We start from the raw sequence: 57,671 nt of genomic DNA on the forward strand, positions 1-57,671 counted from the left end.
CTGCATTGGCACCGGATGAAGATTATGATAAATTCGGCTGTTTTTCAGGAAGTGCCATAGAATTAGAGGATGGCAGACAGTTGCTTATGTATACTTCTGTAAATCAGGAGAAACTGGAAGACGGAACTGTAAGGGATATTCAGACACAGGCAGTGGCAGTTGGAGATGGTAAGGATTATGAAAAGTATGATAAGAATCCGGTTCTGACAGCCAAAGATCTTCCAAAGGGGGCTAGTAAAGTAGACTTTCGTGATCCCAAAATCTGGAAAGGGAACGATGGAAAATTTTATTGTGTTATAGGAAGTCGTCCGGCTGATGGAAGCGGACAGATCCTTCTTTACAGAAGTAAAAATGGCTTTGAATGGGAATTTGTAAGCATTCTGGCAAAGAATCAAAATCGTTATGGAAAAATGTGGGAATGCCCGGATTTCTTTGAATTGGACGGCAAATATGTGCTTCTGACAAGTCCACAGGATATGCTTCCGGAAGGATTAGAATTTCATAATGGAAATGGAACGTTATGTATTATTGGGGAGTTGGATCCTGAGACACATACTTTAAAGGAACAGTTTTGTCAAGGTGTTGATTACGGAATTGACTATTACGCAATGCAGACACTGCTTGCACCGGATGGACGAAGGATTATGATCGCCTGGATGCAGAACTGGGATACGCTTGCATATCGATGCAATGACTCTGGATGGTTCGCACAAATGAGTCTTCCAAGAGAACTGTCTATTAAAAACGGAAGATTGTATCAGGTTCCGGTCAGAGAACTTAATGCCATGCGTGCAAACAAAGTCGAGTATAACAATGTTGTGATAAAAGATACCAGGCTCACACTGGATCAGATTGAAGGACGAACGGTAGATCTGGAACTTGTGATACGACCGGCAGATAAAGACAATCTTTATAAAAAATTTGAACTCTGTTTTGCAGAGAATGAGAAATATCATTCTACATTATGCTTCCGTCCGGATGAATCTGTTTTAAAAATCGATAGAAAATTCTCAGGAAGCGAACGGGCGCTGGTTCATCAGAGCAGTTGTCTGGTAAACGGTGACAGCAATGAACTAAAACTGCGTGTGATTTTGGATAAGTTTAGTGTGGAAGTATTTATTAATGACGGCGAGCAGGTTATGTCTGCGGTTATTCTTACAAAGCAGGAAGCAAAGGGGATTTCTTTCTTTGCTGATGGTGAAGCTAAGCTTGATATAGTGAAATATGATTTATTATAATAAAGCGTTATAAATTGGGACATAATGCAGCATTTATTGGTAAGGTTGGTAATGATTTTTTTGGAGATCAGTTGAGAGCAGCCATAAAAGAAGCAGGAATTGATGACATTGGATTATGTACAGATGAAAAAATTCATACTACGCTTGCTATGGTACATACATATCCGGATGGAGATAGGGATTTTTCCTTCTATCGTAATCTGGGAGCAGACATGATGCTGAATAAAACTGAGATTCCCGAGGATATTCTCAAGGAAACAGAAATGCAAATAAGTAAAAAACTTTAAATTTGTAATTCTTGCCAAATAGCAAGGAAATCGCAAGACTTTGGTCATGTGAATTTCCTTGCTTTTTTTTCTCAAAGTGTCAGGTAAGGCCCTTGTTTATGGAAGAAATCAGCTCTGCCAGTTGTTTCCTTTTGGTGCGTGTATCACCGTTGATCATCAACTTGGAATAAATCTGGTTGATATATTGCTTCACAGTGCCTTCAGAGAGAAATAACCTTTCGGCAATTTCGCGGTTGCTCAGACGGTCAGTGATCAAAGCTGCGATTTCTGCTTCTCTGCTGTTCAGCATATTTAGGATCTCAGGCCTGTAATTACGGCTGGACAGGCGGAGACAGTGCTGTTCATAAACAGAACCAAGGGAAGGAATCCGGTCTGTAAAAGGCTCTGATGCTATGGAATTAATACTGCTCAGCACGTCCTTGATATAGGTATAATTTTCTACAAAAGGAATCAGAAAGCCATCCGGCATGGCGTGTCCTAAGGCTTTCTGCAGAAGCTGTCGTGCATCATGATGTTTGCCCAGCATTGCGTAAGCAGCAGCGGTCTGGATCTGAACGTGGAGAGACACAAGTTCATAGTGCATTTTCTCACAGACAGGCAGAAGTGTTTCGCTTCTGCCTATAACTTTTGCGTACATTTTCTGTGAAAGAAAGACCTGATTCTCGATCATTTCCATCATAGGTCTGCAGGGAGAGAGAAAGCTGACAGTGGATAACATATGGTCTTTGAATAATGCAGGAATTTTTTCCGGCATTCTAATTAATGCATAGTAGTAAGCATAAGTACTGTCAAAAATATTCAGCCACATCATATTGTGGAGAGACAGAAGCTCCTTATGCTTTACTTCAGGGTTCTTCACAAAGGTGACACTCTCCTGAAAAAGGGAAAGCCTTGCAGCAAGGAAATCACAGCAGAGCGAAATATTGTGCTGTCCGTTTGATGCAATGGTGGAATAAGTCTGCTCCAGCAGAATCTGTGCATCTGAAAAATTCCCCTGCATAAATGCTGCCTCTGCATTCATGAGCAATTCCGCACCCTGTCCATGTCCCTGGGTGATCCTGTAATAGTGGGGCATACATTCATTCATAGCTGTCAGTTCTGCATCCAGGGTTCCGGATCTGCGGTGAAACATCATCAGAACAGAAGGAGAACCGAAGGTCCAGCTTCCTGTTTTGCGGATACTGATGGCAGGTCTGGTCATTTTGGAACTGGCCTGACGGTGCAGAACGCTCATACCGGTGATATCGTTATACATCAGAAAACTCATAATAAGATCACATTCTCCGGAGAGATTCTTTCGCTCATCTTCGGACAAAGTGTTATCTTCAGCTATGGTATCTGTTAGAAGCTGCTTCAGTTCCAGCATTTTGGGAATCTGATGCCAGGTAAACATACGGCGCATCAATACGAGAAGGGCCAGAGGCCTGTTCTTCAGGATTTCTGTTGGACAGACATCAAGAAATGCGAGAACCTTTTCCGGCGAAAGAGAAGCCAGGAGGATTCCTGCATCCTTTTGGATAACAGCAAGTGCTGCATCATAGTTAAGAGCCTTGTTATAGGCAGCAAGTGCCTGCAGAAACTGTCCCCGGGATTCATACCATTGTCCGTAACGATTCCGGAAATCTGTCTGTTTTTCATGGGAAAGCATGGCAAAGGCACGCTGTGTACATTCCTTCATCATATGGTGAAAACGGAAGCTGATTCCATCGGACAAAGGAGTGATAAAAGCATTCTGTCTGGTCATAAGGAAAAGAATCTGTCCGGCTTCCGGATTCCCTGTAATAAAAAGTGCCATTTCAACGGTAAATTCATCTGCAAGTCCCATAACAGTGAGAAATTCCTGCTGTGCATCAGAGAGAGGTGCGATCATAGCAGAGGAAAACATATCATAGATATTAGAAGTATGGTCAGGAAAATGTCCGCTTTCAAAAAAGGTACAGAGATTCAGATAGACTGCAGAGAACCATCCTTCACTGGAATAGAGAAGCGTGTTCAGCTGATCTTCGTTCAGGCTGGCACCGCAGCGATGGGTATAGACAGAAAGCTCCCGCCGGTTCAGACACAGATCCCTGGTATGGATCTGATATAACTTTTTGCCAAGACGGAGAATCTCTTTTCCGGACAGAAAAGCATTTCTGCCGGATACGATCAGGTGGATATTTTCAGGCAGTCTGTTGGCAAGCATACAAAAAAAATCTGCAACATGAGGTTCACCCAACAGATGAAAATCATCAATAAAAATGTAGTAAGAGGTCTGACCGCTCAGGGAATAACAAAGCTCATCAGCAAGCATCCCGGCACTGGCAGCATCTGAGGGGCAACTATAATTATCCAGAAAATCAAGCCCTGCAAAGGCAAATGCCTTCTGAACGCTCTGCCAGAAAACAGACAGATTATCAGAATAAATACTGATCCGGATCACACAGGAATTTCCGTTTTTGCTCTGTTTGTCCAGATACCAGTTGATAGCAGTTGTTTTTCCATATCCCATGGGAGCGGTCACAGCAGTGAATGCAGATTGTGAAATCGGCTTCAGATTCTCCTGCAGACGCTCAGAGATGTAAATTGTATTCAGATTATATTTCTTTTTAGACATCTGTAAAACCTCTCATTTGATACGATATGTTTTATTTTAGCATATAAAGTATCAAAATGAAACTTTTTCCCAGGCGGTTTTTCAGGCAATATCTGCCGCCGCTTTTGCTATACAGGGGGCACTTTTTGGTGCCGAAAAGTGAATTATCAAAGGTATTTCCAGATAGCAGAAAATCTGTTATATATGGAACTGGGAGTTGCACTTGAAAAGCCAAAACAGGAAATCTGTAAAACGATTATTGATTACATCGATCAAAATAAAATAGATTGATATGCATTGTAAAATGTAAATTGTAAAAATATTTTGTTTGACTTTTAAAAAAACAGGAAATATAATGATAACGAACGAGTAGCAGATGAGCGTAAATCCAGTTTCATGCTACTCGTTTTTCTTTTGTTAAATAGAATATTTGCTGTGAAAAAAGTGTGTAGCCTGTCAGCGTAAGTCCAGCTTATGTGACAGGGTGCGCACTTTTTTTGTGCAGAAAAGAGAGGAGTTAAAGTAAAATGGCAGAAAGCAACAAAATGAAGGATATGCCGGTGAATAAGCTGATGATCCAGATGGGAATCCCTATGATCTTATCCATGGCATTGCAGGCGGTCTATAACATTGTAGACAGTGCGTTTGTAGGAAATATGAGAGTAGGCAGTGAAGCTGCATTAAATGCCCTCACTCTGGTATTTCCGGTTCAGATGCTTATGGTAGCGGCAGGAATCGGAACAGGTGTAGGAACAAATGCACTTCTTGCAAGGACACTTGGACAGGGAAACAGGAAAAAGGCTGCAAAGGTAGCAGGAAACAGTCTGTTCCTGGGTGTGATCATTTACGTGGTCTGCTTACTGTTTGGTATTTTTGGAGTGAAAGCATATATTTCATCACAGACAGTTGATGCGGAAGTACTTGAAATGGGAGTCAGTTATCTGCGGATATGCTGTGTGATTTCTTTTGGTATTATTTTCTTTTCTTTATTTGAAAAGCTATTACAGGCAACAGGTCGTTCTCTTTATTCTACAATCGGACAGGTGGTTGGTGCCGTTGTAAATATCATTCTCGATCCGATCATGATCTACGGCATTGGACCTTGTCCTGAAATGGGAGTGAAAGGTGCAGCTTACGCAACTGTAATTGGTCAGGTTGCTTCTGCTGTATTGCTGCTTATTTTTCATATGAAACTGAACAGGGAATTCGGGCATGGACCGAAATACATGAAACCGAATGCTGGTGTTATAAAAGAAATCTATGCAATCGGACTTCCGGCAATTATTGCGCAGGCTCTGATGTCCATTATGGTTTATGTGATGAATATGATCCTGAAGTTCAATCCATCAGCACAGACAGCCTATGGATTGTTCTATAAAGTCCAGCAGTTTGTTCTCTTCCTTGCTTTTGGTCTGCGAGATGCGATCACTCCGATCATTGCATTTGCTTATGGAATGAGAAGCAAAAAGAGAATTCAGGATGGTATCAAATATGGAATTATTTATACCATTGCATTAATGATTCTGGGAATTGCAATTACGGAGATTTTCCCCGGAGCGTTTGCAATGCTGTTTAATGCAGGACAGTCAAGAGAATATTTTATTGCCGCGATGAGAGTGATTTCAGTGAGTTTCTTGTTTGCCGGAATTAATGTTGCTTATCAGGGAATTTACCAGGCATTGGATGGTGGCCTGGAATCACTGGTGATTTCACTTTTGAGACAGCTGATTATTATCCTGCCATTGGCGGGAATCTTTTCTCTGTTTGTCAGAAATGGTCAGATGGGAGTTTCGTTGATCTGGTGGGCATTTCCAATTACTGAAATAATTTCATGTTTTGTGGGATATGTATTTTTAAAGAAAATCAGAAAAAATAGGGTTGATGTTTTAAACTAGGAGGAATCAGAGATGGCAAAAAGAATTATTACGATCAGCAGGGAATTTGGAAGCGGTGGACGTTTTATCGGAGAAGAAGTGGCAAAGAAACTCGGAATTGCCTATTATGATAAAAATATCATTGGTCAGATTGCAGAAAAGTCCGGCTTATCACCGGAATATATTCAGGAAAATGCGGAATTATCTCCGAAAAAAGGTTTGTTCGCATATGCATTTTCCGGTCGTGATATCACAGGAAAATCTGTGGAGGACATGGTGTATGAGGCACAGAGAAATATTATTTTAGAATTGGCTGAGAAGGAGCCTTGTGTGATCATTGGAAGAAATGCAGACTATATACTGAAAGACCGGGACGATGTGCTGAATGTATTTATTCATGGGGACATGCCGGAAAAAATAAAGCGTATCACTGGTTTATACAATGTAAAAGAGAAGGAAGCTGTGAAAATGATGGCAGACACAGATAAAAGGCGAAGAACAAATTATAACTTTTACACAGATCAGAACTGGGGAAAAGCCAGCAATTACACACTGTGCCTGAACAGCTCACAGCTTGGATATGACAGATGTGAGATGATAATTATGGAATGCGTGAAATAAAAACAGATTATGTTTTTTATTCAAATTGACTGAGTGGAAGATCCCTTTTTCTATGTAGTGTATCTGTAAAATAAAAGAGGCAGATATAATGAAAAGGAATAAACCAGCTTGTATCATTCAGGTAAGAGTTAAGTGATGGAAACATTTCAGATAATAATAGTTACTTTGCGCATTTTGTGTTATAATTGAGATTAACAGGAAATGATAAATATCTGCAAAATGAATGTTTATCAGGAACTTACCGGAGGACATTTTAGTTAAGACGTAATAGATTTCGGACTTTGTAAAATGCAAAAGGGAGATCAATGATATGAGAAAAAAAACAGTTCAAACAAGCAGTACCAAAAGCAGTACCAAAGGCAATGCAAAGAGTAATACAAAGAGCAATACAAAGGGCAATGCAAGAAACAGCGTAAAAAGCAGTGTAAAAAGCAGTGCAAAAAACAGTCCTCAAAAAGCTGTTAAGAATGTTGCTCCAACAGTAGAGAATGTTTCTGTTAAGCAAGCCGTAATTATTCAGGAGCCATCTGTTGAACAGAATGAACAGAACATTCCAACGAGACAGCCTGATCTGGGACCGCGAAGAAGTGTAGCCTTCATTGGATCAGAATGTTATCCATTTGTTAAGACCGGCGGATTGGGAGATGTAATGTCTGCCCTGCCAAAGAGTCTGGCAAAATTAAACATTGATGTTAAGGTCATTATTCCAAGATACAAATGTATTCCTCAGAAATTTCAGGAAAAGATGGAATACAGGGGTTCCTTTGATATGAATCTCTGCTCTGATGGAAAGCAGTATTATGTGGGAATTATGGAATATCAGGAGGATGGGGTTGTCTATGATTTTATAGATAATGATGAGTTCTTCTCCTGGGGAAATCCATATACGAATCTCATAGATGACATTCCGAAATTCTGTTATTTTGCAAAAGCTGCCCTTGCTGCCCTTAATTATTTGAACTGGACTCCTGATGTCGTGCATTGTCATGACTGGCAGGCAGCTTTAGTACCACTTTATCTGAGAACCTGTTTTCAGGATACAGATGTAGGACGTGCAATTTCAGTACTCACAATACATAATCTGAAGTTCCAGGGTATTTATGACAGAAAAAAGATTCAATACTGGTCAGGACTTCCTGATTATGTATTTAATAAGGACTGTATGATCCAGAACTGGCTGGATGCCAATATGTTAAAGGGTGGCATCGCTTACAGCAATAAAGTTACAACTGTAAGTAACACCTATGCTTGGGAGATTCAGACAGAGGAATATGGAGAGGGACTTGCAGAGCATTTAAGATATCACAACAATAAGATTTTGGGAATTGTGAATGGTATTGATACGGATATCTGGAATCCTGCAACTGATAAGCTGTTAGCTGCTGATTATGATGAGAAGTCAGCGATAAAGAATAAAAAGATTAATAAAAAAGCTCTTCAGGAATCTCTGGGGCTGGATGTAGATGAGCATAAGATGGTAATCGGACTTATTTCACGTCTCACCAATCAGAAAGGTCTTGATCTTGTAAATGACGTAATCCCGGGAATTATGGATGAACATACGCAGGTGGTTGTTCTTGGTACTGGTGATTCTCAGTATGAAAATACATTCCGTTATTATGAAAACAAATATAAAGGCAATTTCTGTGCATATATTGCTTACAATGAAAATGTGGCTCACAATATTTATGCAGGATGTGATGCACTTCTGGTTCCATCAAGATTTGAACCATGTGGACTTACACAGCTTATAGCCATGAGATATGGTGCAGTTCCGATTGTAAGAGAGACCGGAGGACTCAAAGATACGGTTCAGCCTTATAATATGTTTGAAAATACAGGAAACGGTTTTACATTTGACAGATATGAAAGCGGGCTGCTTTACGATGCGATCAACAGAGCAAAGACGCTCTATTTCGAGAATAGAAAATCCTGGGATGATATGGTGATCCGTGATATGAATAAAGATGTTTCCTGGGAAAAGAGTGCAAAACAGTACAAAGATATGTATGTAGGATTAACACCAAGAGATTAGTGTGCCGACAATATGCTCAGGCGTATATTTCGAAAACGATGTACTGGTCTTTCCAAATGGTTACGCAGTGCGTAACAAATTGAGACAAATCTGGTTGATAAACCAGATAAAAGTGGTATACTGAACACAGAAGAAAAGAAACCGTGTGGAATTACAGTTTTGTTTCACACGGTTTTTTAGAAAATTAAGGTTAGATAAAACTAACATATATGATAGCGATTTACTGGACAATGTAAAGAGGACGGATTTCTATGAAAATATTGATTTATGGTGTCTGGTGTGATTGGAGGAAAACAACATGAAAAATGAAGAATACAAAAAACTGTCAATTGCTGAATTTACAAAAGCAGCAGGAAGATATGAAAGTAACCATGCGGGTATTTACGAAATGTGTAAGAAAGATTATCCGGATATTCTGGAAGAATTAGAGAAGGAGCCATTTAGAGATTTATTGGATGCCGGCTGCGGACCTGCTCCGATGATTTCTTTATTATCAAAAAAATATCCAGACCGACATTATACAGGTCTGGATTTGACTCCGGCCATGATTGAACAGGCAAAAAAGAAAAACATTTCAAATGCAACGTTTGTTGTAGGAGACTGTGAGAACTTTCCTTTTGAAAATGATTCATTTGATGCAATTATTTGTTCTATGAGTTTTCATCATTATCCGGATCCACAGGCATTTTTTGACAGTGTAAAAAGATGTCTTCGTCCAAATGGAAGATTGATCCTGCGGGATGTGACCAGTGACAATAAAGTATTGGTATGGCTGATGAATACATTGGAAATGCCTCTGGCAAATATATGCGGACATGGAGATGTTCGGGTTCCAACAAGAGATGTGGTCATGAAATGCTGCAGAAAAGTAGGATTAAAAGTAGAAAAATTTGAAATCCGCAAAGGTATGAGGATGCATTGTGTTGTCAGAAAAGTCTGAAGGAGACTAGCTATGAAATTTTATGAAAGTGGAGACAATCGTAAACCTGTGATATTTTTATTTCCCGGTACCTGTTGCCTGTATAGTAGCTTTGATCATGTACTGGATGGGTTGCATTCTTATTTTTATACGGTAGCAGTTTCTTATGATGGATTTGATCCAAACGAGAAAACAGAATTTTATTCGATGGAAGATGAATGTGAAAAAATTGAGCAGGAAATCAGAACAAAGTATGGTGGGAGAATTAAAGCAGCGTATGGATGTTCCCTTGGAGGAAGTTTTGTATCCCTTCTGATTCAGCGGAAAAGAATCCATATAGATCATGGCATCATTGGGAGCAGTGATATGGATGAAGCAGGTAATCTTGTGGCAAAAATTCAGGCATCTATGGTAGTGCCTTTCATGTATAAAATGATACATACAGGTGCTCTTCCGAAATTTATGCAGAAAAAGCTTAACAAGACAGACGGGGCTAAGAAAGAATTATATAATGGATTTTTAAATATGTTTGGAATCGGTAAAGGAGGAAGTCCGTGGATTACAAAACAGAGTATTTATAATCAGTTCTATTCGGATCTGGTTACAAAAGTCCAGCATGGAATTGATGTGCCGGGAACAACAATCCACGTGTTTTACGCAACAAAAATGGGAAAAAAATACGAAAAGAGATATTGTACTTATTTCAAAAATCCGGACATTCAAAGACACAACATGCAGCATGAAGAATTGTTTTGCTGTCATAGTGCAGAGTGGGTGGAAGAAGTAAGAAAGGCAGTGGAAGGCGACAAACAATGAAAGAAAAAGTGAATGTGACAGGTGTACCGGAAACGATGGTACAGACCTTGTATGCAAGAGCAAAAGAAACAAGAAAGAAAAATGCTAAAATAAATGACGAAATTGCAGTAGAACTTGTGAAAAAGCTTGATTATGACTTTTCCAAAGCAGATAAAGATAACGCTATGACTTATGGTGTGATTGCGAGAACAATTGTATTAGACCGGATGGTCAGAAAATATTTGGAGAAGCATGAAAATACAGTTGTCGTAAATATTGCATGCGGACTGGATACCAGATGCTACCGGATGAAGGGAAAATATCTGCGCTGGTATAATGTAGACCTTCCGGAAACAATGAAAATAAGGAGCCAGTTCCTTACCGAAACTGATCCGGTGTATCAGATTGCAAAGTCTGCAATGGATGATTCCTACATAGATGATATCGATTATCACGGTAAGAATATTCTGGTAATAATCGAAGGACTTACAATGTATTTGTATGAGAAAGATATCAGGAAGATGTTTTCTATTATTGATAAATCATTTCAGAAAGTTACAGTAATGGTCGAAACCATGTCACCCTTTGTTGTAAAGCATATGAAAGAGAAATCCATAGAGGGAAGCAATGCAAAATTCACATGGGGAGTTAAGAACAGAAAGGAGCTGCAAAGAATCATACCGGCATTTTCTGTTCGGCAGGAAGTCAGTCTTGTTGAAGGAATGAAAGAGCTTATGCCTGTTTATTATGTAATAGGTAAGATTCCGGCTGTTCGGAATATCTCAAATAAAATAATAGTTTTGGAGAAACATAGCTGATATTAAGGGAGGAGATGATACAGATGAAGAAAAGGCATTTTGATGTGGAATCAGATGGATTTTATGGTGCATACTGGAAATGTAAAACAGGCTCAGACTGTGCAATGATTGCGATGATCGGGGATGATCCGGAGGATTATCTGGCGCGTACATCCGTGAAATGGTTACATAAACTCGGTGTGAACGTGATGACGATGTCGCCGGCAAAAAAGGATTATGGACATCATAATTATCCGCTGGAACGTATAGAGAAAGCAATCAGTTGGTTAAAAATACATGGTAATCAGAAGATAGGAATTGTCGGGGCATCTACTACAGGAACACTTGCATTGACTGCCGCTTCTTATTTTAAGGATATCACATTGACGATAGGTCTGACACCGAGTGACTTTATCTGGCAGGGATTTATGCAGGGTAAAAGAGATGGTTGTAAGGAATGGCCAATGGAGGGAGAATCTCTTTTTTCGTATAAAGAAGAACCACTTCCATACATGCCGTTTTGTTACAAACATCCGGATTACTGGCATGTGATTGAGAAAGAAACAAAACGGACCGGTGATATGATCAATTCAAGAAAACTATTTGATGATTCTGAAAAGGCTCACCCAATCACAGAAGACGAGATGATCAAGATTGAAAAAATCCATGGAACAGTATTGTTAATTGGTGCTGAAGATGATGTGTTGTGGGATACTGCAAAATATATCCGCCGTATGAAGCAGCGTATGAAAGAACATTCACACACATGCAGATTGGATTATGTCATTTATGAGCATGGAACCCATTTCGTTTTTCCGGAGAGCATGCTAAAGACAATGCTCCCGGTTGGATCCGGACTCTTTGTGAAACTGGCATTTCAGGCAGCAAGAAAACATCCGAAAGAATGTCGCAGAGCACGTCTGGATATTGACTGGCGGGTAAGAAATGCTGTTGCAAAATGGAAGAGAGTAGATAGATAAAAAATAGACAGAAGGTGGAAGTGTGGTATTTAAAACAACAGGAAATAAATCAAATTCAGTCATTCTGTTTTTCCATGCAATGGGAGTAACTGGGGAAAGCAGTATGCCGGTTGCAGAGAAAATGGCAGAAAAATATTATTGCATTATGCCAACATCGACTGTGTATTGCTCCGGACAGAGGTATCAAAGCAAAAGAGATGAGATACAACAGATTGTACGATTTTTGGGGAACCATGGAATCAAAGAAATAGAACTTATAGTTGCATCTTCGATTGGAGCAGATCTCGCCATGGCATTCCTGACAGAGATAAAAATACCGGTAAAGCATGTTTTTTTTGATGGCGGGCAGTTTGCACAGATTGGAAAGGCAACACGCAGAATCATGGTTCCGTTCTTATATATAGCAATGAAAAGTTTATATTGGTCAAAAGGAAAAACACTAAAGAGAATCATGTGGTGTGACGATGATAAAATTAAACCTTACTTTATAGAGGCAGGAAAGAACTTGACGTATGGAAATCTGAGGAGACAGCTGACAGACAGTTTGGAAGATAAGCCATTTTCAGAACTGTCAGAAGAATTGCAGAAACATACATTCTGGGAATTTGGAAGTATAGAAGAACATTTTAAATACAGAAATGCAGTGATGCAGACTTATATATACGGTAACTTTCCGGTTTTTGAGGGATTCAACCATATGCAGTATCAAATTCAAAATCCGGAGGGATTTGCCAGAATGCTCGAAACAATTATTGAGACTGACCGATTACCGGAATTGGCATTTGCGATGTGGTATAGAGGAAAATAGTTATGAAAAATGCTTATGAGCTTGCTGAAAATATATTGAAGTCCAAACCTGATAAGAATATAGAATTAAAATCATCAGATTCTTTTGCCAGTATTGAGTTATATGGTACATCAGCTTGCAAAAAGGTACAGGATACGGAATTCTGTGAATGTTTTCATTTGGAAAATGAGAGCGGTACAGGAATGATTACATTGTATCATGTGTTTCCAGGAATTGATCTGGTTTATAATGATATGCATATGGAGTATTGCAACAAGGAGCAAAAGCCGGCTTCCAGTGTGATGGAAATAAACTATTGCATGGAAGGCCGTTGCGAATGCGTGTTTGAACAAAATGAATATGGTTATATAGCGGCAGGAGACTTGTCATTTTGTTCTTTGAAAAAAACTGGGCATGTGTCAGAGTTTCCAACATCGCGTTATCATGGAATTACCATTACGCTTGACTTTTCCATGATTACAGACGAAATGAAAAGGATACTGCAATTATTGTCTGTAAATCTGGAAAAGATTAGTAACATTTCAAAAACACATAGTTTTACTATTATACGGGCAAATCAGTCAATAGAACATATCTTTTTGGAATTGTATAAAGTTCCTGAAGAAATCAGATATGGTTATATTCGTGTGAAAATTCTGGAACTATTATTAGTATTAACTGGATTTGATTTAAAGAAAAATAATTCTGAGCATGTATATTTTTCGGATGTACAGATTGATGCAATAAAGCAGGTTCATGCGTTTCTAAAGGGACACTATAGGGGGCATTATACGATTGAAGAATTGTCAGTGCGTTTTAAAATGTCACCAACTGTTTTGAAAAAATGCTTTAAGGGTGTATACGGAAATTCTGTGTACGCTTATATGAAAAAGTACAGGCTGCAGATGGCGGAACGCCTTTTAAAAGAAAATAAACTTACGATCGGGGAGATAGCATTACAAATTGGCTATCAGAATCCGAACAAATTTACATCTGCATTTCGTACAGAATACGGTATGACACCAACGGAATACCGTAAGAAAAAGACACAGGAAAGTCTGAATGGATAGAAAAAGAGTCTGTTTAGTAATTGAGATTCTATATGGAAATCTATAAAATATGCGTTGTAGTTAGAAGAATCTAACTGCAACGATTTTTAATTTAAGGAGGCATCTCATGAAGCAGAAAAAACTTTTAACATTATTTTTAACAGTTGCAACGTCATTTTCAATGTTAGTTGCTTGTAGTAACGCTACATTTGCAGAAAGTACAGGTACGGCAACTGTTACAGAAAGTACAAATACGACGGACAAGAAACAGAAAGCAGATGAAAATCAGGATGCTGCAAAACAACTTTTGGTTGATTTGACGGGTTCATATCAGGAACTATGGCCGGTAATTCTTGATGAAAAATATCAGCAGATCTGGATTGATGATTGTACAGAGTTGGTTGGTGAGGAAAATGCGGAGGCAGCATATGATAAGTTAGCATCCATGGTTTCAGGAACAATTTATGGAGAAGAAGCAGTAGAAGCATACAAAGATGGCGATGGTGTTTATGACTGCTCTTTTAAAGAAGGTGTAAATAAGCTGGAATTTAATGGTTCTGATTCAGTGATCAAGGGATATGATTCAGAAGGAAAAGAAATCTTTTCCCATACATATCATTATGTTGGAATAGAAGAAGTACGTGGGTTATACGAATTTAAAAGTGACGATGCAGACTCAGGCGAATTTACTTATTTCTGCATAGCACCAGATACAAATGATACAACCTATCATATTGAATTGCGCTACGGCAGCGATTTGGAGGCACTTGGAAAATATGATGAAGGAGACTATGCATACTGGCTTGGCTCAGGTATTTCAACAGACTATGATCAGACAATGGTTGAGAACTGTATAGAACTTTTCTGCAAAGAAAATCTGTCTGAATAGAACAGACTTGTAAAACTGCAGAAAGCATCTGCGGAGTGGAAACTGAATACACGAGGAAAATAAAAAATTGAAACACCAAGACTTGACAAATTCCTGTAATGAGTTAAAATATAACAGTGTTATATAGCGCTGTTATATTTTGAAAAGAAGTTTAGAGGATACGAAAAGAATGTCGACGAAAGCAGAAGATACACAGAAAAACATATTAGATACAGCCAGAAAACATTTTCTGAAAGATGGTTTGACAGGAGCATCTTTAAGAAATATTGTAAAAGATGCAGGGCTTACTACTGGAGCATTTTACAAATATTATCCGACGAAAGAGGCACTTTTTGATGCACTGACGGATCCTTATATGGAACATATTTATCAGATTTATGACCAGATCGTTGAGGAGTTTGAAAAGCTTTCTGCCAGTGATCAGACAAGGAATATGTCGGATACATCCAGTGATGGGATGGAGCAGATGGTTGATTATATCTATGATCATTATGATAATTTCAGATTATTGTTGAAATGCGGAGACAGTGGAAAATTTGAATTATTCATACACAATATGGTGGAGCGGGAAATGAAGTCCAGCCTGAAATATATGGAAAAAATGAAGGAAGCCGGTGTAAAAATACCGGTTGTAGAGGAAAGCCTTATGCATATGATCTATACGGGATTTTTTTCATCAGTATTTCAGATCATTGAGCATGATATAGACAGGGAGACTGCAAAGAAAAATGTACATCAACTGAAAGAATTTAATACAGGTGGCTGGGAACGATTGTGGAATATTGAATTTCCAGTATAACTGATGCAGGAATTCTGAATAGGTTATGTGTGTTGCAGGTTCTGGATTTCTGAATAAAGTTCAGACAGGATAATAATATCAGGTGGTTGATGCCAGTAAACCACCTATTTTATTATATGTTGGTTAGTACGAACTAACAGAAGGTAAAACAATAAAACGAAACAATAAAACGAACGTAAGGAGTGAACAGATGTGAAAGAAAAAAAGAAGTCGGCAGTCAGCTGGATCTTGACGTGGGCCGGACAAAAAAGAATTGCCTATGTGTGGAGTGTGTTACTTGCAATAGGAAATGTGATTTTTAAGATTTTGCCGTATTTTATTATTGCAGATGTAGTAAAGCTGTTTTTAAATGGTGAAAAGGAGTTTGAAATATATCTTGCAAAAGCGGTTCTGATTGCATTATCGTTTATCATTGCAGAACTGCTTCATTCACTTTCGACAGCATTGTCACATAAAGCAACGTTTGCAGTACTTGCAAATATAAGAAAATCCTGCTGTGACAAGCTGGCGCGGGTACCTCTTGGCTATGTGAAAGACACACCTTCCGGTACATTTAAAAATATTATGGTGGAAAGAATCGACAGTATCGAGACAACACTGGCGCATATTGTCCCGGAATTCACGTCCAATCTGCTGGCACCGATTGTGATTTTGATCTATTTCTTCCTGACAGACTGGAGACTGGCACTCTGGTCATTGGTGCCGGTTATAGTGGGATTTCTTTCCTATTTTGGAATGATGCTGGATTATAAACCAAGCTTCGAGAGAACGGTTCAGACAACAAAAGATCTGAATGATGCGGCAGTGGAATATATTGACGGAATCGAAGTGATCAAGGCATTTGGAAAGACAGAAAGTTCTTATGCAAAATTTACAAAGGCGGCTATGGCTTATGCAGATTCCTTTATTTCCTGGATGAAACGGTGCTCAATCTTTCATGGACTGATGATGGTGGTCACACCTTATACGCTTCTTACGGTATTGCCGTTTGGGGCACATTATGTAGCCAATGAAACACTTGCGATTTCAGATTTTGTCATCTGCATTATTTTATCACTTGGAATCGTTGGACCGTTGATAACAGTGGGTTCCTATACAGATGATCTTGGCAAGATCGGAGTGATTGTTGGTGAAGTGGCAGGAATTCTGGAACAGCCGGAGCTTGAACGTCCAGAGAAAAGTAAAAGTGTTCCAAAAGATAACTCCGTTACTCTTGAAGATGTCAGATTTGGTTATCACGACAAAGAAATCCTGCACGGAGTAACTATGGAGCTAAAAGCAGGAACGGTAAATGCAATCGTAGGACCTTCCGGAAGCGGCAAGTCGACCATTGCAAAGCTGATCGCGTCCCTGTGGGATGTGGATTCCGGAAGTATCAAAATCGGCGGAGTTGATGTAAAAGAAATGGCACTTGCAGATTTTAACCGGAAAATTGCATATGTTGCACAGGACAATTATCTGTTTAATGAAACGGTCCGTGAAAATATCCGGCAGGGAAATCCGGATGCTACAGATGAACAGGTTGTTGAGGTGACAAAGAAAAGCGGATGCTATGAATTTATCATGCAGTTGGAGAATGGATTTGATACGGTTGTAGGAGGTGCAGGAGGGCATTTGTCAGGTGGCGAGAGGCAGCGTATCTCCATTGCAAGAGCGATGTTAAAGGATGCTCCGATTGTGATTCTTGACGAGGCAACTGCTTACACGGATCCCGAAAACGAGGCGACTCTGCAGAATTCTATCGCAAAACTGGTAGCTGGGAAGACACTGATCGTAATAGCACACAGGCTTTCTACCATTAAGGACAGTGACCAGATCTTTGTTGTAAATGATGGAAATGTAACAGCACATGGCACACATGAGGAACTTCTGGTGTCATGCCCGCTTTATAAGGAAATGTGGAATGCCCATATTTCTGTAAAAGATACTGTGAAGGAGGGAGAATGATATGTTTGGGATTCTGGCAAAATTCTTTCGTTTTTCAGGCAGGGAAAATGGCAATAAATTTAAACTGTCGATAGTGATCGGACTCATAGAGGCTCTTGCCTCAGCAATGAAGATTCCGGCTATTATGTACATACTGATTGGTCTGCTGAGTGGGAAACCGACAGGAAAATATATTGGAGGCTCCGTTGCGATTATGGTTCTTGCAATTGTAGTCGACGTAATCTGCAAGAGATACTCTACAGTGCTTCAGACAGAGGGAGGATATAATGCAAGTGCTTTTATGAGAATCAAGATTGCAGAACATCTGCGATATCTGCCGATGGGGTATTTCAATTCCAATAGTATCGGGGAAATTTCTTCCATTACAACCAATACAATGGAAATACTTGGCGATGTGGCTGCGAGAGTGGTTATGCTGACAATGCAGGGAATTCTGGAAACATCAATGATCATTCTTATGCTGTTTATTTTTGACTGGAGAATCGGACTGATCGCTGCAGCAGGAGTGCTTATTTTCTTTGGGGTCAATTCTGTGATGCAGAATGCAGGGAAAAAAGATTCAGAGCAAAAAGTGGTATGTGATACAGAGCTTGTAAACCAGATCATGGAGTATCTGCAGGGAATATCAGAAGTTAAATCATATAACTTGCTTGGGAAACAGGCGAAAAGATTAAATGATGCAAATGAAGCATGTGAAAAGATCAATACAAAGATGGAAATGCTGTTTGTGCCCTATCATTTTCTGCAAAGTGTGATAACCAAAATTACAGGTGCTGTGATCGTGGCTTGCAGTGCATATTTTTATATTAATGGAACTATGAGTGCGGTCTATGCGATCGGTATGACAATTTCAGCATTTATGCTTTATGCCAGTCTGGAATGTGCAGGAAATTATTCATCTCTTTTACATGTGGTAAGCGTATGTGTAGATAAAGCAAATGCAATACTGGAACTGGATACTATGGATATAGACGGTAAAGAAATCCAGCCGGAAAATTACGATATCAGACTTTCCAATGTTTCGTTTTCTTATGACAAACGGAAGATTATTGATGATATATCGCTCTCTATTCCGCAGAAAACGACGACAGCAATCGTTGGACCATCTGGCGGAGGAAAATCAACACTTTGCAATCTGATTGCCAGGTTCTGGGATGTGGACTCCGGGGAAGTGACACTTGGAGGTGTGAATGTAAAAGACTACAGCATGAACAGTCTGATGAGTAATTTCTCATTTGTGTTTCAGTCGGTGTATTTGTTTGCAGACACCATTGAGAATAATATTAAATTCGGACGTCAGGATGCAAGCCATGAGGAAGTGGTGGAAGCGGCAAAGAAAGCGTGCTGTCACGATTTCATCAGCAAACTTCCGGATGGATATGACACAGTAATCGGAGAAGGCGGCGCCACACTTTCCGGTGGCGAGAAGCAGCGTATTTCCATAGCCAGAGCGATCATGAAGGATGCACCAATTGTTATATTAGATGAAGCAACGGCCAATGTTGATCCGGAGAATGAAAAGGAGCTGATGGATGCAGTAGATGCACTTACAAAGGAAAAAACGATTATTATGATTGCCCACAGACTAAAAACAGTCAGACATGCAGACCAGATTGTGGTTGTTGACAAAGGAAGAATTGTGCAGCAGGGAACACATGAGCAGCTAATGAAGCAGGAAGGTATCTATAAGAGATTTGTGGATGCAAGGCAGCAGGCGGTAAGCTGGAAACTGGCGCGCTGAGAAATAATACACAGTTGGGGAATATCCAAAAGCACTGAAAACCGTTGAATTATTGGTTTTACAGTGCTTTTTCAGCACAAACTAATTATCCACTTACGTCTTTTAAAGACAATTAACGATACAGCAAGCCTGAATAATTCCTCTGTGGTAAGCAATGTATACACACCAACAATTCCCCACTTGAATACATATGCTGCAAGCAGACACAGGGGAATTCCAATACACCATGTGCCAACAATATCAATAATCATAATGATTTTGGTGTTACCGCCACTTCTTATAATTCCTCCGCCAAGTATCATATTTTCTACCTTGACCGGAGCATACAAGGCAAATACGATAAGCAGTGTTCTTCCAAGCTCTTTTACGCTGTCATCAACACGATATAATCCGGTATATACTTCGGCCAAAAGAATGAGTAAAGCCGATACCGTTACCGCACCAATCACCACTGAAAAAATCAGTGAAAAATTACCGCATAATCCAACTGCTGATATATTTGTCTCGCCTAACTGTCCGATCATGATCTGGTCAACAATTGAAAATGATGCCTGCAGCATACTTTGCAATGTGACAGGAATTGCTATTTTACACAACAATTTCATAAATTTTGACATTATAATTTCCTCGTACTTTCCCTTTTTACTAAATCAACCGGTAACACGATTTCTGTCTTATATTCTGCTCCATCGCGCATTGCCTCCAGACATTCAATTGCCGCTTTCGCCCTTAAGTTTGCTTCCTGATGAATCGTTGTGAGGGAAGGATTACTTTCCCTGCTTGCCATGTTATCATCAAAGCCGATAATCTGGATATCCTCTGGAATCTGAATGTTCTTTCCTTGTAAAAACTTCATAAACTCAAGTGCATAAAAATCGGACACTGCAAAAACAGCGGTAACATTGCTTTTTAACAGCTGTATATATTTATCCTCGTAAAAGCACATTCTTTCCCTTTCTGTCTTTGGTATCTCCCATCTATATGTTTCTCCTGGTTCAAAGGCTTTGCGAAACCCTTCGATGCGTTCTTTATCCATGCAGATGAAATTATCTGCTATGCATAATGCTTTTTTATGTCCCAGTTCCTTTAAATATTTCCCGGCCTGATAGCCGCCGTTATAATGATCGATGACCAGATTTACTACCTTTGAGCATTTTTCAAAATAGCCATCATACACTACAAACGAAATCCGCATCTGATTTCTGAGGCTTTCATAGTCAGCTTCACAAAATCCAATCAGAATCAGTCCATCCATATTCCACATGGATGCAAATACCGGAATCTCTCTGATATCAGATGTCGTTTTTATCATCAGAAAATATCCTTTTTCATTAACCTCATGGGAAAGAGCATTCAGCGATGACATCACAAATCCATCCTCTAAAACCCTGCCCTCATACTTTTCATGGTCATTCACCACCACTCCGATGATTCTTGAATTATTTCTCGCAAGCAAAATGCCAGCCATATTCGGGATATATCCAGACCTTTCAAGTTCCTGTTGGACGCGTTTTACCGTCTCATCTGAAATCTTTTCTGTTTTGCCGTGAATCACTTTTGAGACAGTAGCAGTACTAAGACCTAACGCATCTGCAACATCTACGATTCTAACTCTGTTCTGTGTCATTTCCATTCCTTCTTCTGCGATATTATGATTATATGGTACATTATAAATGTGGAATTTACAAAGATTAAGCGCATAACCTGTTACAAAATTTGCATTCGATTTTTGTGAATTTTTACTATTATATTACACATTTTCAGCAATCTGAATACACATGAAAGAGTACTTATGGACATAAAAATGACAGGGGATTTTTTTACCGTGAAGTAAAGATTCAATTATGGGTTAATCATTAAGGGCATTCTTATCTTAATATACAAGACAAAAAGTAAAATATAATTGACATTATGGAAAAGAAGTGTTACTTTATAAATGGAGGTGAACATAAAGTGGCAAAAAATATTGCGATAAAAGTGGCAAGGGCTGAAAAAGATATGACGCAAAAGGTCTTAGCAGAAGCTGTTGGTGTTTCAAGGCAAACTATAAATGCTATCGAAAAGGGAGAATATAATCCCACAATAAAACTGTGTTGTAAAATTTGTCGCGTATTAGATAAACGTTTAGATGATTTATTCTGGGAGGATGAAGAGGATGAAAATTAGGAAGATGAAAAGTAATTTAGATGAACGTCAGGAACTAAAACTTCTTAAAATCGAACATAATGGATGTTGGATTGCTTTTTGGGGATTGCTGATTGTAATGGCAATACAAATGATAGTGGGGAATGACAGTATTAAGAATCTTGCCGGAGAAGGGGCTGTACTTATGAGTCTTGCCTTTTATCTTTTGGTTGCATGTATCCGAAATGGAATCTGGGACAGGAGATTGAAACCGAATTTCAAGACGAATGTCATAGTCAGTAGTATTGCGGCAGTGTTGACAGGAATTATATGGTTTAGTGTTTCCTATCGGAATTACCATAAACTTATTGGTTCAATTGCAACCGGAATTATTATGTTTGTGCAGGTGGAAATCTTATGTTTATTAGCATTAATGATATTTTCTAAAATATATAAAAGAAGAGTACAGAAACTTGAGGAAGATGAGTGATATATGAAGTAGAAGATATTAATGATATCTGGAAATGATAAATCATTGGGAAATGGTTTATGGAAAGGGGGCGAAAAATGACAGAAAACAGTTACAAGACGCCCTGTGGCTGCATCCATTATTTTGTAAATATAATAAATAAACAGAGAATTACGTTAGTGTTCTTACCGGGACTTACGTCAGACCATAGGCTTTTTGAGAAGCAGACAGAATATTTTGAGAATAAACAGAATGTGTTTGTATGGGATGCACCATCACATGCATTATCCAGACCATTTACGAATAATTACGGCCTGTCTGATATGGCAGAATGGCTTTATGAAATTTTAGCAAAAGAAGAAATTTATAATCCAATCATTATCGGTCAGTCTATGGGTGGATATCTGGCCCAAATGTATATGGAATTATATCCGGATAAGATAACGGGGTTTATCTCCATTGATTCTGCACCGCTTCAAAAGTCTTATATGACTGCAATGGAAATATGGCTTCTTGAAAGAGTAGAGCCATTATACAGAATATATCCATGGAAAGCTCTTCTTAGGGCTGGTTCAAGAGGGTGCTCTGAGACGGACTATGGTCAGAATCTTATGCGAAAGATGATGATGGCCTATGACTCAGAGCATAAAGAATATGCAAGGCTCGCTGGCTTCGGGTACAGAATGCTTGCTGAGGCAATTAAAGCAGATTTGCCATATCATATCAGTTGTCCGGCATTACTTATCTGTGGAGAAAAGGATAAAGCGGGATCTGCAAAAAGTTATAATAAGAAATGGCATCAGAGGGAAGGTTTATCGCTTAAATGGATAAAGAATGCCGGTCATAATTCCAATACTGACCAGCCGGATGAAGTAAACAGACTTATAGAAAAATTTATCAGCGAGATAGATAGGAAAGGAGTGCCCGGATGAAATTAAATATACAGTGGAAAAAAGTATTATATGGAATTGCATTGATAGTTATTAGTATAATATTGGCTGCTCTGCATTTTATTGTGGCTGGAAAAGGTATCGGATATTTTACTTCTAGCATTATTGCAGTTATATCGGTATCTACTTGGGATTCAAGCGTGAGTTTTCCAAACTTATCGGATTCTTGGTAGTTGCCTTAGTAGCCGTTGGTCTTGTATTCAATACGTCCGGCGTAAAAGACGTATTGTTACAGTTATTCAATAAGATTATTGGAGCGTAAATTTAGTATTGTTATTGTGCGGACATTTGCATATAATAAAGATAAAAGCGTTCAAATGGAGAACAGTGATTCCGAAGGAGGGCTTGTAGATTATGACAGATGAAAAAATCAAAAATTCCAGTGAGCTGGAGTTTGCTGTTTTTTGCATTGAAAATGTAGCGGCAAAGCTGGGTGTGAATGCAGAGCGTGTTTATCAGGCATTTACCGAACAGAGTAATATTTTGAACGGCTATATTGTGCCGGAATATGAAATGTTGCATACCCAGAGCAGGGAATATATTGTTGATGACCTCCTTGACGTGATGAAAGAAAGGGGTGTAGAAGTATGATTCTCTATCATGGTTCTTTTTTAGAGATTGCTAAGCCAGATTTAGCTCATTCCCGCCCCAATGTGGATTTCGGGCGTGGCTTTTATGCCACGCCGCTATATGAACAGGCTGCAAAGTGGTGCGGCAAGTTCAAACGTCGTGGGAAAGACGGTATTATTTCCCGGTATGAATACGATGAAAGCCGGGAATCTGAACTGAAAATGCTGAAATTCGATTCTTATTCCGAAGAATGGCTGGATTTTATTTTGAACTGCCGCAGCGGGAAAGATTCGACCGATTACGACCTGGTTGTGGGTGGTGTTGCCAATGATAAGGTGTTCAATACTGTGGAGCTGTTCTTTGACGGGCTGATTGATAAGACGGAAGCTATCAACCGCCTGCGTTATGAAAAGCCGAATCTGCAAATAAGTTTCCGCACAGAAAAAGCATTGTCTTTATTGCATTTTGAAGGGAGTGAAACATTATGACAGCGAATCCGATTTTGCTTCAGAAAAAATATAGCCGTGTTATTGAATGCTTTGCTAAACAGCAGGGGCTCTCGCTGGATGCGGCATTGGATTTCTTTTATCATTCCCAGGTTTATCAGCTGATTCGTGACGGTGTTTCTGATATGCACTGCATGAGCGATGCATATTTGGCAGAGGAACTGGAACAAGAATATGCCGGGAAAGTGCCTGTAAATGTGGTAGTAAAGGATATGATTTAAAGCAGTCTTTCATTTAGGATCGACTGCTTTTTTCATATTCAAAATTAAAAAGAAAGGACTGAATTACGATGGAAGAGAAACTTCCTTTTGCTGGCGACATTGTAAGGACAACTTCTGTCAGACGATTAAACAAGCTGTACTTTGCTTATATGAATTTATCGCCAGAAGTTCAGCAGGCTTATAAAGAGTTGATTCTCTATTGTGGCGGTGTTGAGGATTTATTGCAGAAATCAGAAATATGGATAAAGAATTCTGGTCATAATTCCAATACGGACCAGCCGAATGAAGTAAACAGACTGATAGAAAAATTTATCAGCGAGGTAGATAGGAGAGGAGTTGAAAAAAAATTAGCACTCACCTATTGACAGTGCTAACAACATGTGTTATATTACATGCAGAACAAAGAAAACAACATATTTCTCCCTCGGGAGAGATATTTCTCATATAAGAGGAGGGTTAGCCTATGAATATCAGTAAATTTACACAGAAATCCGTACAGGCTGTCCAGGATCTGGAGAAGGTTGCTTATCAGTTTGGCAACCAGGAGATTGAAGAGGAGCATCTTTTATATGCTCTGCTGGAACAGGAAGACAGCCTGATTCTTAAACTGATTGAGAAGATGGAGATAGATAAGGATTATTTCAGAAATTCTCTGAATCAGGCACTGGATGCCAGGGTTAAGGTATCTGGCGGTGAGCTTCGTTTCGGACAGTATCTGAATAAGGCTCTGGTCAGTGCAGAGGATGAAGCCAAGGCAATGGGTGATGAATATGTCTCTGTAGAGCATTTATTCCTTGCTTTGTTGAGATATCCAAGTCCAAGCATGAAGAAACTGTTTCAGGAATTTGGCATTACTAAGGAGCGTTTCCTGCAGGCACTTTCTACAGTACGAGGCAATCAGCGTGTAGTCAGTGACAATCCGGAAGCTACTTATGATACTTTGAATAAATATGGCGAGGATTTAGTCGAAAAGGCACGTAACCAGAAGCTGGATCCTGTGATCGGACGTGATGAAGAAATCCGTAATATCATCAGAATCCTTTCACGTAAGACCAAGAACAATCCTGTGCTCATCGGTGAGCCTGGTGTAGGTAAGACTGCAGCAATCGAGGGTCTTGCACAGCGAATCGTGGCAGAGGATGTGCCGGAAGGTCTGAAGGATAAGAAGATTTTTGCCTTGGACATGGGTGCTCTGGTAGCAGGTGCCAAATACAGAGGTGAGTTTGAGGAACGTCTGAAAGCAGTCCTTGAAGAAGTAAAGAAGAGTGAAGGAAACATCATTCTTTTCATTGATGAGTTACATCTGATCGTTGGTGCAGGTAAGACAGACGGAGCTATGGATGCCAGCAATATGCTGAAACCTATGCTTGCCAGAGGTGAGCTTCACTGTATCGGTGCTACAACTCTGGATGAGTATCGTCAGTATATTGAGAAAGATGCAGCTCTGGAACGTCGTTTCCAGCCTGTTATGGTAGATGAACCTACAGTGGAGGATACCATTTCCATCCTTCGTGGTCTTAAGGAGAGATATGAGGTCTTCCATGGTGTTAAGATTACAGACAGTGCGCTGGTTGCAGCAGCTACACTTTCACATAGATATATCACAGACCGTTTTCTTCCTGATAAGGCCATTGACCTGGTGGATGAGGCCTGTGCCCTGATCAAGACAGAGCTGGACTCCATGCCTTCAGAGCTGGATGAACAGCGCCGTAAGATCATGCAGCTGGAGATTGAGGAATCTGCACTGAAGAAAGAGACAGATAACCTGAGTAAGGAACGTCTGGAAGCACTTCAGAAGGAGCTGGCAGAGCTTCGTGATACCTTTAATACACAGAAAGCACAGTGGGATAATGAGAAGCATTCTGTAGAGAAATTACAGAAGCTTCGTGAGCAGATCGAGGATGTAAATAAGCAGATCCAGAAAGCAAAACAGAACTATGATCTGGAGAAGGCTGCACAGTTACAGTACGGCGAACTTCCGAAATTACAGCAGCAGCTGGAAATCGAAGAAAAGAGTGTGAAAGAAAGTGACAGAAGTCTGGTTCATGAGGCAGTTACTGATGATGAGATCGCAAGGATTATTTCCAGATGGACCGGTATTCCTGTAACAAGACTGACAGAAGGCGAGAGAGCCAAACTCCTCACTCTGGAAGATCAGCTTCACAAGAGAGTTGTAGGTCAGGATGAAGGTGTGAAGAGGGTTACAGATGCAATCCTTCGTTCCAAAGCCGGCATCAAGGATCCGACCAAACCTATCGGTTCCTTCCTGTTCCTTGGTCCGACAGGTGTAGGTAAGACAGAGCTTGCCAAAACTCTGGCAGAGAATCTGTTTGATGATGAACAGAATATGGTCAGAATTGATATGAGTGAATACATGGAGAAGTATTCTGTATCCAGACTGATCGGAGCGCCTCCGGGATATGTAGGATATGAGGAGGGCGGCCAGCTTACTGAGGCAGTCCGCCGTAAACCATACAGTGTTGTACTTTTCGATGAGATTGAGAAGGCACATCCGGATGTGTTTAACGTACTGCTGCAGGTACTGGATGATGGCCGTATCACAGATTCTCAGGGACGTACAGTTGACTTTAAGAATACAATTCTTATCATGACTTCCAACATCGGTTCTCCGTATCTGCTGGATGGTATTGATGAGAATGGTGAGATCAAACCTGAGGCTCAGAGTCAGGTTATGGATGACCTGAGAGGCCATTTCCGTCCGGAATTCCTGAACCGTCTGGATGAAATAATTATGTTCAAGCCCTTGACAAAATCCAATATTGGTAAGATAGTAGACTTGATGGTCGGCGAGCTTGACAAACGTCTTGCAGACCAGGAGCTTTCCCTGGAACTGACAGATGCAGCCAAGGATCAGGTTATCGAGAATGGCTATGACCCGGTATATGGTGCACGTCCGTTGAAGCGCTATCTGCAGAAATATGTAGAGACTCTTGCGGCGAGAAAGATTTTGTCCGGAGATGTTCACGCAGGTGATACTCTGGTGCTGGATGTTCAGAATGGGGAATTCATTGTTACGGTAAAGGACGGAAACTAAATGATACCCAAAGATCCAATGATTCTGCTGAGTTATGTGAATACTCAGCTCAGGGATTACTATGATTCCCTGGAAGCACTCTGTACATGCAGAGGACTGAAGAAAGACGAACTGGTGGCGAAGATGCATTCCATCGACTATGAGTATGATGAAGCAACCAATCAGTTCATATAAGAAATATGCGAAATGCTCTCTGACAGCGGGAATTGCTGTTGGGGAGCATTTTTCGTATTGCATATAAGAAAGATCCCTGCTTTAATTGCCCAAAAGTGATAAACTGCGGAGCAGTTATTGGGTCATGTGTTTCAAAATCAGTACAATTTTAAAAAATAGATAAGGCAGCACAAAAAAATGTCAGTAATAAAGATTAAATCGTTAAAATATAAACGAAAATAATCAGGGAATATGTAAAAAATGTATAAAAAAACAGGAAATAAAGTATAAATATTCACTATCCACACAATTGATTTTTGTATGCTGTATGATATAATTGCATCTGTAAAAAACAAGCGCATATTAAATAGGAAGAAACACGTATATGAAAAAAATCTCCTGAATGATAATCGCGCTGTACGAAAATACAATATGGAGGTGGCAGTTTTGAAAAAGTTGGTGACCGTACTGGGTGCTTTTTTTGCAGTTCTTCTGGCTTGCCCGTTGAGTGTATTTGCGGCAGAAGGCAGTAAAGCACCATCTACAGTACCTGTATGGCTTTGCATTCCCTTTGCAGGGCTTTTGTTATGTATTGCAGTGATGCCTCTGGTAAAAGCGGAGTGGTGGGAGTCTCATCAGCCACTGGTTGTTGCCTTATGGATCATTCTGATGGTGGTTCCATTTGCTTTCGTTTATGGAGCCGGAAAGACTGCAGAGACAGTTCTGGACTGTATTGTGAATGATTATCTTACATTCATCATTCTGTTATTCGGCCTGTTCTGCGTATCTGGTAATATTACCATGGAGGGTGATTTCGCAGGTTCCCCCCGTGTTAATGTAGGTCTGCTTGCACTGGGAACTCTTCTGTCAAGCTGTATCGGTACCACCGGTGCCAGTATGCTGATGGTACGTCCGGTAATTAAAATGAATTCATGGAGAAAGAGAAAAGGACATATTATGATCTTCTTTATCTTTATGGTTTCCAATATGGGTGGATGTCTTACACCAATCGGAGATCCGCCGCTGTTAATGGGATTTATGCGAGGCGTTCCTTTCTTCTGGAGCCTGCATCTGTTCCCTGTACTGATCTTTAATATGGTCATTCTGCTGTTTGTATTTTATCAGATTGATAAACGTTCCTACAGAAAAGATATTGCAAATGGCCGTAAACCGGATATCCGTAAACCGGGTACTCAGTTTCGTCTGGATGGACTGCACAATATCATCTTCCTTGTGATGATCGTTGGCGCGGTAATCTTAAGCGGTGTACTTCCGGGAATGTCCGCATTTCAGGATGCCGCAGGCAATGTAAGAGGCATTCATCTTTTTGGAGAAGTAACCCTGACATTCCCGGCACTGATTGAGATTGTAATCATATTGCTTGCTGCTTTTCTTTCCTTTAAGACAACAGATAAGCAGATCCGTATCAGAAACCATTTTACCTGGGGCGCGATCCAAGAGGTTGCGGTTTTATTCATCGGTATTTTTATCACCATGCAGCCTGCATTGATGCTTCTGAAAGCGGTAGGACCGAATCTGGGAGTTACTGAACCGGCAGAGATGTTCTGGGCAACCGGTGCACTTTCCAGTTTTCTGGATAATACACCGACGTATCTGGTATTCCTTACAACAGCAGGAACGCTGGCATTTACAAATGGAATCACAACTACACTGGGAACAGTACCTACCAAGATTCTGTCTGCCATTTCCTGTGGTGCGGTATTCATGGGTGCCAACACTTATATCGGAAATGCCCCAAACTTTATGGTAAAGGCAATCTCTGATGAGAATGGTGTGAAGATGCCGTCATTCTTCGGATATATGCTGTGGTCTGTGGCATTTCTGGTTCCGGTGTTTATTATCGATATGTTTGTATTCTTTTTATAAGGAGGGAGGATCATTATGCAGGATAATCAGGAAAAATGTAAAGAACTTGCAATACGCATTTATAACCTGGACGAAGAAGTTTATAAATGTGTGGGTTCCTCTCTGGGACGTACATTTACAGGACAAAAAGAAACAACTCTCCGTCATCTGGCAGCGCTGATGTATACCAAGCCTGACGGACATCTGCTCAGAAGTGAACTGGCGCTGATCAGTAACATGGCCCGTACCATCAGGGATAAGAGCGAGAGAAGACGTCTTATGATAGAGTATGACAGTATTCTGAAAGAGATTGAAAGTCTTCCGGATACATTTGGACAGACAGATATTGTAGATAAAGAACGTATCAGTCTGAATAATCTGATCGCAAGACGCCAGAATGAGATTTCCGAAAATGATCATCTGATCATCTGTATCAGCCGTACACAGGGAAGTGGCGGTAATGATATCGGATTTGAACTGGCAGATCAGCTTCAGATCAACTATTATGATGCAGAGATTTTTGATCAGGTTATGAAGCGTCTGCAGGCAGATAAAAATGCAGTGGGTGATGCCGGCAGTTTTGAGGGATTTGATAAATACAGAAAGAAAAAACATACAGATCTGAAAACCTGGTTCAGGGAATTTAACCGTTATCACGGACTTCCGAAGCAGGATGCCGTATTTTTCAATATGAGTGATCTGATCTGTGAACTGGCAAAGAGTGAAGACTGTGTGATCATGGGACGCTGCGCAGACACGATTCTTAAGAATAATCACATTCCGCATATCAGCCTGTTTATCAGTGCTCCTTTTCAGGTTCGTGTACAGCACGTTATGGATATCCGTAATATGAATCTGAAACAGGCAGTACATTTCCTGAAGCAGATGGATAAGCAGCATAAGAAATATTATGAATTTTATACCGGTGAGAAATGGGGAAAACCGGAGAATTATGATTTGTGTATCAACAGTGCCAACTATGGACTGAAGGATACAATTGAGCTGATCCGGAGAATGCTGGATCAGAAGGTTCACTAAAATTAAAAATGATGGTTGGATAAAAAATAAGCTCTGTGGATAGAAGTTTTGATCCACGGAGCTTATTTTTCTTTTTTATTTCCAGTTGAATGTGAACATTCCATAAATATAGATAAAGGCAATTATAATCGGAAGTACAAACCGGAAGAGCGGTTTCATCCAGCTCTGTACCTTTAAGCCCTTACCTGTATTGCTCTCTTTGATAAAGTTATCCCATCCCCAGCCGAACTTATTACAGCAGAAGAGTGCAAGGATGAGAGAGCCAAGGGGTAAAATATTGTTGGAAACAATAAAATCCCAGAAATCAAGCCAGGTAGTTCCTTCGGCAAATGGCTGGAAGTGGAAAACGCTGAAACCAAGGGCTGTGGTAAGTGCCAGAAGAAAGACACCTGTGCCGCAGACCACGCTGCCTTTTGGACGGGACCAGCCGGTAAGCTCACGGATCATTGCCAGGATATTCTCGCACACACCCAGGACGGTTGACATGGCTGCGAATACCATGAACAAGAAGAATAAGGAACCCCAGATGCGACCTCCGGACATGTTGTTAAAAACTGCTGCCATTGTATCAAACAGAAGGCTCGGACCTGCATTTACTTCCAGATCAAAGGTGAAGCATGCAGGGAAAATAATAACTCCTGCCAGAAATGCAACCAGTGTGTCCAGTGTGATCACATGAATGGCTTCCCCCATCAGGGAATGTTCTTTACCAATATAGCTGCCAAAGATAGCCATGCCACCCATGCCTGTAGACAAAGTAAAGAATGCCTGGTTCATTGCCCCTACGATCACCGAACCATCAATCTTTGAGAAATCCGGTTTCAGATAAAAGGTCATTCCCTCACCAGCGCCTTTCAGAAAAAGACTGTGCACAGCGAGAGCAAGCATCAGTACCAGCAGTGCAGACATCATATATTTTGTCACACGTTCCAGTCCTCCCTGAAGATTGAAGGAAAGGATGAAAAATGCAATGACTACAGTGACCAGTAAGAAGAATACATTCACAGAGGGAGAGGAGATCATGGATGAAAATCCCAGCGAACCATTTTTACCTCTGAGAAACTGTACAAAATAATAAATGATCCAGCCGCAGACAACAGTGTAAAATGCCATCAGGGCAATGTTGCCAAGCAGACAGAACCAGCCGAAAATCCCCCATTTCTGTCCTGGTTTTTCCAGCTTACGGTACATGAAAAGGGGACTTGTCTGAGCCGCTCTTCCGATGGAAAATTCCAACACAAGAGCCGGGATTCCCAGGATGACCAGACACAGAAGATAGATCAGCATAAAGCTGCCGCCGCCATTTTGCCCGCACATCCACGGGAATTTCCATACATTTCCGCAGCCAATGGCGCAGCCGGCGGAAAGCATAATGAAGCCAAGCCGGCTTCCAAGCTGTTCACGTTTCATAAGATAACGCTCCCTTCAGAAGTTCATATAAGGGATATTATAAGATAAAAAACAATATTTGTAAAATTGATTGTTTTGTTGTATATTATTGAAAATATCGTTTATAAAAAATAACGATTCAATGTTTCAATGGAAAAATACTGGAAAGTTATGGGAAGGAATGAACTATGGATACAAATGTGTTAAAAACTTTTATTGCAGTATGTGAATATTCCGGATTTTCGGCTGCTGCAAAAGAACTGGGATATACGCAGTCTACAGTTTCTTCACAGATTAAACAACTGGAAAAGGAACTTGATGTCAGGCTGTTTGACCGTTATTATCATAAAATCAATCTTACGGAAAAGGGAGTTTTAGTTTTGCAGCAGGCTCGAAATATTCTGAAGGCACAGGCGAAAATGCTTGATTCGCTGAATTCGGCTGAAAGCATTGAAGGCGAGATTCGGTTGTCTATGTCCAGTTCTGTCTGCAGCAGATATTTTAAAAATGATTTTCTGCGTTTTCATCATCAGTATCCGGAAATAAAAGTAGAGATAACAGAAAACGGTACAGAGCAGATGTTTGATAAATTGCGGAAGAACGAAACAGATTTAGTTTTTACTCTGGACAGGCATATTTATGATTCGGATTTTATTATTTGTGCGGAACAGGAAGAACAGGTTCATTTTATTGTAGCGGCTGATAATCCTGTTGCAGGCTGTTCATGGAAATTAAGTGAAATTTCTCAGAATGAGTTTGTGTTAACAGAACAAGCCATGAGCTACAGAAAAATACTGAATGAAACCCTTGCGTCCCAATCACTGGAAATCCGTCCGGTTCTTGAAATCGGAAATCCGCTTCAGATATGTGAACTGGTAAAAAACAGCAGCCTGCTTTCCTTTCTTCCGGATTTTATTTCGGAGAAATATGTGAAAGACGGACAGATTAAAAGACTGGATGTTGCCGGCTGCCCGGTAACTGTATGGACACAGTTGCTGCTCCACAAAAATAAATGGCGGTCTCCGGCAATTAATGTGTTTATAGAATTTTATAAAGAAGTCATGCAGAGATAGAACTTGAAGAATACTGGAAATTTTATTCGACCTGAGATGAAAAATATTAGCCGGACAAAATAAAATTGAATATTTACAAATTGGAAATATCAAAGTTAAATCTAAAATAATTATAAACTGCACAAAAAACACTTGCATTTTTTGTCTAAAAGTATATTATATATGATTAGTCAGGCTAATTAAAGAATAATATCAGACCTGAAAGAGGACAGAGGCCGGAAAGGAGTGAAGTTATGTGGTGCCCGGAAGAGGAGAAGAAAGAGAAACGAGAAGAGAAAAGCATGCCTGCGCTCTTTATGGAGATCAATCGCCAATATGGTATGAGATGTATGCAGCGTATACGGGAAATCGGTATCCAGCAGGGACAGATGCCGATCATTATGATCGTATACAGAAATAACGGCTGCAGCCAGAAGGAGATTGCAGAGCGTATGGGTGTAACACCGCCCACTGTTAATGTAAGTATCCAGCGTCTGGAGAAAGCCGACATTGTCTGCAGGAAACGTGATGATAAAGACCAACGCATCATGCGTGTATATCTGACAGAAAACGGAAGAAAAATCGTGGAGGAGCTCCAGCAGGAAAGCAAAGCTGTGGAAAAAGTGATGTTCAGCAATTTCAGCGAAGCAGAGCTATGTCTTTTACGAAGGTTTTTTGGGCAGATTCTGGATAATATTTCGGAGATACCTGTCAACAGGTAGAAACTGAAAAATACATGGTGGAGCAGATTGAGAAAACTGTATCAGCATGTTCAGATAAAAAATATTGTCTGTGAAAGAACTGACACGTGAGTTTAAACAGACATACATATTAAAAATAGGAAACGAGGGAATCAAGCAATGATTAAACTGATGAAATATCTGAAGAAATCAGCGGGATACATTGTCCTGATCATAGCACTTCTGTTTCTGCAGGCGTACTGTGATCTTTCCCTGCCGGATTATACCTCCAAGATTATTAATGTAGGTATCCAGCAGAAAGGTATTGAAGACAGTGTGCCGGATAAGCTTCGGGATTCAACCTTGCAGAATCTTCAGATTTTTATGGATGAGGATCAGAAAAAGGAAGTTTCACAGAATTATACACAGGAAGATGATACCTGGGTATTAAACGATGATATTTCCAAAGAAACCAGAGAGAATTTAAATGAGGATTTCTCCAAGGCAATGATGATGGTATCTGCCTTTTCCGAAGACAGTGAACAGGGGCAGGCAATGGTTGCACAGATGGGCCTTCCGGAGGGAACAGACCCACTGACAGCGCTGGCGCAGATGCCGGAAGAAGCAGTACAGCAGATTATGAGTCAGGTGGATGAGAAGCTGAAAGATATGCCGGAGTCTATTGTGACACAGGCTGGTGTTTCCTTTGTTGCTTCAGAATATGAAGCACTGGGGAAAGATGTGGATGCCATTCAGATGCATTACATCCTGATGTCAGGTATCAGAATGCTTGCCATGGCACTGGTGATCATGCTGGCAGCAATCAGCGTCACATTTATTTCGGCCAGAGTGGCAGGCAGACTTGGTCATGACCTGAGAAACAGCATTTACCGCAAGGTTATGAGCTTCTCCAGCAGAGAATATCATAAATTCTCCACAGCATCCCTGATCACACGAAGCACCAATGATGTGCAGCAGGTACAGCAGGTTATGGCAATGATGTTCCGTATTGTTCTGTACGCGCCGATCCTTGGTATTGGTGGTGTGATCAAGGTATTAAACACAGATTCTTCCATGACATGGATCCTTGGTGTGGCAGTTGGTCTGATCCTGATTGTGATCTTTGTGCTGTTCCAGGTGGCAATGCCAAAATTCACTATCTTACAGACTCTGATCGACAGACTGAATCTGGTATCCCGTGAGATCCTGACAGGTATTCCTGTTATCCGCGCATTCAGCCGTGAGAAGCATGAGGAAGAGCGTTTTGAGAAAGCAAATCTGGATCTGACAAAAACAAACCTGTTTGTCAACAGATGTATGACTTTTATGATGCCCATTATGATGCTGATCATGAATGGTGTATCTGTACTTATTATTTACAGTGGTTCCCATGCAGTAGACAACGGAACCATGCAGGTTGGTAATGTTATGGCATTCATCCAGTATGCGATGCAGATCATCATGTCCTTCCTGATGATCACTGCAATGTCCATTATGCTTCCAAGAGCAAATGTGGCAGCGCTTCGTATTGATGAGGTTCTGAAAACAGAGGTTTCTATTCAGGATCCGGAAACTCCGGTACATCCGTCAGAAAATGTGAAAGGTGAGATTGAATTTGATCATGTATCCTTCGCTTACCCGGAAGCAGGTGAGAATGTACTGACAGACATTTCCTTTAAAGCAAAGAAAGGTCAGACAATCGCAGTGATCGGAAGTACTGGAAGTGGTAAGAGTACCCTGATCAATCTGATTCCCAGATACTATGATGTGACAAAGGGTTCTGTTAAAGTAGATGGTGTGGATGTCCGTGACATGACTCAGAAAGAACTTCGTGACAAACTGGGATATGTGCCGCAGAAGGGTGTACTTTTCTCAGGTACCATTGATTCAAATATCCGCTATGGTAAGCCGGAGATCACTGATGCACAGGTAAAGGAAGCAGCAGAGGTTGCACAGGCTACAGAATTTATTGATACCAAACCGGAGAAATATGAATCTCCTGTATCACAGGGAGGTACCAATGTTTCGGGCGGACAGAAACAGCGTCTGTCCATTGCCAGAGCCATTGCAAAGGATCCGGAGATATTTATCTTTGATGACAGCTTCTCTGCCCTTGACTTTAAGACTGACAGTCAGTTAAGAAAGGCATTGAAGGAGTACACCAAGGATGCAACTACTGTGATCGTTGCCCAGAGGATCAGTACTATCCTTGGTGCAGACCAGATCATTGTACTGGACGACGGACATATGGCAGGCATTGGAACTCATAAGGAACTGATGGCAAATTGTGAGGTATATCAGCAGATTGCAAGATCTCAGTTATCAGAGGAGGAACTGGCATGAGCGAACAGAGAAGAAGAGGTCCTATGGGAGGACATGGACGTATGATGTCCGGCGAAAAGGCGAAAGACTTCAAGGGCTCCATGGCTAAGCTTTTCCGTTATATGGGACGATATAAATTCCGCTTTATACTGATGTTTATCTTTGCAGTAGCGGGAACTGTGTTTAGTATTGTAGGGCCTAAGATTTTAGGTAAGGCGACCACAGAGCTGTTTAACGGCCTGGTTGCCAAGGTAAACGGAACCGGTGAAATTGACTTCGGAAAGATCGGGATGATCCTGTTATGGACACTTGGATTATATGTGTTAAGTGCATGCTTTTCCTTTGTACAGGGATTCGTAATGTCAGGGATCTCCAATGATGTTACCTATAATCTGAGAAAAGATATTTCAAAGAAAATCAACAGACTGCCTCTGAACTATTATGAGAGCAGAACAAACGGTGAGATCCTCTCCCGTATCACCAATGATGTGGATACTCTGCAGATGAGTCTGAACCAGAGTCTGACACAGCTGATCACATCAGTGACAACCCTGATCGGTGTATTTATTATGATGCTTTCCATCAATGTGTGGATGACTCTGGCAGCACTTCTGATCCTGCCGGTTTCCATGTTCATCATCCAGACTGTCATGAAGCATTCCCAGAAATACTTTCAGGATCAGCAGAGCTATCTGGGTAAAGTAAACGGTCAGATCGAAGAAAACTTCGGTGGTCATAATGTGGTCCGGGTTTTCAACAAAGAGAATGATGTAGTAGAAGAATTTGAGAAAGACAATCAGAAGCTTTATGAATCTGCATGGAAATCTCAGTTCTTCTCAGGAATGATGATGCCCATCATGCAGTTTGTAGGTAACCTTGGATATGTAATGGTAGCTCTCTTAGGCGGCGTGTTTGTAATCAAAAAAAGTATTGAAGTCGGTGATATCCAGTCCTTCTTCCAGTACATCCGTAACTTTACACAGCCAATCCAGCAGATCGCACAGGTTACAAACCTGTTACAGTCCTCAGCAGCAGCTTCCGAACGAGTATTTGAATTCCTGGAGGAGCAGGAAGAGAGCCAGAATGAGAAGAACCCTGTAGATGTTAATACACTTACAGGAGATGTACAGTTTGAACATGTAAAATTCGGTTACAATCCGGATAAGATCATTATCAATGATTTCTCTGCAGATGTGAAGGATGGCCAGAAGATTGCCATTGTAGGTCCCACAGGTGCAGGAAAGACAACTATGGTGAAACTGCTTATGAGATTCTATGATCTCAATGGCGGAAGTATTAAGATAGATGGTTATGACATCAAAGACTTTAACAGAAGTAGTCTGAGAGAGATGTTTGGTATGGTGCTCCAGGATACCTGGCTGTTCTCAGGAACCATTATGGAAAATATCCGTTACGGACGTCTGGATGCTACAGATGAAGAGGTGATCGCAGCAGCAAAGGCTGCCCATGTGCACAACTTTATCATGCAGCAGCCGGGCGGCTATGACATGGTTCTGGATGAAGAAACCAGTAATATTTCCCAGGGACAGAAACAGCTTCTCACTATTGCCAGGGCAATTCTTGCCAATAATAAGATCCTGATCCTGGATGAGGCAACCTCCTCTGTAGATACCAGAACCGAAGTGCGTATCCAGAAAGCCATGGACAATCTGATGAAGGGCAGAACCAGCTTTGTGATCGCACACAGACTTTCTACCATCAAGGATGCAGATCTGATCCTGGTTATGAAAGACGGTGACATTATCGAGCAGGGAAATCATGAAGAGCTTCTGTCTAAGAAAGGCTTCTATGCAGACCTGTATAACAGTCAGTTTGAGAATAAGGCAACTGCCTGAAATAGAAAATTACAGTATGGAAATCATGATATAAATCATGGTGTAAATCTATGGCAATTTCTGAAAAAATGAAATTACTGTAAGAAAGAAATGTATTATAAATCCCTCAGGGTATTTGTGAAAGAGAATATATCCGGCAGATATAGGATCCACAGATACTGGATGAGGGATTTTTATTATTGTTTACTGCAGCTTCTTATGGATGCATAGAAACAGATGAATCGAGATATACCGTGCAAATTTACGTCTTTTCTGTAAGAGGGTAATATGTTATAATTAAAAACCAATCTACGGAAATTGATATATTTTGTTACTGTTCACTGGTAATATCCCGCGAGGTGTTTTTTGTGAGCGAAGGTCACAGAAAACCCGAGACATACCGCGCGAATTTATGCGATTAGCATAAATTAAGTTTGCGAAGCAAACGATACTCCTTGGGCATTGCACAAGGAGGTTCATATTTCCTGCATCGCGAAGCGTGTTGCTGGGAACGGAGTGAACAGTAACTATATTTTATCATCATAATAACAAGAGAAAATGATAACAATAATAAGGAGTATTGTAACTGTGAAGTTACTGAACAGTTGCAAATATCAGAGGATATCAACAATATGACAGATAAGAAAAATGGCAGAGAATATCTGGGCTATGTGCTGGAAAAATTAAAAGAACGTATCACAGAAATCAGCCTTTCTCTGGTGGAAGGCCAGAAAGAGATTGAGGGAATGCATGAGTATTACTGGGAAAATTATACAGAGATGGACCAGTATGGTTATGAGAATTATGATAATCAGCAGGCATTGTTCCGCCAGATTTCCGCAAATGAAGAGCAGCTGATTCTAAAACAGAGATTTCGCAGAATGGCAGATTCTCCATTCTTCGGAAGAGTGGATTTCATTTACGAAGGAGAGGACGAACCGGAGATCTTTTATATTGGAATTGGAAATTTCGCAGAGAAAGCAGGGCATATTCCATTAGTATACGATTGGCGTGCTCCGGTAAGCGGTCTGTTTTATGACTATGACAAAGGACCAGCTTCTTATGAGGCTCCCATGGGCGAGATTCATGGTGAGGTTGCTTCGAAATGGCAGTATAAGATCCGCAACGGAAAAATGATCTACGAATTTGAGAGTGATGTGAAGATCGATGATGAGATCCTGAAAGCAGAGCTGGGAAGTAACGGTGAGGTACAGCTTAAGAACATTATCCGTACCATTCAAAAGGAGCAGAATGCCATTATCCGAAATACCAAAGACAGGATCATGGTGATCCAGGGTGCAGCAGGAAGCGGGAAAACTTCCGTGGCGCTTCACAGGATCGCCTATCTTCTCTACCATGACAGACAGAATCTGAAGTCTTCCAATATTCTGATCCTGTCACCAAATGGAGTGTTTTCCGATTATATCTCCCATATCCTTCCTGAACTGGGAGAAGAGAATATTAAGGAAATGAGCTTTGATCTTTTTGCCTATAAGCAGCTTCGGGATACAGTTTCTGACTGCGAAGACCGCTATGATGAAATTGAACGCAGAATCCGTTTTCCGCAGAAAGCTTCTTTGGCAGAGGAGAAACAGTCCATGGAATTTATAAATCTTATGGAACGCTATCTGGTGGAACTGGAAGACCGGCTGATGAATTTTAAAGATGTGGAATATAAGGGATTTGTAAAGAAAGAATCAGAGATTATTGAATTGTTTTATTTCAAATTCCAGGATTTTCCACTGCTCTCAAGGATGGATGCAGTTGCAGATTATTTCATTGACGAGGTGGAAACTCTGCGGGAACGTGATCTGGCAGATGATGAGAAAGACCTGATCCGTGAGAAATTCATGAAGCTGTATGTGACCGGAGATCTTTATGTGATCTACAGTCAGTTCCTGAAAGAAAATGGATACAAAGGACTTCCGCGTGTTTCTTATGAGAAAAGAAAGCTGAAATATGAGGATGTTTATCCTGTTCTTTACCTGAAATATCGTTTGCAGAGCCAGCAGGGAAGAAGCAATATCAAGCATCTGGTGGTAGATGAGATGCAGGATTACTCAAGGCTTCAGTATGAAATTCTGCAGAGGATTTTCTCCTGCAGAATGACGATCCTGGGTGACCGGGCACAGACTATGGATGATAAACAGCAGGATGTGCTGAAATTTCTGCCGAAAATTTTCGGGAGGGATATCCACAAGATCATTATGAATAAGAGTTACCGTAACACCATAGAGATTGCGTCTTATGCAAATCAGCTTGCGGGTATTGAAGATATGGAACTCTTTGAACGTCATGGTGCTCCGGTGGAGGAGAAAATATTTGCAGATATGAGCCATGCTGCGGAAGAGATTGCAGAAACTCTGAAACTCGGCGAAGAAGAATATGAAACAGCAGCGGTTGTCCTGCGTACAGAGAAAGAAGCAGAACATATGTGGCTTCTTCTGAAAGAAATTCTGGGAGAAAAAGGATTTGATATAAAAGAACGTCTGTCTTATCTGGACAGAAACAGCACAAGCTTTAAGAAAGGTCTTACAGTTACGACATTCTATCTGGCAAAAGGTCTGGAATTTGATCAGGTATTTGCAGTATTTCCGCAGAAAGATCAGAGCCCGCTTGTGCGTCAGGCGAGATATATCGCTGCAACAAGAGCCCTTCATGAACTGCATATGTATGAAGTGGAAAAATAAAAAAGTAATCGTTACTGTTCACTCCGTTCACAGTAACAAGTAATCTCTCAGTTACAGAGAAAAAAAGATAAATGGTATGATGAAGCAGAAAAATGGCGTTATGACAGACTATGCAAATCGCAGAAGGCTGAGAAATCGACATTGACATCTATGTAATGAAATTGTAAAATATATAATGTTAGGGGCAAAATATCTTTTGACCCTGATATCATATTTTATAAAGTACGGAACAGTTATAATAATATCAGAGAGAGGTTTCCTCTCCTGACCTGATATCAAATATTACCTGAAGACTATATATCTATTCTAAGGAGGATATTATGAAAAATAAAAGAGTACTAATGTTATTGGCCTTAACAACTGTATTATCTGTTTCCATGACTGCATGCTTTGGAGGCGGCAGTGACGAGGATTCAAGTGTGGTACAGGTAACTCCTACACCGGAGCCAACCAAAGCAGCGAAAGCAACTCCTACCCCTGCACCAGCCAATGCCCAGAATACTACCTATACATCTAAGAACAAAGCAGTATCCATTAAACTTCCGGATGCGACATGGGCGAATAAATCAGATTCTGACGATATGTTAAGCTTCGAGTCACCGAAACAGGGCAAACTCCTGATCCTGCATGGTTCTGGTGAGGAGGATATGTCTGTGGCGATCATTCCAAGTTCACAGGATACAGCCTCTGCACTTGTAAAGGCAGATAATCTTGTAGAAGGTACAGATTTTGAGATCCAGGATTATAAATCAGAGGAAGTCAGCGGTGTAAATGTTTACAGCTATACAGTTCATTACCTCACTGATAAGAGTGACTATAAATATGTTGTAAATAAATATTTCACAGATAATACAACAGAATTTTACAGTGTTGCAGGTTCTGTAAAGGATGAGAAAGCACTGGCAGGAATCAAGACTTCTGTTGATTCATTCACTATTTCCGGTGATTCTGTACTGAAAGCAGCAGCAACAGGAAAAACTTCAGAAACTACAGCAGGTACAACTGCGGACGGCACTTCAGGAACTACAGGAACAGCGGCTGCAGGTACAGACCAAACAGCATCCGGCAGTTCATCAGATGGAAGTTCTTCAGCAGGTACAGACGGTTCTTACAGTGATACTTCATCGGGCGGTTCATCAGATTACAGTTCTTCAGACTATACTTCTGATGGCAGCAGCGACGGATCTTATGATTATGACGATGGTTCCTCCAATGGATATTATGCAGACGGAACACCTGTAGGAACAGATGATCCGGACTATGATACAGATCAGACAAGAACTATTTACAGAAACTCCGACGGATATCCGCTTGTAATTTATCCGAACGGTGACGGTACATGGTGTGATGATGACGGAAATACCTATGATTTTGCTAATGGTGAGGACGTTTATGATGAGAACGGTGTTGACTATTACTATCATGGAGAACCGGCGTATGTCCGCTATATGCCTAAGAATCAGTAACAGAAAAGTTGAAAAGGACGGCTGCTGTAAAAAACAGTCGTCCTTTTTTGCGCTGACAGAGACCAACCTGTTATTTACATAAGAACGGATGTTGTGGTAGAATAGCAGGGAAAATATGTGTTGCTGTGAACGGAGTGAACAGTAAAACAGGTAGATAATGAGGGCTGATGAATGGAATCATATGGAAGATTTGCCGGTGTTTATGATGTTTTCATGGATAATGTAAACTATCGTGAATGGGCAGACTATATTATAGAAACACTGGCTCAGGACGGGATCAGGGATGGTCTGGTTCTGGAGCTGGGATGTGGAACAGGTACTGTGACAGAGATGCTTGCAGATGCCGGATATGATATGATCGGTATCGATAATTCTGAGGAGATGCTTGCAGAGGCTATGGAGAAGCGGGCAGAATCCGGTCATGATATTCTGTATCTTTTGCAGGATATGCAGGATTTTGAGTTATATGGTACGGTTCGCGCTGTGATCAGTGTCTGTGACAGTATGAATTATCTGACGGACGAAGAAGATCTGGAGTATCTTTTTGCGCTGGTAAATAATTATCTGGATCCGGGCGGACTGTTCATTTTTGATATGAATACGATCCATAAATACCGGGATGTGATCGGTGATACGACTATTGCTGAGGACAGAGAGGACGGAAGCTTTATCTGGGAGAACAGTTATGACAGGGAAAATGCCCTGAATGTATATGAACTGGCACTTTTTCTTCCAAGAGAAGACGGATTGTATGAGAAGTGTGAGGAGGAACATGTACAGAAAGCATATTCCATAGAAGCAATCAAGGCTATGATTGTGAAAGCAGGAATGGAACTGGTGGCAGTCTGTGATGCATATACTCATAATCCGGGTGATGAGAATTGTGAACGTCTGACTTTTGTTGCAAGAGAGCATGGAAAAAGTGCACAGAACGGATATCATGGAAGGATTCCGGAGAAACCTGAGACACATCGTGCGGATTGATGCGATTATAGCAAGCCTCTTAATTAATGCATTATTTACGGGAATTGCTATTGATTTGATGTTAAGCCATGAACAAAATGAAAATAATATGAAAGAAATAACAGGAGTAATAAACGAATGAACGATTATATTATCAGAGCAATTGCAGCGAATGATCAGATTCGTGCATTTGCGGCAGTTACTACAGAAACAGTAGAAACAGCGAGACAGGATCACAATACAAGCCCGGTTGCAACAGCGGCACTGGGACGTCTGCTTACAGCAGGTGCCATGATGGGTACCATGATGAAGGGGGATAAGGACATCCTCACACTTCAGATTAAGGCAGGAGGTCCTCTGGAAGGAATTACTGTGACAGCAGATTCCAAAGGTCGTGTAAAGGGATATGTGGGAAATCCTGATGTATGTATCCCGGCAAACAGCAAGGGTAAACTGGATGTTGCAGGTGCTGTCGGTATAGGATTTATGAATGTGATCAAGGATATGGGATTGAAAGAGCCTTATGTTGGACAGGTTGCGCTTCAGACCAGTGAGATCGCAGAAGACCTTACCTATTATTTTGCCACAAGTGAACAGGTACCGTCAGCAGTTGGTCTCGGAGTTCTTATGAATAAAGACAATACAGTACGTCAGGCTGGCGGATTTATCGTGCAGCTGATGCCGTTTGCAGAAGAAAGCACAATTGCTAAGCTTGAGGAAAATGTACAGAAAATCACATCTGTCACAAATCTTCTGGAAGAGGGACATACTCCTGAGAGTCTGCTTGAGAAAGTCCTGGAGGGCTTTGACATGGAGATCAATGAGAAAGTTCCTACGGAATTTTACTGTAACTGCAGCAGAGAAAGAGTGGAGAAAGCCCTGATCAGCATCGGAAGAAAAGAACTCAATGAAATGATCCAGGAAGGTAAGTCCATCGAGATGAACTGCCATTTCTGTAATAAGAATTATGAATTTACAGTGGAAGAACTGAAAGAAATCCTGCGTAAATGTAAATAAGAGATGCAAATGTACTGACAGATAGATCTGCCGGAGCACAGGGAAGAAGAGGTAGAAAATGAAAAACGGTTATATCAAAACAGCGGCCGCAACACCTTATATCACAGTTGCAGACTGCAATGCCAATGGAAATGAGATTATCAGACTGATCCATGAGATGGAAAAAGAACATGTGAAGGTTATGGTTTTTCCGGAGCTTTGTATCACAGGCTATACCTGTCAGGACCTTTTCCTGCAGAGACGTCTTCTCGACAGCGCCTGGGAAACTTTGCTGAAGATCACAAAGGAAACTGCTGATGTGGATGCCCTTGTTTTTATAGGTGTGCCTTTCAGAAATCATGGAAAATTATATAATGCGGCAGCGGTTTTAAACAGAGGCGAGATCATTGGGCTGGTTCCGAAAACTTATCTTCCAAACTATGGAGAGTTTTATGAGCAGCGCCATTTTGCATCAGGTCTTGGATGTCTGGAATATGTGGATATTGAGGGAAAGAGAGTTCCTTTCGGAACAGACATTCTTTTTATCTGTGAGGAGGAGCCGGAGCTTGTGGCAGCAGCAGAGATCTGTGAGGATTTATGGGTGACACTGCCGCCAAGCGTTCTCCATGCACAGGCAGGAGCGAATCTGATCGTGAATCTGTCAGCCAGCAATGAGATGGTCGGAAAGGACAGCTACCGCAGAGATCTTGTTTCCGGACAGTCTGCACGTCTGGTGTGCGGATATGTATATGCAAATGCAGGAGAAGGTGAGTCCACACAGGATCTGGTCTTTGGCGGTCAGAATATGATCGCAGAGAATGGAGTGATCCTTGCAGAAGGAAAACGTTTCCACAATGGTATTGTATACAGTGAGATTGATGTGCAGAGGCTGAACGATGAGAGAAGAAGACTGACTACTTATCAGCCGGCTGACGACAGTGACCATATTAAAGTGAGCTTCCATCTGAATGTGGAAGAGACAAAACTGACCAGAAAATATTCGCAGTATCCTTTTGTACCTTCACGAAAAGAAGAAAGGGATATGCGTTGTGATGAAATCCTGAATATCCAGGCAATGGGACTTAAGAAACGTATGGATCATATCCATTGCCATAAGGCAACAGTGGGACTTTCCGGAGGTCTGGATTCCACACTGGCACTGCTTGTGATCGCAAGAGCCTTTGACCTTTCCGGTGCGGACAGAAAGGATATCCACTGTATTACCATGCCATGCTTTGGAACCACAGACAGAACTTATCAGAATGCCTGCAAATTAAGTCAGTGTCTGGGTGCGACTTTAAGTGAGATCAATATCAAAGAAGCAGTAAATGTACATTTCAGGGATATTGCTCATGATCCGTCTGTGCATGATGTGACTTATGAGAACAGCCAGGCAAGAGAGAGAACGCAGATCCTGATGGACAGTGCAAATCAGGATGGCTCGATTCTGGTGGGAACAGGAGATCTGTCTGAACTGGCTCTGGGATGGGCAACCTACAATGGTGACCATATGTCCATGTACGGCGTGAATGCTTCAGTGCCGAAAACTCTGGTGCGTCATCTTGTACGTTATTATGCGGATACCTGCAAAGATGAGAAGCTGACAGAGGTTCTTCTTGATATTCTGGATACACCGGTAAGTCCGGAGCTTCTGCCGCCTAAGGATGGCAAGATCGCACAGAAGACAGAAGATCTGGTGGGACCTTATGAACTTCACGATTTCTATCTGTACTATATGCTTCGTGCAGGATTTGAACCGGAGAAAATTTACAGGCTGGCATGTGAGACTTTTGAAGGAATGTATGATAAGGAGACAATCTTCAAATGGCTGAAAACCTTCTATTGGAGATTTTTTGCACAGCAGTTTAAACGTTCCTGTCTTCCGGATGGCCCGAAGGTGGGAAGCGTTGCGGTTTCACCGAGAGGTGATCTGAGAATGCCAAGTGATGCAAGTGTAGGAGTATGGCTGGAGCAGCTTGAAAATATGGATATTTAGAATCGCATAGCGGAGTGGATGATTCTATCCGCGTGATTTTGCATGGTGAAGCGGAGAACGATCAGTTGTTCTCCGCTTTTTTCAGTGCTGTTTCAATTGCATTCAAAAGAATCATGGAGGTATATTTCTGATCTTCGGAATATTGGATATTTTCCAGCGACTGGGAGGTATAGATCTGGCTGGCCAGTGATTCCAGAGCCGGTTCCATGAGAGGAAACATGGCTGCGGTGCTTTCGCTTAAATTTACCAGACGGATGGAAGTTACCCTGTCAGAGTCAACGGTTACTTCCAGGTCAAAGGTGTTTTCATTCAGGTCGATGGAGGAAGTATAAATTCCCGGTTTGTACAGGCTTTTGGCATCGGCTGAGGCACTTTTTTTCTGACCGGGTCCAAACATGAAAAAAAGTACAATAGCCAGGATGACAGCAAGAAGGAGAAAGATGCCGGTGTATATAACTTCCTTCATATGTAGGACTATGATTTTTGTTTTTGCACTCATGGTACACGCCTCCTGGATGGTTTTGTATATTCTATTACAGAAGTGCTTAAATTATGATATACTGAAACAACGAATGTGAGTAACCGACAGTAAGGAGAGAAGAATGTCATTACAGTTTATTATCGGCAGTTCCGGTGCCGGAAAGTCTTATTTTGCATATGAGAGAGTAATCCGGGAGTCCATGGAACATCCGGAGAGAAATTACTATATTATTGTTCCGGAGCAGTTTACCATGCAGACACAGAAGACGCTGGTGGAAATGCATCCGGGAAAAGGAATCCTGAATATTGACATCCTGAGCTTTGAACGTCTTGCGTACCGTGTATTTGAAGAAACCGGCGGAGATAACAGAAAGGTTCTGGAAGATACGGGAAAAAGCATGGTGCTGCAGAAAATGGTGCAGCAGCACAGAAAGGAACTTGCCTATCTGGGAAGTCAGATGAATAAGCCGGGATATCTGGATGAGGTGAAGTCTCTGGTTTCAGAATTTATGCAGTATGATATCAGAGAAGAGAATCTGGCAGAAATGAAAGAGAAGGCCAAAGATCAGCCATTACTTGAAATGAAGCTTAAGGATGTGGGAATCCTTTATCAGTCATTCAGGGAATTCCTGAAGGGGCATTATATGACAGGGGAAGAGGTGATGGATGTCCTGCTTAAACAGCTTCCTTTTTCCGAGAAACTTAAGGGAGCGGAATTTCTCTTTGATGGATTTACCGGATTCACGCCAATTCAGGTCAATGTGCTCAGGGAACTTCTGGTCATTGCTGACCGCATAAGTGTTACTGTGACTATGGACGAACGGGAGGATGCTTTTTCTCCGGGAAAACCTTATCAGCTTTTCTTTATGAGCAAGCAGATGATACGGACACTTGCAGGGCTGACCAGAGATCTGGAGGATCCAGTGTATCTGAAACCATCCGGACAGTCCCGGTTTGCACAGGCACCTGCCTTACAGTTTCTGGAGAAAAATATCTTCCGCTACAGAAAGGGCGTGTATGCCGAAGAACAGCAGGAGATAAAAATATTTACTGCGCCATCCCCCCTGGAAGAAATGCGGGAGGCTGCCAGAAGGATGTCAGAACTTGTGCGTACCTGCGGATACCGCTATGGTGAGATTGCAGTGATCACAGGAAATCTGGAAGAATATGCAAGACTTGCAGCACAGGTATTTGAGGAGGCAGATATTCCATATTTTATTGACGAGAAGCACTCGGTAATGATGAATCCTTTTGTGGAGTATCTGCGCGCTGCCATGGAGATGGCGGTACAGGGATTTCCTTATGAGAGTGTTTTCCGTTATCTCAGATGCGGGATGTCAGAAGTTACCAGAGAACAGGCTGATAAGCTGGAGAATTACGTGCTGGCGCTGGGAATCCGGGGATATAAGAAATGGTCTGAAAAATGGGTTCGTGTATACAGAGGAATGGAAGCGGAGAAGATACAGGAACTGAATGAGATCAGAGAAATCTTTGCGGAAGAAGTAAGGGAACTTGCACAGGGATTTGGTTCCGGGAAGAAGACAGTGGAAGAGTACTGCCGGATTCTCTGTGAGTTTATCCAAAAAAGCAATGTCTGGCAGAAACTGAAACGACAGGAGCGAAAGTTTAAAGAGTCAGGCGATAAAGCAATGGAAAAAGAATATAACCAGATTTATGGAATTGTGATGGACCTGCTGGATAAGATGGTTGAGATTCTTGGCGAAGAAACGGTAAACAGACAGGAGTTCCGACAGCTTCTGGAATCAGGACTTTCTCAGGCAAAAGTAGCGCTGATTCCGCCGAGCATAGATCAGGTAATGGTGGGTGATATGGAACGATCCCGCTTAAAGGAGATTAAGGCGTTGTTCTTTGTTGGCGTGAATGAGGGAAATATCCCAAAGAGCACACAGACAGGCGGAATCTTATCAGAGCTTGACAGGGATTTCTTCCAGGAGCAGGGAGTGGAACTGGCACCGGGGCCTAAAGAACTGATGAATATGCAGAGGTTTTATCTGTATCTGAATATGACGAAACCGGGAGAAAAGCTGATCCTCTCCTATAGTGATACCAATGCAAAAGGAGAAGGCATAAGTCCGGCATATCTGATCGGGAGTATACGCAGTCTGTATCCGAAGCTGGAAATTGAGGGTGGAGCCGGGGTCAGACCCCATAAAAATTCTATAAACAATTATTGTTATCCGGAAAATCCGGAAGCTGGGATTGATCTGTTTCTGGAGAAGTTGGTACAGGAGACAGAGAAAGAACATGAGGATATTCTGGAGCAGGCAGATGAGACGGATGCAATGTTTGGAGAGCTTTATAGCTGGTATCTGCGGAATACGGAATACAGAAGCAGAGTACAGAAGCTGGTACAGTCGGCTTTTGCCGGAAAACCAGAGGACATTATCAGCCAGAGTGTGGCGAAGGCATTATACGGAGAGGTTTCACCTTACAGTGCTACCAGACTGGAACGTTTTGCAGCCTGTGCATTTGCACATTTCCTTCAGTATGGAATGAAGCTTACCGAGCGTGTGGAATATGAGTTTAAACCTATGGATATGGGAAATGTTATGCATGAAGCACTGGAAAGCTTTGCAGAAGAAGTGCGAAAAAGAGGCATGAAATGGACAGAGCTGACAGAACAGGAACGGAATGAGATTGCGGACCGGTGTCTGGATAATATTGTGGCAGATTATGGAAACACGGTGCTCAAAAGCAGTGCCAGAAATGAATATATGATCGAGAGAACAAGGAGAATCCTCAGAAGGACGGTATGGGCACTTCAGAAACAGCTGGAACAGGGAGAATTTCAGCCAGAAGGCTTTGAGGTAACCTTCGGGGGAGGACGGATTGACAGAGTAGATATTATGGAAGATCAGAATAAGGTGTATGTGAAGGTGATTGATTATAAAACCGGAAATACATCCTTTGACCTGGTTTATCTGTATCATGGCCTGCAGTTACAGCTGATGATCTATCTGGATGGTGCTCTGCGTGTAGAGCAGAAGAAATATCCGGATAAGGAGATTATTCCTGCGGGAGTTTTTTATTACAATATCAAGGATCCTATGATCCAGGAGAAGATAGATGCGGATGTGGAAGCAGTCAGTGCAGGTCTTATGAAAGAACTGAAGATGAATGGGCTGGTTCAGGCAGATCCGGAGCTTGTGTACAGGATGGACAGCAGTCTTGGCTCCATTCCTGTCGCATTTAATAAGGACGGAAGCTTTCGCAAAAATTCTTCTGTGGCAGACAGAACACAGTTCGCAGTGCTTGGACGGTATGTAAGGACGAAGATTGAGAAGATAAGAAGTTCTATTCTGGAGGGAGATGCAGAGGTTTCTCCCTATGAGCTCGGAAAAAAGAATGCGTGTACTTATTGTCCGTATATGACGGTATGCGGATTTGACCGCAGGCTGTCAGGATATGAATTCCGCAGACTGAAAAACTTCTCTGATGAGGAATTATGGAAAGCATTTGACAGGGAGGCAGAATAAGATGGGCGTACAGTGGACAAAGGAGCAGCAGGAGGTTATACGGCTGCGGGACAGAAATATTCTGGTCAGTGCGGCAGCCGGGTCCGGAAAAACGGCAGTACTGGTAGAACGTATCCTGAGTAAGATAACAGATAAAGAACACCCTGTGGATATTGATAGACTGCTGATCATGACATTTACAAGAGCGGCAGCAGGTGAAATGAAAGAGAGGATCTCGGCAGCTATTGAAAAAGCACTCTGTGAGGATCCCGATAATGAGCATCTGCAGAGACAGACAACCCTGCTTCATACTGCACAGATTACAACTATTGATGGTTTCTGTGCCTATATTATCCGGAATTACTTTCATCTGATCGGACTGGATCCGGGATATCGGACGGCAGATGAGGGGGAACTGAAGCTTCTGCGAGGAGATGTTGTGAAAGCACTGCTTGAAGAATATTATGCCAAAAAAGATGAAAAGTTTCAGAAATTCGTGGAATGCTTTGCAACAGGAAAGTCAGATGAAAATCTGGGAAACCTGATACAGAAATTATATGAAATGGCTATGAGCAATCCTTTTCCGCAGGAATGGCTGTCCGGGTGTATGGATGATTACAGGATTGATTCCCTGGAAGAGTTAAGAGAGACTGAGTGGATGAGGATGCTCTGGGATGCAGTGAAGGATGAACTGCAGGAAGCGAAGCTTCTGGTGCAGGAGGCTCGAAGAATCTGCTCAGAGCCGGATGGTCCGTATCTGTATGATGAGGCACTGAGCAGTGATCTGCTTCTTATAAGAAGTCTGCAGGAACTGGCAGAGAAAAGAGATTATAATACAACTGCAGAAATACTTATGAAACCCTCATTTGCCCGGCTGAGCACAAAGAAGGCTGCGGATGTAGATGAACAGAAGAAGCAGAGAGTGAAAGATCTCCGGGATGAGGAAAAGGGGATTCTGAAGGAACTGGGGCAGCGATATTTCCAGAGTGCAGAGAAAGAACTTCTGGAAGTGATCAGATATATCAGAGGCCCAATAGAGATGTTAGTTGAGTTGACGGCACGATTTAAAAAACAGTTCGGAGAGGCGAAGAGAGAAAAGAATATTCTGGATTTTACGGATATGGAACATTTTGCCCTGCAGATACTGATGACGAAAGAAGGGGAAGAAATCCATATGTCTCAGGCTGCGAGAGAGCTCTCCGCAAAGTATGATGAAGTCCTGGTGGATGAATATCAGGACAGTAACTTAGTGCAGGAGCTTCTGACAACAGCAGTATCCGGGTGGATCAACCAGAAGAAAAATATCTTCATGGTAGGAGATGTAAAGCAGAGTATCTATCGTTTCCGTCTGGCAAGGCCGGAGCTTTTCATGGAAAAATATAAAAGTTATTCCACAGAAGAAGCACAGGAGCAGAGAATTGACCTGCACAAAAATTTCCGGAGCAGGGAACAGGTTCTGGAGAGTGTAAACTTTATTTTCCGACAGATCATGGGGGAAGACCTGGGAGGGATTACCTATGACAAAGATGCAGCCCTTTATCCCGGAGCTTCTTTTCCGGAAGGAGAGTCAGAGGAATTTGTAAAGACAGAGGTTCTTCTGGTCGAGAGAGACGGAGAAGAACTGTCTGATGTACATGACTATGAAGACGCAGGTGCATCGGGAAACCGCAGGGAAATGGAAAATCAGACCGGGCAGGAACTGGAGGCGCTGGCCATTGCACAGAGAATTAAAGAAATTGTGGGAAAAGAACAGATCGTAGATAAGGAGAAGAAGGAATACCGGTCTGTGGAATACGGGGATATTGTAATCCTGCTGCGCACTGCCTATGGATGGGCAGAAACATTCAGGGAAGTGCTGGCATCTCAGGGGATTCCCGTATATTGTACATCAAGAACCGGATATTTCTCTGCAACCGAGATTGTGACTGTATTGAATTATCTGAAGGTGTGTGACAATCCGCTGCAGGATATTCCGCTTATGGGAGTGCTTCGTTCACCGATCGTCGGATGCACTTCACAGGAACTGGCAGAGCTTAGAATACAGTATCCTGATGGTCTGCTCTATGAGAGTGTTTCGGCATATGCAGGAGAAAATGAAATCCTCGAAAAAGAACTGGATCCGGATAAGGTGAAATCTGAATTGTTAAACAGTAATCTGCGAACAGATGAAAAGAACTCTCTGAATATTAAATTAAGAGGATTTCTGAGTCTCCTTGAAAAGGTAAGAAATATGGCTGCATATACGCCGGTCCACGAATTGATCCTTTATGTGCTGAAAGAAACCGGGTATGGAGATTATGCAAGGGCACTTCCGGGAGGGGAGCAGCGTTTTGCAAATCTTACCATGCTTGTGGAGAAAGCTATGGACTACGAGAAGACAAGCTACAGGGGTCTGTTTAACTTTGTTCGTTATATCGAACAGCTACAGGCATATCAGGTAGACTATGGAGAAGTCAATCTGACAGGAGCGGGCAATACCGCAGTGGAGATCATGACGATCCACAAGAGTAAGGGACTTGAATTTCCGGTAGTATTTGTGGCCGGTATGGGAAAACAGTTTAATTTTCAGGATATGAATGCAGGTCTTTTGCTTCATCCGGAACTGGGAATAGGGGCTGATGCTATCATACCGGAGAAACGGGTGATCGCATCTTCGCTGAATAAGCAGGTGATCAGAAGACAGCTTCTGAAAGAGAGTCTGGGAGAGGAACTGAGGGTACTTTACGTTGCCATGACAAGAGCAAAAGAGAAACTGATCCTTACAGGAACAGTCGGAAAGCTGGAAAAGCAGATGCTGTCGCTGTCGCGTTTTCTGGATGAGGAAGAAGAACTGCTCCCACTGGGAACCAGAATGAAAGCAAAGAATTACTGGGCTTTTGTACTGCCTGCACTGGTGCGGCATCGGGCCATGAGTGAACTTCTGTGGGAATATGGAATCCTCATGAAGAAACAGCCGGGGATTTACGATGATATCTCTGAGTTTGTGATAAAAAAGATCACTGTCCGTCAGATGACAGAAAAAGCAGTTCTCATCCAGGCAGGAAACCAGATGCAGGAGGAATATCTGAAGAACTGGGATGAAAATAAAGTGTATGATGAGGCTGTGAAGGAAGAGATAGAGAAGAGATTTTCCTTTGTATATCCGTATAAATATCTGGAAGATATTCCGGTTAAAGTCAGTGTTTCGGATCTGAAAAAGAGAAGCTGGCATGATGAAAGTGAACTGGAAGAGAATATCAGTGTGTCTGCCGAAGAGCAGGAGGAAGAACAGGAAGCGCCGGTTCCCGCATTTATGGCAGAGAAGCAGGAAGAGTATAAGGGGGCTGCCAGAGGTACTGCTTATCACAGAGTAATGGAATGTCTGGATTATGCAGAAGCAGATACAGAGGAACAGCTTCGGGCTCAGTTAAAGAGACTTCTGGAGAGCCGGAAGATGACAGAGCAGGAAGCAGAATGTATCCGGATCCGGGATATCAGGAGGTTTGTGGAGTCCGGGCTGGGGCAGAGGATGAAGAAGGCTGCCATGAAAAAACATCTTTACAGAGAACAGCCTTTTGTGATTCAGAGAAGTGCTTCTATGCTCGATGATGGGTGGAAGAACGAAACAGTGCTGGTGCAGGGAATTATCGATGCCTATTTTATGGAAGGGGATGAGATTGTTCTTGTGGACTATAAAACGGATAGAGTGAAGAGAGGACAGGAACAGAAGCTGATCGATCTGTATCATGTGCAGCTTGAGGATTATGCCCGGGCATTGGAGCGGATGACGGGGAAAAGAGTGAAGGAAAAGATCATTTATTCGTTTACATTGCACAAAGAGATATTGCTGTGAGCGGAATAAAAATTATTATTGTGAATTCAAATATCCGGCAGGGATAAGCGCGTGTTATACGCGCCACCCTGCCGGATATTTGTTTTTCAGGATCTGGTTGACCAGTTTACCGAAGCCAATGGGATATCCATCTGCACAGAGGAGATGCCAGCCTTTTTTGTGAGCTGCTTCTTCGGGTTCGATATTTAAGGTTTCGCCCTTTAAATATCTGGTGATCCTTTCGTCAGAAGCGGAGAGAGAGATGACTGCTTCTGCTTCATCTTTGCGGATCGCCAGTGCAAGTGGCTGAGACGGCTCGAAGCGGTTTTTCTTCAGGTCACCGAGATAGAGACCGTTTCTTAAGAAGGTGATGCCGCGGAAGTTGTGGGCAACCGGGGGAAGATAGTAGGCTTTATCACCGCGGATTTCCACACGTTCCCAGTCAAATGGCTGGCCGCAGAGGGTTTTCAGACCGATTTCGTTCAGAAATTCCTCAATCAGTGGAAATGCGTTTTTGTCCGGTTTTGTGTGAGGACGGGAGCTTTCCTTGATTGCCTGTCCTTTTTTACGGAAGAGCGCAAGGAAGTGTCCCTCTCCGTTCATTTTGTGTGGGAAAATCCGGATGCATTTGATCAGCTCCGGATTTTTGTTTCCCCATTCAGGAACTCCATGGGAGAAGCCTTCATAATCTTCCATTTCTGCCAGTTCCATGTCAGGACGGTTTTCCAGAAGATGGGAAACAGTTTGTTCGTCTTCTGCAGGCGCGAATGTGCAGGTAGAGTAAAGCATCAGTCCGCCGGGACGGAGCATATCGGCTGCCTGGAGGATAAGCTCTTTCTGGATTTCGGAAAGCTCCAGGGATTTTTCGGGAGTCCAGTCTTTGGCAAGGGCTTCTTCCTTACGGAACATTCCTTCTCCGGAGCATGGAGCATCCAGGATGATCTTGTCGAAGAATTCGGGGAATGCTTTGGTTAACTTTGCAGGTGTTTCGTTTGCTACGAAGACATTTGGGATGCCGAAGAGTTCCAGGTTGCGAAGGAGGGCTCTGGCGCGGGAAGTGCTGATATCGTTTGCTACCAGAAGTCCCTGTCCCTGAAGTGCTGCGCCTGCTGCAGTTGCCTTGCCGCCCGGGGCTGCGCAGAGGTCCAGGACTCTGTCACCCGGCTCGATGGGGATGCGGGAGGCGGGGGTCATGGCGCTGGGTTCCTGAAGGTAGTAGAGGCCGGCCTGGTAGTATGGGCATCTGGAAGGACGGATGTCTTCATCGTAGAAGTAGCCGTTTTTGATCCATGGGATCTGACGGGTTGGAAATGGAGACAGGTTTTCGAAGTCTTCGCAGGTGATCTTGGAGGTGTTTATGCGCAGGCCGTAGGTTCGGGGGGCGCTGAAGCTGGAGAGGAAGGCGGGGTATTCGTTGCCGAGCATTTCTTTCATTCGGGTGAGGAATGCGGGGTGGAGTTGTGTTGTATTTTCGTTCATAATGGGTTGGTTTCCTTTGCTGTAGTTTTTGATTGGTGGGTGGGGACGCGCAGGAAAATATATCTGTCTGAGTGCGGTTTCGGCATCTAAGATCTTCTAAGCCGGTAAAAATCTGCTAAAAGCATGGAGAAAAATGCAAAACTCGCTCCGCTGCAGGCTTCGCTCAGACAGGTTGCGATTTTTCTCCATAACGCAGATTTCTACCGGCTAAGAAGATCTAAGATGCCTGCAAATGCACTCAGACAGATATATTTTCCTGCGCTGTTTACTGAAAATAACTGTAGTATAACGTGAGGTTTATGGAATATTAAGTTTATGAAATACTATAGCAATTTAATAAAATAATGCAATCAAGACAGTTCAGCAGGACTTCACGCTATGATGGACTGGATTGTTTGCAGTAATTTATGAAATAAGAAATTGATATATAGCAATGCTTTTAAATACATTATTTATGAGGAGTGCTATAGTAAACCGGAAGACGTTAAGGAGGTATTTTCGGTAAAGGTATCAAAATGATTATAAAGTATAAATGATTTTTGCTAAATAGTATTGACAAAATCATATTATACATCATATAATATCGTTAACAAAACAATATTGATGTTCTGTATAGTATGTGAACAGGATGGAATAAATGTATCAGATGTGAAATGGCGTTTACCTTTGGTATAGTCTGGAGCATTTTTCAGACACGCTCTAAGGCTGGATTGCAGAGATGATGCTGTCTGTACAGAACATAATTGAAACGAGGGAGTGAGCATATGGTTTTTAATACGGGTGCTGCGCTTCTGGATGCGGTTGTTCTGGCGGTTGTTTCTAAGGAGAAGGAAGGGACTTACGGGTATAAGATCACGCAGGATGTGCGTGGAGTTCTGGATGTTTCGGAGTCTACTTTGTATCCGGTGCTCAGGAGGCTGCAGAAGGATGATTGTCTGGAGGTTTATGATATGGCGTATGCAGGGCGTAACAGGCGTTATTATAAGCTGACGGACAGAGGTGCTGCGCAGCTGGAGTTTTATAAAGCTGAATGGAAAATTTATGCATCCAAGATAAGCGGGATGTTTGAGGGAGGAATAGGATGATGGACAGGGCGCAGTTTATGCAGGCGCTGGAGAAGCTGCTTGCTGATATTTCCGAGACAGAGAGGCAGGATGCCCTTGATTTTTATAATAGTTATTTCGATGATGCAGGAGCTGAGAATGAAGCTTCGGTGCTCAGGGAACTTGGAAGTCCCGAGAAGGTTGCAGCGATTATCAAGGCGGATCTGAAAGGTTCGGCAGGAGGCTATGAGTATGGAGAATATACGGAGCATGGCTATGAGGATGCCCGAACTAAAGAGAGAGGACAGATGCCTGAGAAATATGGAGAAGAGTCGGGAACAGGGAAGCGTTTTTTCAGAAAGGGGAATCAGGCGGTGCTGATCCTTGCGGTGATTCTGCTGGTTTTTATCTCTCCCTTTGTTAAGGGGGCTGTTGGTGGGATTCTGACATTTGCAGTTGGAATCTTACTGCTTCCGTTCTGGCTGATCGTTGGATTGGGTATAGGCGCTGTGGCTTTACTGGTTGGCGGGCTTGCAGCTGTTGTGGCTGGAGCAGGGCTTTTGACTGTAATGATCGGAACCGGGATCATGACAATAGGAATTGGATGTCTTATGATTGCTCTGGCAATCCTTATGGTATTGGGGCTGATCAGTGTCGCAGTACGTATTGTGCCGAAGTGGTTTCGGAAGATTACCGACTTTTTTAACAGGGTACTTTACAGAAAGAGAAAGGAGGCGGTTAAATGAAGAAGTTTACAAAAGGAATGTTGATCGCAGCGGGGATTTTTGGTGCTGTGGGAATCGGGCTGACAACTGCCGGTGGTGTTATGGGAGCCAGTATGTCGGAACTGACAGGGGTGGAAAGCCTGAAAAGGGTGCTTCTGGTGGCAGACGGGGATTATGATTATGATGACAGCGATGACTATGACAGCGATGATTATGATGACGATGATGATTATGACGATAGTAGTGATTATGATGACAGCGATGATTATGACGACAGTGAGGATTATGCCCGCGCTGTTGATGAGGATGAGGAAGATGGCACTGTATATCAGCTGAAGTATCAGCCCGCAAAGCTGGATATAGAGCTGAAGTACGATGATCTGATCCTGGAAGAGGGTGACAGTTTCTGTGTCAGAGTTTATGATGACAGTGGGAAGAATGTGACAGTGAAGGAGAGTTCAGATACTCTTAAGGTCAAAAGCACAAAAAAACTGTCTAAGAACAGAAAGGTGTGTATTTCTTATCCGGAAGATGTTAAGCTTCAGGAGCTGGAGATTGAGATGGGTGCAGGTACTGTTTATCTGAACAGAGATATTGAGACAGAGAAGCTGAGTGTGGAGATGGGAGCCGGGGAATTTGAAAGTAAGAATCCGGTGACTGCAAGGGAGGCAGATCTGGAAATCGGAACCGGAAGTATGACATTTGCAGATCTGAGCGCCAGGAAGACAGATGGAGAATGTGGTCTGGGTGAACTGGATCTGACACTGACCGGTACGCAGGAGGATTATAATTATGATCTGGAATGTGGAGTGGGAAATCTGGATGTAGGTTCTGATTCTTACAGCGGACTTGGACGGGAGAAAAGCATTTCCAATAAAGGCGCAGACAGGAAACTGAATCTGGAGTGCGGTATGGGAAATATATCAGTAGATTTCTCCGGGAAAGAACACAGGGATTTGCAGACATCCTGAGGAGTATATATT

At 41.9% G+C, this 57,671-nt stretch carries 46 protein-coding genes and 1 pseudogene (1 of these 47 only partly in view); 41 read left to right on the forward strand and 6 right to left on the reverse strand.

Annotated features, from left to right (window positions below; all coding sequences use genetic code 11):
• Positions 1-1,238: the 3' portion of a glycoside hydrolase family 32 protein gene (locus tag ACESZG_RS11875; protein WP_373218379.1), read on the forward strand. Its footprint begins 247 nt before the window's first position; the window shows 1,238 of its 1,485 coding nt (coding positions 248-1,485); its start codon lies off the left edge, out of view; it ends in the stop codon at positions 1,236-1,238.
• A gap of 11 nt (positions 1,239-1,249) precedes the next feature.
• Positions 1,250-1,504 (forward strand): annotated as a pseudogene (locus ACESZG_RS11880) (PfkB family carbohydrate kinase); the annotation flags it as partial.
• Between the two features lie 100 nt (positions 1,505-1,604).
• Here the strand turns inward: ACESZG_RS11880 and ACESZG_RS11885 are convergent.
• Positions 1,605-4,121, reverse strand: coding sequence for a LuxR C-terminal-related transcriptional regulator (locus ACESZG_RS11885; protein WP_373218381.1), 2,517 nt, complete (start codon positions 4,119-4,121; stop codon positions 1,605-1,607).
• A gap of 506 nt (positions 4,122-4,627) precedes the next feature.
• Here ACESZG_RS11885 and ACESZG_RS11890 point away from each other — a divergent pair.
• From ACESZG_RS11890 to ACESZG_RS11950, 13 genes are all read left to right on the forward strand, one after another.
• Entirely contained in the window at positions 4,628-5,995 is a 1,368-nt protein-coding gene (locus ACESZG_RS11890; protein WP_373218383.1) for an MATE family efflux transporter, read from the forward strand.
• 12 nt (positions 5,996-6,007) lie between these two features.
• Positions 6,008-6,595, forward strand: a complete 588-nt coding sequence (locus ACESZG_RS11895) for an AAA family ATPase (RefSeq protein WP_025579125.1) — start codon at positions 6,008-6,010, stop codon at positions 6,593-6,595.
• Positions 6,596-6,905: 310 nt separating this feature from the next.
• On the forward strand, positions 6,906-8,630 hold the full coding sequence (locus tag ACESZG_RS11900) for a glycogen synthase (RefSeq protein WP_055060377.1): 1,725 nt from the start codon (positions 6,906-6,908) through the stop codon (positions 8,628-8,630).
• 298 nt (positions 8,631-8,928) lie between these two features.
• On the forward strand, positions 8,929-9,570 hold the full coding sequence (locus tag ACESZG_RS11905; RefSeq protein WP_055058435.1) for a class I SAM-dependent methyltransferase: 642 nt from the start codon (positions 8,929-8,931) through the stop codon (positions 9,568-9,570).
• Between the two features lie 12 nt (positions 9,571-9,582).
• A complete protein-coding gene (locus tag ACESZG_RS11910; RefSeq protein WP_173704296.1) occupies positions 9,583-10,365 on the forward strand; it encodes a hypothetical protein in 783 nt (260 codons plus the stop codon).
• Positions 10,362-11,162: a class I SAM-dependent methyltransferase gene (locus ACESZG_RS11915; protein ID WP_025579133.1), complete on the forward strand. Its 801-nt coding sequence runs from the start codon at positions 10,362-10,364 to the stop codon at positions 11,160-11,162. Before ACESZG_RS11910 ends, ACESZG_RS11915 begins: the two co-directional genes overlap by 4 nt.
• A gap of 23 nt (positions 11,163-11,185) precedes the next feature.
• Positions 11,186-12,121 (forward strand): acyl-CoA thioester hydrolase/BAAT C-terminal domain-containing protein, encoded by a 936-nt coding sequence (locus tag ACESZG_RS11920; protein WP_025579134.1) that lies wholly within the window; start codon positions 11,186-11,188, stop codon positions 12,119-12,121.
• A 22-nt stretch (positions 12,122-12,143) separates the two neighbouring features.
• Positions 12,144-12,929, forward strand: coding sequence for a hypothetical protein (locus ACESZG_RS11925; RefSeq protein WP_055058432.1), 786 nt, complete (start codon positions 12,144-12,146; stop codon positions 12,927-12,929).
• A gap of 2 nt (positions 12,930-12,931) precedes the next feature.
• A complete protein-coding gene (locus ACESZG_RS11930) occupies positions 12,932-13,978 on the forward strand; it encodes a helix-turn-helix domain-containing protein (protein WP_055058431.1) in 1,047 nt (348 codons plus the stop codon).
• Positions 13,979-14,084: 106 nt separating this feature from the next.
• Entirely contained in the window at positions 14,085-14,846 is a 762-nt protein-coding gene (locus ACESZG_RS11935; RefSeq protein ID WP_025579139.1) for a hypothetical protein, read from the forward strand.
• A 169-nt stretch (positions 14,847-15,015) separates the two neighbouring features.
• Positions 15,016-15,645, forward strand: a complete 630-nt coding sequence (locus ACESZG_RS11940; RefSeq protein ID WP_025579141.1) for a TetR/AcrR family transcriptional regulator — start codon at positions 15,016-15,018, stop codon at positions 15,643-15,645.
• Positions 15,646-15,837: 192 nt separating this feature from the next.
• Entirely contained in the window at positions 15,838-17,592 is a 1,755-nt protein-coding gene (locus ACESZG_RS11945; protein ID WP_373218387.1) for an ABC transporter ATP-binding protein, read from the forward strand.
• 1 nt (position 17,593) lies between these two features.
• Positions 17,594-19,333, forward strand: coding sequence for an ABC transporter ATP-binding protein (locus tag ACESZG_RS11950; RefSeq protein ID WP_373218389.1), 1,740 nt, complete (start codon positions 17,594-17,596; stop codon positions 19,331-19,333).
• Positions 19,334-19,404: 71 nt separating this feature from the next.
• On the opposite strand, the gene ACESZG_RS11955 is transcribed toward ACESZG_RS11950, so the two are convergent.
• Positions 19,405-19,950: an MATE family efflux transporter gene (locus ACESZG_RS11955; protein ID WP_373218391.1), complete on the reverse strand. Its 546-nt coding sequence runs from the start codon at positions 19,948-19,950 to the stop codon at positions 19,405-19,407.
• A complete protein-coding gene (locus ACESZG_RS11960) occupies positions 19,950-20,960 on the reverse strand; it encodes a LacI family DNA-binding transcriptional regulator (protein ID WP_343309284.1) in 1,011 nt (336 codons plus the stop codon). Before ACESZG_RS11960 ends, ACESZG_RS11955 begins: the two co-directional genes overlap by 1 nt.
• 284 nt (positions 20,961-21,244) lie before the next feature.
• Between ACESZG_RS11960 and ACESZG_RS11965 the strand changes: the two genes are divergently transcribed.
• From ACESZG_RS11965 to ACESZG_RS12020, 12 genes are all read left to right on the forward strand, one after another.
• Positions 21,245-21,499, forward strand: coding sequence for a helix-turn-helix transcriptional regulator (locus tag ACESZG_RS11965; RefSeq protein ID WP_202018874.1), 255 nt, complete (start codon positions 21,245-21,247; stop codon positions 21,497-21,499).
• Entirely contained in the window at positions 21,489-21,947 is a 459-nt protein-coding gene (locus tag ACESZG_RS11970) for a DUF6773 family protein (RefSeq protein WP_330609975.1), read from the forward strand. The genes ACESZG_RS11965 and ACESZG_RS11970 overlap by 11 nt, the downstream gene beginning before the upstream one ends.
• Positions 21,948-22,024: 77 nt before the next feature.
• A complete protein-coding gene (locus ACESZG_RS11975; RefSeq protein ID WP_195566454.1) occupies positions 22,025-22,858 on the forward strand; it encodes an alpha/beta fold hydrolase in 834 nt (277 codons plus the stop codon).
• Complete coding sequence (locus ACESZG_RS11980; protein ID WP_008706664.1) at positions 22,855-23,049, forward strand: hypothetical protein; 195 nt, start codon at positions 22,855-22,857, stop codon at positions 23,047-23,049. Before ACESZG_RS11975 ends, ACESZG_RS11980 begins: the two co-directional genes overlap by 4 nt.
• A 178-nt stretch (positions 23,050-23,227) precedes the next feature.
• On the forward strand, positions 23,228-23,467 hold the full coding sequence (locus tag ACESZG_RS11985; RefSeq protein WP_044951932.1) for a DUF3791 domain-containing protein: 240 nt from the start codon (positions 23,228-23,230) through the stop codon (positions 23,465-23,467).
• The gene (locus tag ACESZG_RS11990) at positions 23,464-23,934 is read left to right on the forward strand and encodes a DUF3990 domain-containing protein (RefSeq protein WP_008706660.1); all 471 of its coding nucleotides are present in this window, start codon (positions 23,464-23,466) and stop codon (positions 23,932-23,934) included. Before ACESZG_RS11985 ends, ACESZG_RS11990 begins: the two co-directional genes overlap by 4 nt.
• Entirely contained in the window at positions 23,931-24,173 is a 243-nt protein-coding gene (locus tag ACESZG_RS11995) for a DUF3791 domain-containing protein (protein WP_008706659.1), read from the forward strand. The genes ACESZG_RS11990 and ACESZG_RS11995 overlap by 4 nt, the downstream gene beginning before the upstream one ends.
• A gap of 68 nt (positions 24,174-24,241) precedes the next feature.
• Positions 24,242-24,538 (forward strand): hypothetical protein, encoded by a 297-nt coding sequence (locus ACESZG_RS12000; RefSeq protein ID WP_020993550.1) that lies wholly within the window; start codon positions 24,242-24,244, stop codon positions 24,536-24,538.
• Between the two features lie 98 nt (positions 24,539-24,636).
• A complete protein-coding gene (gene clpB, locus ACESZG_RS12005; RefSeq protein WP_118613835.1) occupies positions 24,637-27,228 on the forward strand; it encodes an ATP-dependent chaperone ClpB in 2,592 nt (863 codons plus the stop codon).
• Complete coding sequence (locus ACESZG_RS12010) at positions 27,229-27,402, forward strand: DUF4250 domain-containing protein (protein WP_008706656.1); 174 nt, start codon at positions 27,229-27,231, stop codon at positions 27,400-27,402. It begins immediately after the preceding gene.
• A gap of 426 nt (positions 27,403-27,828) precedes the next feature.
• Positions 27,829-29,268 (forward strand): sodium:proton antiporter, encoded by a 1,440-nt coding sequence (locus ACESZG_RS12015; protein WP_008706655.1) that lies wholly within the window; start codon positions 27,829-27,831, stop codon positions 29,266-29,268.
• 15 nt (positions 29,269-29,283) lie between these two features.
• Positions 29,284-30,285: an AAA family ATPase gene (locus ACESZG_RS12020; RefSeq protein WP_055152322.1), complete on the forward strand. Its 1,002-nt coding sequence runs from the start codon at positions 29,284-29,286 to the stop codon at positions 30,283-30,285.
• 75 nt (positions 30,286-30,360) lie between these two features.
• Here the strand turns inward: ACESZG_RS12020 and ACESZG_RS12025 are convergent, their stop codons facing one another.
• Complete coding sequence (locus ACESZG_RS12025) at positions 30,361-31,695, reverse strand: sodium-dependent transporter (protein ID WP_373218395.1); 1,335 nt, start codon at positions 31,693-31,695, stop codon at positions 30,361-30,363.
• Between the two features lie 167 nt (positions 31,696-31,862).
• Here ACESZG_RS12025 and ACESZG_RS12030 point away from each other — a divergent pair, with 167 nt between their 5' ends.
• The 9 genes from ACESZG_RS12030 (at position 31,863) to ACESZG_RS12070 (ending at position 45,674) form a co-directional block, all read left to right on the forward strand.
• On the forward strand, positions 31,863-32,747 hold the full coding sequence (locus ACESZG_RS12030; protein ID WP_022381258.1) for a LysR family transcriptional regulator: 885 nt from the start codon (positions 31,863-31,865) through the stop codon (positions 32,745-32,747).
• Positions 32,748-32,980: 233 nt separating this feature from the next.
• A complete protein-coding gene (locus ACESZG_RS12035; protein ID WP_022381257.1) occupies positions 32,981-33,448 on the forward strand; it encodes a MarR family winged helix-turn-helix transcriptional regulator in 468 nt (155 codons plus the stop codon).
• Between the two features lie 138 nt (positions 33,449-33,586).
• Positions 33,587-35,749: an ABC transporter ATP-binding protein gene (locus ACESZG_RS12040; RefSeq protein ID WP_373218398.1), complete on the forward strand. Its 2,163-nt coding sequence runs from the start codon at positions 33,587-33,589 to the stop codon at positions 35,747-35,749.
• The gene (locus tag ACESZG_RS12045) at positions 35,746-37,584 is read left to right on the forward strand and encodes an ABC transporter ATP-binding protein (protein ID WP_373218400.1); all 1,839 of its coding nucleotides are present in this window, start codon (positions 35,746-35,748) and stop codon (positions 37,582-37,584) included. Before ACESZG_RS12040 ends, ACESZG_RS12045 begins: the two co-directional genes overlap by 4 nt.
• Positions 37,585-38,195: 611 nt before the next feature.
• Positions 38,196-40,253 (forward strand): UvrD-helicase domain-containing protein, encoded by a 2,058-nt coding sequence (locus ACESZG_RS12050; protein WP_195277897.1) that lies wholly within the window; start codon positions 38,196-38,198, stop codon positions 40,251-40,253.
• A gap of 320 nt (positions 40,254-40,573) precedes the next feature.
• The gene (locus ACESZG_RS12055; RefSeq protein ID WP_195277898.1) at positions 40,574-41,719 is read left to right on the forward strand and encodes a hypothetical protein; all 1,146 of its coding nucleotides are present in this window, start codon (positions 40,574-40,576) and stop codon (positions 41,717-41,719) included.
• A gap of 171 nt (positions 41,720-41,890) precedes the next feature.
• A complete protein-coding gene (locus tag ACESZG_RS12060) occupies positions 41,891-42,703 on the forward strand; it encodes a class I SAM-dependent methyltransferase (RefSeq protein WP_055052582.1) in 813 nt (270 codons plus the stop codon).
• Between the two features lie 117 nt (positions 42,704-42,820).
• Complete coding sequence (gene hslO, locus ACESZG_RS12065) at positions 42,821-43,699, forward strand: Hsp33 family molecular chaperone HslO (RefSeq protein ID WP_117676321.1); 879 nt, start codon at positions 42,821-42,823, stop codon at positions 43,697-43,699.
• Between the two features lie 58 nt (positions 43,700-43,757).
• Entirely contained in the window at positions 43,758-45,674 is a 1,917-nt protein-coding gene (locus tag ACESZG_RS12070; protein WP_349054809.1) for an NAD(+) synthase, read from the forward strand.
• Between the two features lie 61 nt (positions 45,675-45,735).
• On the opposite strand, the gene ACESZG_RS12075 is transcribed toward ACESZG_RS12070, so the two are convergent.
• Entirely contained in the window at positions 45,736-46,173 is a 438-nt protein-coding gene (locus ACESZG_RS12075) for a hypothetical protein (RefSeq protein ID WP_008706640.1), read from the reverse strand.
• A 103-nt stretch (positions 46,174-46,276) separates the two neighbouring features.
• Between ACESZG_RS12075 and addB the strand changes: the two genes are divergently transcribed.
• Positions 46,277-49,651, forward strand: coding sequence for a helicase-exonuclease AddAB subunit AddB (gene addB / locus ACESZG_RS12080; protein ID WP_173705555.1), 3,375 nt, complete (start codon positions 46,277-46,279; stop codon positions 49,649-49,651).
• 1 nt (position 49,652) lies between these two features.
• Positions 49,653-53,462, forward strand: a complete 3,810-nt coding sequence (gene addA, locus ACESZG_RS12085) for a helicase-exonuclease AddAB subunit AddA (RefSeq protein ID WP_373218404.1) — start codon at positions 49,653-49,655, stop codon at positions 53,460-53,462.
• A 54-nt stretch (positions 53,463-53,516) separates the two neighbouring features.
• Here addA and ACESZG_RS12090 read toward each other — a convergent pair whose 3' ends face one another.
• Positions 53,517-54,920 carry an RsmF rRNA methyltransferase first C-terminal domain-containing protein gene (locus ACESZG_RS12090; RefSeq protein WP_373218406.1) on the reverse strand — a complete coding sequence of 468 codons (1,404 nt, stop codon included), beginning with the start codon at positions 54,918-54,920 and terminating at the stop codon, positions 53,517-53,519.
• A gap of 764 nt (positions 54,921-55,684) precedes the next feature.
• Here ACESZG_RS12090 and ACESZG_RS12095 point away from each other — a divergent pair.
• The 3 genes from ACESZG_RS12095 to ACESZG_RS12105 are packed head-to-tail and all read left to right on the forward strand — an operon-like array spanning position 55,685 to position 57,659.
• Positions 55,685-56,005 carry a PadR family transcriptional regulator gene (locus tag ACESZG_RS12095; RefSeq protein ID WP_020993548.1) on the forward strand — a complete coding sequence of 107 codons (321 nt, stop codon included), beginning with the start codon at positions 55,685-55,687 and terminating at the stop codon, positions 56,003-56,005.
• Positions 56,002-56,709, forward strand: coding sequence for a DUF1700 domain-containing protein (locus tag ACESZG_RS12100; RefSeq protein WP_227218919.1), 708 nt, complete (start codon positions 56,002-56,004; stop codon positions 56,707-56,709). The genes ACESZG_RS12095 and ACESZG_RS12100 overlap by 4 nt, the downstream gene beginning before the upstream one ends.
• On the forward strand, positions 56,706-57,659 hold the full coding sequence (locus ACESZG_RS12105) for a DUF4097 family beta strand repeat-containing protein (RefSeq protein ID WP_227218917.1): 954 nt from the start codon (positions 56,706-56,708) through the stop codon (positions 57,657-57,659). Before ACESZG_RS12100 ends, ACESZG_RS12105 begins: the two co-directional genes overlap by 4 nt.
• Positions 57,660-57,671 lie beyond the last annotated feature (12 nt).

The sequence above is a fragment of the Blautia sp. Marseille-P2398 genome, from assembly GCF_964240315.1.
In the GTDB taxonomy this organism is placed as follows: Bacteria; Bacillota; Clostridia; order Lachnospirales; family Lachnospiraceae; genus Blautia_A; species Blautia_A wexlerae.

Bases quoted from the DNA above. Each gene is read 5' to 3' on its own strand.
- ACESZG_RS11890 (WP_373218383.1), top strand. From the start codon at position 4,628: ATGGCAGAAAGCAACAAAATGAAGGATATGCCGGTGAATAAGCTGATG.
- ACESZG_RS12020 (WP_055152322.1), top strand. From the start codon at position 29,284: ATGCAGGATAATCAGGAAAAATGTAAAGAACTTGCAATACGCATTTAT.
- ACESZG_RS12030 (WP_022381258.1), top strand. From the start codon at position 31,863: ATGGATACAAATGTGTTAAAAACTTTTATTGCAGTATGTGAATATTCC.
- ACESZG_RS12050 (WP_195277897.1), top strand. From the start codon at position 38,196: ATGACAGATAAGAAAAATGGCAGAGAATATCTGGGCTATGTGCTGGAA.
- addA (WP_373218404.1), top strand. From the start codon at position 49,653: ATGGGCGTACAGTGGACAAAGGAGCAGCAGGAGGTTATACGGCTGCGG.
- ACESZG_RS12105 (WP_227218917.1), top strand. From the start codon at position 56,706: ATGAAGAAGTTTACAAAAGGAATGTTGATCGCAGCGGGGATTTTTGGT.
- ACESZG_RS11930 (WP_055058431.1), top strand. From the start codon at position 12,932: ATGAAAAATGCTTATGAGCTTGCTGAAAATATATTGAAGTCCAAACCT.
- ACESZG_RS11905 (WP_055058435.1), top strand. From the start codon at position 8,929: ATGAAAAATGAAGAATACAAAAAACTGTCAATTGCTGAATTTACAAAA.
- ACESZG_RS11940 (WP_025579141.1), top strand. From the start codon at position 15,016: ATGTCGACGAAAGCAGAAGATACACAGAAAAACATATTAGATACAGCC.
- ACESZG_RS12055 (WP_195277898.1), top strand. From the start codon at position 40,574: ATGAAAAATAAAAGAGTACTAATGTTATTGGCCTTAACAACTGTATTA.
- ACESZG_RS11950 (WP_373218389.1), top strand. From the start codon at position 17,594: ATGTTTGGGATTCTGGCAAAATTCTTTCGTTTTTCAGGCAGGGAAAAT.
- ACESZG_RS12090 (WP_373218406.1), bottom strand. From the start codon at position 54,920: ATGAACGAAAATACAACACAACTCCACCCCGCATTCCTCACCCGAATG.
- ACESZG_RS11965 (WP_202018874.1), top strand. From the start codon at position 21,245: ATGGAAAAGAAGTGTTACTTTATAAATGGAGGTGAACATAAAGTGGCA.
- ACESZG_RS11920 (WP_025579134.1), top strand. From the start codon at position 11,186: ATGAAGAAAAGGCATTTTGATGTGGAATCAGATGGATTTTATGGTGCA.
- hslO (WP_117676321.1), top strand. From the start codon at position 42,821: ATGAACGATTATATTATCAGAGCAATTGCAGCGAATGATCAGATTCGT.
- ACESZG_RS11915 (WP_025579133.1), top strand. From the start codon at position 10,362: ATGAAAGAAAAAGTGAATGTGACAGGTGTACCGGAAACGATGGTACAG.
- ACESZG_RS11970 (WP_330609975.1), top strand. From the start codon at position 21,489: ATGAAAATTAGGAAGATGAAAAGTAATTTAGATGAACGTCAGGAACTA.
- ACESZG_RS12070 (WP_349054809.1), top strand. From the start codon at position 43,758: ATGAAAAACGGTTATATCAAAACAGCGGCCGCAACACCTTATATCACA.
- ACESZG_RS12045 (WP_373218400.1), top strand. From the start codon at position 35,746: ATGAGCGAACAGAGAAGAAGAGGTCCTATGGGAGGACATGGACGTATG.
- ACESZG_RS11895 (WP_025579125.1), top strand. From the start codon at position 6,008: ATGGCAAAAAGAATTATTACGATCAGCAGGGAATTTGGAAGCGGTGGA.
- ACESZG_RS11960 (WP_343309284.1), bottom strand. From the start codon at position 20,960: ATGACACAGAACAGAGTTAGAATCGTAGATGTTGCAGATGCGTTAGGT.
- ACESZG_RS12095 (WP_020993548.1), top strand. From the start codon at position 55,685: ATGGTTTTTAATACGGGTGCTGCGCTTCTGGATGCGGTTGTTCTGGCG.
- ACESZG_RS12000 (WP_020993550.1), top strand. From the start codon at position 24,242: ATGGAAGAGAAACTTCCTTTTGCTGGCGACATTGTAAGGACAACTTCT.
- ACESZG_RS12040 (WP_373218398.1), top strand. From the start codon at position 33,587: ATGATTAAACTGATGAAATATCTGAAGAAATCAGCGGGATACATTGTC.
- ACESZG_RS12060 (WP_055052582.1), top strand. From the start codon at position 41,891: ATGGAATCATATGGAAGATTTGCCGGTGTTTATGATGTTTTCATGGAT.
- ACESZG_RS12100 (WP_227218919.1), top strand. From the start codon at position 56,002: ATGATGGACAGGGCGCAGTTTATGCAGGCGCTGGAGAAGCTGCTTGCT.
- addB (WP_173705555.1), top strand. From the start codon at position 46,277: ATGTCATTACAGTTTATTATCGGCAGTTCCGGTGCCGGAAAGTCTTAT.
- ACESZG_RS11900 (WP_055060377.1), top strand. From the start codon at position 6,906: ATGAGAAAAAAAACAGTTCAAACAAGCAGTACCAAAAGCAGTACCAAA.
- ACESZG_RS11990 (WP_008706660.1), top strand. From the start codon at position 23,464: ATGATTCTCTATCATGGTTCTTTTTTAGAGATTGCTAAGCCAGATTTA.
- ACESZG_RS12035 (WP_022381257.1), top strand. From the start codon at position 32,981: ATGTGGTGCCCGGAAGAGGAGAAGAAAGAGAAACGAGAAGAGAAAAGC.
- ACESZG_RS11935 (WP_025579139.1), top strand. From the start codon at position 14,085: ATGAAGCAGAAAAAACTTTTAACATTATTTTTAACAGTTGCAACGTCA.
- ACESZG_RS11885 (WP_373218381.1), bottom strand. From the start codon at position 4,121: ATGTCTAAAAAGAAATATAATCTGAATACAATTTACATCTCTGAGCGT.
- ACESZG_RS12025 (WP_373218395.1), bottom strand. From the start codon at position 31,695: ATGAAACGTGAACAGCTTGGAAGCCGGCTTGGCTTCATTATGCTTTCC.
- ACESZG_RS12075 (WP_008706640.1), bottom strand. From the start codon at position 46,173: ATGAGTGCAAAAACAAAAATCATAGTCCTACATATGAAGGAAGTTATA.
- ACESZG_RS11910 (WP_173704296.1), top strand. From the start codon at position 9,583: ATGAAATTTTATGAAAGTGGAGACAATCGTAAACCTGTGATATTTTTA.
- ACESZG_RS11980 (WP_008706664.1), top strand. From the start codon at position 22,855: ATGAAATTAAATATACAGTGGAAAAAAGTATTATATGGAATTGCATTG.
- clpB (WP_118613835.1), top strand. From the start codon at position 24,637: ATGAATATCAGTAAATTTACACAGAAATCCGTACAGGCTGTCCAGGAT.
- ACESZG_RS11955 (WP_373218391.1), bottom strand. From the start codon at position 19,950: ATGTCAAAATTTATGAAATTGTTGTGTAAAATAGCAATTCCTGTCACA.
- ACESZG_RS11975 (WP_195566454.1), top strand. From the start codon at position 22,025: ATGACAGAAAACAGTTACAAGACGCCCTGTGGCTGCATCCATTATTTT.
- ACESZG_RS11995 (WP_008706659.1), top strand. From the start codon at position 23,931: ATGACAGCGAATCCGATTTTGCTTCAGAAAAAATATAGCCGTGTTATT.
- ACESZG_RS12010 (WP_008706656.1), top strand. From the start codon at position 27,229: ATGATACCCAAAGATCCAATGATTCTGCTGAGTTATGTGAATACTCAG.